Annotated in this window: 56 protein-coding genes (2 of these 56 running past the window's edge); 19 read left to right on the top strand and 37 right to left on the bottom strand. The window is 66.0% G+C overall.

Annotation, left to right across the window (positions count from 1 at the left end; all coding sequences use genetic code 11):
* On the top strand, positions 1-344 hold the 3' portion of the coding sequence (locus GGQ64_RS19570; RefSeq protein ID WP_183807004.1) for a peroxidase-related enzyme. The gene continues 232 nt to the left of window position 1, outside the view; 344 of the gene's 576 nt are visible here — the last part of the coding sequence; the start codon falls outside the window, past its left edge; its stop codon occupies positions 342-344.
* A complete protein-coding gene (locus tag GGQ64_RS19565) occupies positions 345-1694 on the top strand; it encodes an MATE family efflux transporter (RefSeq protein ID WP_343059521.1) in 1350 nt (449 codons plus the stop codon). It abuts the gene before it with no gap.
* A 33-nt stretch (positions 1695-1727) separates the two neighbouring features.
* Here the strand turns inward: GGQ64_RS19565 and GGQ64_RS19560 are convergent, their stop codons facing one another.
* Positions 1728-3620, bottom strand: coding sequence for an ATP-binding cassette domain-containing protein (locus tag GGQ64_RS19560; protein ID WP_183807003.1), 1893 nt, complete (start codon positions 3618-3620; stop codon positions 1728-1730).
* Positions 3621-3757: 137 nt separating this feature from the next.
* Entirely contained in the window at positions 3758-5941 is a 2184-nt protein-coding gene (locus GGQ64_RS19555; protein WP_183807002.1) for a LysM peptidoglycan-binding domain-containing protein, read from the bottom strand.
* Positions 5942-6097: 156 nt separating this feature from the next.
* On the opposite strand from GGQ64_RS19555, the gene GGQ64_RS19550 reads away from it, so the two are divergent.
* Entirely contained in the window at positions 6098-6718 is a 621-nt protein-coding gene (locus GGQ64_RS19550) for an LOG family protein (RefSeq protein ID WP_183807001.1), read from the top strand.
* Positions 6719-6745: 27 nt separating this feature from the next.
* On the opposite strand, the gene rarD is transcribed toward GGQ64_RS19550, so the two are convergent.
* The 9 genes from rarD to cysS all read right to left on the bottom strand — a co-directional run bounded on the left by rarD (position 6746) and on the right by cysS (position 13758).
* Positions 6746-7684: an EamA family transporter RarD gene (gene rarD / locus GGQ64_RS19545; protein WP_183807000.1), complete on the bottom strand. Its 939-nt coding sequence runs from the start codon at positions 7682-7684 to the stop codon at positions 6746-6748.
* A 126-nt stretch (positions 7685-7810) separates the two neighbouring features.
* Positions 7811-8242: a hypothetical protein gene (locus tag GGQ64_RS19540; protein ID WP_183806999.1), complete on the bottom strand. Its 432-nt coding sequence runs from the start codon at positions 8240-8242 to the stop codon at positions 7811-7813.
* Positions 8243-8277: 35 nt separating this feature from the next.
* The gene (gene cimA / locus GGQ64_RS19535; RefSeq protein ID WP_183806998.1) at positions 8278-9894 is read right to left on the bottom strand and encodes a citramalate synthase; all 1617 of its coding nucleotides are present in this window, start codon (positions 9892-9894) and stop codon (positions 8278-8280) included.
* 179 nt (positions 9895-10073) lie between these two features.
* Positions 10074-10550: a GFA family protein gene (locus GGQ64_RS19530; protein ID WP_183806997.1), complete on the bottom strand. Its 477-nt coding sequence runs from the start codon at positions 10548-10550 to the stop codon at positions 10074-10076.
* A 1-nt stretch (position 10551) separates the two neighbouring features.
* On the bottom strand, positions 10552-11046 hold the full coding sequence (locus GGQ64_RS19525) for a GFA family protein (RefSeq protein ID WP_183806996.1): 495 nt from the start codon (positions 11044-11046) through the stop codon (positions 10552-10554).
* Complete coding sequence (locus GGQ64_RS19520; protein WP_183806995.1) at positions 11043-11579, bottom strand: GFA family protein; 537 nt, start codon at positions 11577-11579, stop codon at positions 11043-11045. The genes GGQ64_RS19525 and GGQ64_RS19520 overlap by 4 nt, the downstream gene beginning before the upstream one ends.
* Positions 11576-11974: a type II toxin-antitoxin system VapC family toxin gene (locus tag GGQ64_RS19515; RefSeq protein ID WP_183806994.1), complete on the bottom strand. Its 399-nt coding sequence runs from the start codon at positions 11972-11974 to the stop codon at positions 11576-11578. Before GGQ64_RS19515 ends, GGQ64_RS19520 begins: the two co-directional genes overlap by 4 nt.
* Positions 11975-11988: 14 nt before the next feature.
* On the bottom strand, positions 11989-12267 hold the full coding sequence (locus GGQ64_RS19510) for an antitoxin (protein WP_246422790.1): 279 nt from the start codon (positions 12265-12267) through the stop codon (positions 11989-11991).
* Positions 12268-12330: 63 nt separating this feature from the next.
* Positions 12331-13758: a cysteine--tRNA ligase gene (cysS, locus tag GGQ64_RS19505; RefSeq protein WP_183806992.1), complete on the bottom strand. Its 1428-nt coding sequence runs from the start codon at positions 13756-13758 to the stop codon at positions 12331-12333.
* Positions 13759-14122: 364 nt separating this feature from the next.
* On the opposite strand from cysS, the gene GGQ64_RS19500 reads away from it, so the two are divergent.
* On the top strand, positions 14123-14263 hold the full coding sequence (locus tag GGQ64_RS19500; RefSeq protein ID WP_183806991.1) for a hypothetical protein: 141 nt from the start codon (positions 14123-14125) through the stop codon (positions 14261-14263).
* Between the two features lie 214 nt (positions 14264-14477).
* Positions 14478-14663, top strand: coding sequence for a hypothetical protein (locus GGQ64_RS19495; RefSeq protein WP_183806990.1), 186 nt, complete (start codon positions 14478-14480; stop codon positions 14661-14663).
* Positions 14664-14719: 56 nt separating this feature from the next.
* Here the strand turns inward: GGQ64_RS19495 and GGQ64_RS19490 are convergent, their stop codons facing one another.
* Positions 14720-15556 carry an SOS response-associated peptidase gene (locus GGQ64_RS19490; protein ID WP_183806989.1) on the bottom strand — a complete coding sequence of 279 codons (837 nt, stop codon included), beginning with the start codon at positions 15554-15556 and terminating at the stop codon, positions 14720-14722.
* 151 nt (positions 15557-15707) lie between these two features.
* Here GGQ64_RS19490 and GGQ64_RS19485 point away from each other — a divergent pair, with 151 nt between their 5' ends.
* The 8 genes from GGQ64_RS19485 to GGQ64_RS19450 all read left to right on the top strand — a co-directional run bounded on the left by GGQ64_RS19485 (position 15708) and on the right by GGQ64_RS19450 (position 20966).
* A complete protein-coding gene (locus tag GGQ64_RS19485; RefSeq protein ID WP_183806988.1) occupies positions 15708-16148 on the top strand; it encodes an NUDIX domain-containing protein in 441 nt (146 codons plus the stop codon).
* A 5-nt stretch (positions 16149-16153) separates the two neighbouring features.
* Complete coding sequence (locus tag GGQ64_RS19480; protein WP_183806987.1) at positions 16154-16639, top strand: TIGR02301 family protein; 486 nt, start codon at positions 16154-16156, stop codon at positions 16637-16639.
* A gap of 93 nt (positions 16640-16732) precedes the next feature.
* Positions 16733-17002, top strand: a complete 270-nt coding sequence (locus tag GGQ64_RS19475) for a hypothetical protein (RefSeq protein WP_183806986.1) — start codon at positions 16733-16735, stop codon at positions 17000-17002.
* An 18-nt stretch (positions 17003-17020) separates the two neighbouring features.
* Positions 17021-17809 carry a hypothetical protein gene (locus GGQ64_RS19470; protein WP_425488526.1) on the top strand — a complete coding sequence of 263 codons (789 nt, stop codon included), beginning with the start codon at positions 17021-17023 and terminating at the stop codon, positions 17807-17809.
* Between the two features lie 121 nt (positions 17810-17930).
* Positions 17931-18773, top strand: a complete 843-nt coding sequence (gene ygfZ / locus GGQ64_RS19465; RefSeq protein ID WP_183806985.1) for a CAF17-like 4Fe-4S cluster assembly/insertion protein YgfZ — start codon at positions 17931-17933, stop codon at positions 18771-18773.
* Positions 18770-19405: a YfbR-like 5'-deoxynucleotidase gene (locus GGQ64_RS19460; RefSeq protein ID WP_183806984.1), complete on the top strand. Its 636-nt coding sequence runs from the start codon at positions 18770-18772 to the stop codon at positions 19403-19405. Before ygfZ ends, GGQ64_RS19460 begins: the two co-directional genes overlap by 4 nt.
* A 38-nt stretch (positions 19406-19443) precedes the next feature.
* Positions 19444-20001, top strand: a complete 558-nt coding sequence (locus tag GGQ64_RS19455) for a tyrosine phosphatase family protein (RefSeq protein ID WP_183806983.1) — start codon at positions 19444-19446, stop codon at positions 19999-20001.
* On the top strand, positions 19998-20966 hold the full coding sequence (locus tag GGQ64_RS19450; RefSeq protein WP_183806982.1) for an NrtR DNA-binding winged helix domain-containing protein: 969 nt from the start codon (positions 19998-20000) through the stop codon (positions 20964-20966). Before GGQ64_RS19455 ends, GGQ64_RS19450 begins: the two co-directional genes overlap by 4 nt.
* A gap of 146 nt (positions 20967-21112) precedes the next feature.
* Here the strand turns inward: GGQ64_RS19450 and GGQ64_RS19445 are convergent, their stop codons facing one another.
* The 5 genes from GGQ64_RS19445 to gcvA form a co-directional block, all read right to left on the bottom strand.
* A complete protein-coding gene (locus GGQ64_RS19445) occupies positions 21113-21622 on the bottom strand; it encodes a superoxide dismutase family protein (protein WP_183806981.1) in 510 nt (169 codons plus the stop codon).
* A gap of 188 nt (positions 21623-21810) precedes the next feature.
* A complete protein-coding gene (gene nadC / locus GGQ64_RS19440) occupies positions 21811-22716 on the bottom strand; it encodes a carboxylating nicotinate-nucleotide diphosphorylase (protein WP_183806980.1) in 906 nt (301 codons plus the stop codon).
* 5 nt (positions 22717-22721) lie between these two features.
* A complete protein-coding gene (locus tag GGQ64_RS19435) occupies positions 22722-23081 on the bottom strand; it encodes a type II toxin-antitoxin system RelE/ParE family toxin (RefSeq protein WP_246422789.1) in 360 nt (119 codons plus the stop codon).
* Entirely contained in the window at positions 23081-23338 is a 258-nt protein-coding gene (locus tag GGQ64_RS19430) for a type II toxin-antitoxin system ParD family antitoxin (protein WP_183806978.1), read from the bottom strand. Before GGQ64_RS19430 ends, GGQ64_RS19435 begins: the two co-directional genes overlap by 1 nt.
* 45 nt (positions 23339-23383) lie before the next feature.
* Positions 23384-24286 (bottom strand): transcriptional regulator GcvA, encoded by a 903-nt coding sequence (gene gcvA / locus GGQ64_RS19425; RefSeq protein WP_183806977.1) that lies wholly within the window; start codon positions 24284-24286, stop codon positions 23384-23386.
* 185 nt (positions 24287-24471) lie between these two features.
* Here gcvA and GGQ64_RS19420 point away from each other — a divergent pair, with 185 nt between their 5' ends.
* The gene (locus tag GGQ64_RS19420; RefSeq protein ID WP_246422788.1) at positions 24472-25878 is read left to right on the top strand and encodes an amidase; all 1407 of its coding nucleotides are present in this window, start codon (positions 24472-24474) and stop codon (positions 25876-25878) included.
* A 1-nt stretch (position 25879) separates the two neighbouring features.
* On the top strand, positions 25880-27118 hold the full coding sequence (locus GGQ64_RS19415; RefSeq protein WP_183806975.1) for an MFS transporter: 1239 nt from the start codon (positions 25880-25882) through the stop codon (positions 27116-27118).
* Positions 27119-27268: 150 nt separating this feature from the next.
* Here the strand turns inward: GGQ64_RS19415 and GGQ64_RS19410 are convergent, their stop codons facing one another.
* The 11 genes from GGQ64_RS19410 to GGQ64_RS19360 all read right to left on the bottom strand — a co-directional run bounded on the left by GGQ64_RS19410 (position 27269) and on the right by GGQ64_RS19360 (position 42821).
* Positions 27269-28867: an L-aspartate oxidase gene (locus tag GGQ64_RS19410; protein ID WP_183806974.1), complete on the bottom strand. Its 1599-nt coding sequence runs from the start codon at positions 28865-28867 to the stop codon at positions 27269-27271.
* Positions 28868-29096: 229 nt separating this feature from the next.
* The gene (nadA, locus tag GGQ64_RS19405) at positions 29097-30176 is read right to left on the bottom strand and encodes a quinolinate synthase NadA (protein WP_183806973.1); all 1080 of its coding nucleotides are present in this window, start codon (positions 30174-30176) and stop codon (positions 29097-29099) included.
* A 181-nt stretch (positions 30177-30357) separates the two neighbouring features.
* Complete coding sequence (locus GGQ64_RS19400; RefSeq protein WP_183806972.1) at positions 30358-31599, bottom strand: MFS transporter; 1242 nt, start codon at positions 31597-31599, stop codon at positions 30358-30360.
* Positions 31600-31709: 110 nt separating this feature from the next.
* A complete protein-coding gene (locus GGQ64_RS19395; protein ID WP_183807155.1) occupies positions 31710-32555 on the bottom strand; it encodes an MOSC domain-containing protein in 846 nt (281 codons plus the stop codon).
* Between the two features lie 117 nt (positions 32556-32672).
* Positions 32673-35618, bottom strand: a complete 2946-nt coding sequence (locus tag GGQ64_RS19390; RefSeq protein ID WP_183806971.1) for a DUF2339 domain-containing protein — start codon at positions 35616-35618, stop codon at positions 32673-32675.
* Between the two features lie 126 nt (positions 35619-35744).
* Positions 35745-36254 carry a PaaI family thioesterase gene (locus tag GGQ64_RS19385; RefSeq protein ID WP_183806970.1) on the bottom strand — a complete coding sequence of 170 codons (510 nt, stop codon included), beginning with the start codon at positions 36252-36254 and terminating at the stop codon, positions 35745-35747.
* Positions 36251-37006, bottom strand: coding sequence for a DNA repair protein RecO (gene recO, locus GGQ64_RS19380; RefSeq protein WP_183806969.1), 756 nt, complete (start codon positions 37004-37006; stop codon positions 36251-36253). The genes GGQ64_RS19385 and recO overlap by 4 nt, the downstream gene beginning before the upstream one ends.
* A gap of 72 nt (positions 37007-37078) precedes the next feature.
* Positions 37079-37642 (bottom strand): GNAT family N-acetyltransferase, encoded by a 564-nt coding sequence (locus GGQ64_RS19375; protein WP_183806968.1) that lies wholly within the window; start codon positions 37640-37642, stop codon positions 37079-37081.
* Between the two features lie 173 nt (positions 37643-37815).
* On the bottom strand, positions 37816-38982 hold the full coding sequence (locus tag GGQ64_RS19370) for a GGDEF domain-containing protein (protein ID WP_183806967.1): 1167 nt from the start codon (positions 38980-38982) through the stop codon (positions 37816-37818).
* A gap of 123 nt (positions 38983-39105) precedes the next feature.
* Positions 39106-41421: a Tex family protein gene (locus GGQ64_RS19365; RefSeq protein WP_183806966.1), complete on the bottom strand. Its 2316-nt coding sequence runs from the start codon at positions 41419-41421 to the stop codon at positions 39106-39108.
* A gap of 146 nt (positions 41422-41567) precedes the next feature.
* Entirely contained in the window at positions 41568-42821 is a 1254-nt protein-coding gene (locus tag GGQ64_RS19360; RefSeq protein WP_183806965.1) for a cyclopropane fatty acid synthase, read from the bottom strand.
* Positions 42822-43008: 187 nt separating this feature from the next.
* Here GGQ64_RS19360 and GGQ64_RS19355 point away from each other — a divergent pair, with 187 nt between their 5' ends.
* Positions 43009-44058 (top strand): polyamine ABC transporter substrate-binding protein, encoded by a 1050-nt coding sequence (locus GGQ64_RS19355; RefSeq protein WP_425488528.1) that lies wholly within the window; start codon positions 43009-43011, stop codon positions 44056-44058.
* Positions 44045-46423 (top strand): EAL domain-containing protein, encoded by a 2379-nt coding sequence (locus GGQ64_RS28210; RefSeq protein ID WP_183806963.1) that lies wholly within the window; start codon positions 44045-44047, stop codon positions 46421-46423. The genes GGQ64_RS19355 and GGQ64_RS28210 overlap by 14 nt, the downstream gene beginning before the upstream one ends.
* Before the next feature lie 76 nt (positions 46424-46499).
* Here GGQ64_RS28210 and era read toward each other — a convergent pair whose 3' ends face one another.
* The 8 genes from era to rpoZ form a co-directional block, all read right to left on the bottom strand.
* Positions 46500-47429 (bottom strand): GTPase Era, encoded by a 930-nt coding sequence (gene era / locus GGQ64_RS19345; RefSeq protein ID WP_183806962.1) that lies wholly within the window; start codon positions 47427-47429, stop codon positions 46500-46502.
* A 118-nt stretch (positions 47430-47547) separates the two neighbouring features.
* Positions 47548-48261, bottom strand: a complete 714-nt coding sequence (gene rnc / locus GGQ64_RS19340) for a ribonuclease III (RefSeq protein WP_183806961.1) — start codon at positions 48259-48261, stop codon at positions 47548-47550.
* The gene (lepB, locus tag GGQ64_RS19335) at positions 48258-49028 is read right to left on the bottom strand and encodes a signal peptidase I (protein WP_210300323.1); all 771 of its coding nucleotides are present in this window, start codon (positions 49026-49028) and stop codon (positions 48258-48260) included. The genes rnc and lepB overlap by 4 nt, the downstream gene beginning before the upstream one ends.
* 77 nt (positions 49029-49105) lie before the next feature.
* Positions 49106-49513 (bottom strand): holo-ACP synthase, encoded by a 408-nt coding sequence (gene acpS / locus GGQ64_RS19330; protein WP_183806959.1) that lies wholly within the window; start codon positions 49511-49513, stop codon positions 49106-49108.
* A 43-nt stretch (positions 49514-49556) separates the two neighbouring features.
* Positions 49557-50135 carry a DUF2062 domain-containing protein gene (locus GGQ64_RS19325; RefSeq protein ID WP_183807154.1) on the bottom strand — a complete coding sequence of 193 codons (579 nt, stop codon included), beginning with the start codon at positions 50133-50135 and terminating at the stop codon, positions 49557-49559.
* 109 nt (positions 50136-50244) lie between these two features.
* Positions 50245-50397, bottom strand: a complete 153-nt coding sequence (locus GGQ64_RS19320) for a DUF3563 family protein (RefSeq protein WP_183806958.1) — start codon at positions 50395-50397, stop codon at positions 50245-50247.
* A gap of 398 nt (positions 50398-50795) precedes the next feature.
* A complete protein-coding gene (locus GGQ64_RS19315) occupies positions 50796-53018 on the bottom strand; it encodes a RelA/SpoT family protein (RefSeq protein WP_183806957.1) in 2223 nt (740 codons plus the stop codon).
* Positions 53019-53203: 185 nt separating this feature from the next.
* A complete protein-coding gene (rpoZ, locus tag GGQ64_RS19310; protein WP_183806956.1) occupies positions 53204-53608 on the bottom strand; it encodes a DNA-directed RNA polymerase subunit omega in 405 nt (134 codons plus the stop codon).
* A gap of 293 nt (positions 53609-53901) precedes the next feature.
* Between rpoZ and GGQ64_RS19305 the strand changes: the two genes are divergently transcribed.
* On the top strand, positions 53902-54483 hold the full coding sequence (locus GGQ64_RS19305) for a LabA-like NYN domain-containing protein (RefSeq protein ID WP_183806955.1): 582 nt from the start codon (positions 53902-53904) through the stop codon (positions 54481-54483).
* A 152-nt stretch (positions 54484-54635) separates the two neighbouring features.
* Positions 54636-55070: a hypothetical protein gene (locus tag GGQ64_RS19300; RefSeq protein WP_183806954.1), complete on the top strand. Its 435-nt coding sequence runs from the start codon at positions 54636-54638 to the stop codon at positions 55068-55070.
* 32 nt (positions 55071-55102) lie between these two features.
* Here the strand turns inward: GGQ64_RS19300 and smpB are convergent, their stop codons facing one another.
* A protein-coding gene (gene smpB / locus GGQ64_RS19295; protein ID WP_183806953.1) for an SsrA-binding protein SmpB crosses the window boundary here: on the bottom strand, positions 55103-55136 show its 3' portion. Its footprint extends 446 nt past the window's final position; 34 of the gene's 480 nt are visible here — the last part of the coding sequence; its start codon lies beyond the right edge, outside the window; it ends in the stop codon at positions 55103-55105.

The raw sequence follows: 55136 nt of genomic DNA, 5'->3' as shown, positions 1-55136 counted from the left end.
GACGGGAACTTGGGGCGCTTGCCGCCTCCTTCGTCAACCACTGCGTCTACTGCGCGGCCGTGCATGCAAACCGCTACATCCAGTTGGAGAAGCGGCCGGAGGTGGTGGACGAGATCTACCGGAGCGGGCTCGATGCCGACCTGCCGGAATATGACCAGGCGCTGTTCAACTTCGGCGTGGACCTGACCGCCCATCCCGACAATGTCGGCGTCTACCAGTTCTACCACCTGCGCGAGATGGGTCTCGACGATCTCGAGATCCTCGACCTGATCCACTCCGTCGCCATCTTCGGCTGGGCCAACCGGCTGATGCACACGCTCGGCGAACCGCATCGGAAAGACTGAGTGACCGCTTCCTCCCAAAGCCCGATCGGCACGGCCAGGCCCTTCACGATCTCGCATGGCGACGTGCTGCGCATCGCCATTCCGATGATGATCGCCTATCTGTCGACGCCGCTGGTGAGCCTCGTCGCCACCGGCGTGATCGGCCAGTTGCGCGACGAGGCCCTCGTCGGCGGCGTGGCGCTGGCGGCGGTGATCTTCGACGTGATCTTCGTCTCCTTCAACTTCCTGAGGGGCGCCACGACCGGCTTTACCGCCCAGGCGATCGGCGCGGGCGACCGCCTCTTCGAACAGCGCATGCTGCTCGGCGGACTCGTCGTGGCACTCGTCTCGGGGCTCGCGATCCTCGTCCTGCAGGGCCCGATCGGCACGCTCGGCCTTGCCCTGCTCGGCGCCGACGGCGCGGTCGCCGAGGCAGCGCAGGTCTACTTCTCCTGGCGTGTCTGGTCGGCCCCGTTCGTGCTCGTCAACTTCGTCATCTTCGGCTGGATCATCGGCCGCGGCGAGGCGCTGACGGCGATGCTGCTGCAGACGCTGCTGAACGGCGTCAACATCGTCCTCAGCCTCTATTGGGTGCTGGACCTCGGCTGGGGGCTTGCGGGCGTCGCCGCCGCCTCGCTCGTCGCCGAAGCGGTGACCGCGGTTGCGGGCATCGCCCTCGTCGTCGCCCGGACCGACCGCCACGCCTGGAGCCGCCCGGATCTTGCCGCGCTGAAGCGGATGTTCTCCGTCAACGGCGACATGATGATCCGCTCGCTGTCGCTCCTGATCGGGCTGTCCTTCTTCACCCGGCAAAGCGGCGTCCTCGGCATCGACATCCTGGCCGCCAACACCATCCTGCTGCGGTTCTATTTCTTCGGCGTCGCCTTCCTCGACGGCATCGCCACCGCCGCCGAACAGATGGCGGGACGGGCAATCGGCGCACGCTACCGCCCGGCCTTCGACCGGATGCTGTCGCTGACGACGCTGTGGGGGTTCGTCTTCGCCGGCCTCGTCGCGCTCGCCTTCCTGCTCTCGGGTGGCTGGGTGATCGACATGATCGCGCCGTCCGCCGAGATCGTGGCGCTTGCGCACGACTACCTGCCCTATGTCGTGGTGCTGCCGATCGTCGGCCTCGTCGCCTTCCAGATGGACGGCATCTATATCGGCGCCACCTGGTCGCGGCAGATGCGCAATCTGATGCTCGCCTCGCTCGCCGTCTATTTCGCGACCTGGGCGGTGCTGCAGCCGCTGTTCGGCAATACCGGACTGTGGCTGGCACTGCTGACGTTCCAGGGTGCCCGCAGCGTCGCCTTCAGGTGGATGCTGCCGCGACTGGCGGCGCGCTCGTTCGCCGACAGAGCGCCAAGGTAGACAGCCAGCAGTGCGGGACCCGGCCGCCGGATGTCACTCGCCTGCGGCCGGCTGGCGCACGACGACGCCCAGTTCGTCGGCGGCGCGGACCTGCTGCAGGTGTTCCTCGGCCTCGGTGGCCTCGCGCTGGCGGTTCCACATGGAGGCGTAGAGACCGCCCTGCCGCAGCAGGCCGGCATGGGTGCCCCGCTCGGCGATCAGCCCGTCCTTCAAGACGATGATCTCGTCGGCGTCCACCACCGTCGAAAGCCGGTGGGCGATCACCAGCGTCGTGCGGTTCTTCGACACGAGGTCGAGGGCGGCCTGGATCTCCTGCTCGGTACGGGTATCCAGCGCCGAGGTCGCCTCGTCGAGGATCAGGATCGGCGGGCTCTTCAGGATCGTGCGCGCGATCGCCACGCGCTGCTTCTCGCCTCCCGAGAGCTTCAGCCCGCGCTCGCCGACCGTCGCCCTGAAGCCGCCCGGAAGGTGCTCGATGAAGCCCGAGATCTGGGCGATGTCGGCGGCGGCCTTCACCTCCTCGTCGGTGGCGGAAGGCCGGCCGTAGCGGATGTTGTAGGCGATCGTGTCGTTGAAGAGCACGGTGTCCTGCGGCACCATGCCGATGGCCGAACGCAGCGACTTCTGCGTGACGGCGCGCACGTCCTGGCCATCAATGGTGATCGAGCCCTGCTGGATGTCGTAGAAGCGGTAGAGCAGGCGCGACAGCGTCGACTTTCCTGCCCCCGACGGACCGACGACCGCGACCGTCTTTCCCGCCGGGACCTCGAAGGAGACGCCCTTGAGGATCGGGCGCGCCGGATCATAGGCGAAGTGGACGTCGCGGAACGCGATCGCCCCGCTGCCGATCGCAAGCGGCCTGGCGTCCGGCCCGTCCTCGACCTCGGCCTCCACCTCCAGCAGCTCGAACATCTGCTCGACGTCGGTCAGGCCCTGGCGGATCTCGCGGTAGACGAAGCCGATGAAATTCAACGGGATGGACAGCTGGATCAGCATGGCGTTGACGAAGACGAAGTCGCCGATCGTCTGCTCGCCGCGCTGGACGGCCATGGCTGACATGACCATCATGATCGCGGTGCCGACGCCGAAGATCAGCGCCTGGCCGAAGTTCAGCCAGCCGAGCGAGGTCCAGACCTGCGTCGCCGCGCGCTCGTAGCGCTCCATCGACTGGTCGAAGCGCTTCGCCTCCATCTCCTCGTTGCCGAAGTATTTCACCGTCTCGAAGTTCAGGAGCGAGTCGATCGCCTTGGTGTTGGCTTCCGTGTCGCTGTCGTTCATCGAGCGGCGGATGGCGATGCGCCAGTCGCTGGCCCGCACGGTGAACCAGATGTAGAGCGCGACGGTGACGGCGGTCACGGCGAGGTAGCTGAAGCCGTAGCCCGCCCAGAAGACGATCGCCGTCAGCAGGAATTCGATGATGGTCGGGACCGAGTTGAGGATGGTGAAGCGGACGATCGTCTCGATGCCCTTGGTGCCGCGCTCGATGACGCGCGACAGGCCGCCGGTGCGCCGCTCCAGGTGAAAGCGCAGCGACAGCCGGTGCAGGTGGACGAAGGTCCTGAAGGCGAGCTGGCGCACCGCATACTGGCCGACGCTGGCAAAGAGCGCATCGCGCAACTGGTTCAACCCGGCCTGGAAGATGCGGGCGAGATTGTAGGCGATGACCAGCATGACGGCGCCGAGCAGGAACGACGGCAGCAGATCGACCGCGTCCATCCTGCCGTTCAGCGCGTCGGTCGCCCACTTGAAGAAATAGGGAACGAGCAGCAGCACGATCTTGGAGGCGAGCAGGAACAGCGTCGCCCAGACCACCCGCATCTTCAGGTCCGGCCGGTCGGTCGGCCACATGTAGGGCCAGAGGTTGACGATGGTTCCGAAAGGGTTGCTGTTGTCGGCAGAAACCGTCTTCTTCGTTGTGGCCGCCACGCGTGCCTCCGGATGCCGACCGGCGCCGGCTCATGCATTCAAGAAAAAATGCGGCGCCCCGAGGACGCCGCATGATGAGAGATAGGACCGATCGCCGCCCGAAACAACGGGCCGGCGCGGGAAAAGCCTTTGCCGCCTCAATCGCCCTTGACGTGCTTGCGGTGGATCTGCTCGGCCTCGGCCTCCGGCATGGCCTCGTCCGGAACGCCGAAGACCTGGCCGGGCAGGATCCGGTCCGGATTGTTGATCTGGCCCTCGTTTGCGAGGTAGATCGTGGTGTAGCGCACGCCCTGGCCGTAGACGCGCCGGGCGATCTGCCACAGCGTGTCGCCGCGGCGAATGATCACGGAGTTCTTGCTCTGCTGCAGCGGCTCCTGCTCGACGGTCTGCGGCTGGCTGGCCGCTGCCTGCGTCTCACTGCCGGCCGGCTGGGCATCGCTCGCAACCGGTGCGCCGCCGCCCGAGGAGGTGCCGGAGGCCGGTGCCGGATCGCTGCCGGCCGCGGCGACCTGCGCCTGCGACAGCAGCGCTTCCGGCGCCGCCTTCAGCGCGGCCACCACGTCCGCATAGCTTTCCTTCGCCGCATCCGCGGGCACGCCCGAGAGTGCCGCGGCAGCCGTCCGCGCCCAGAGCTTCAGCCGGTCGACCAGCGCCAGGCGGTCCGCGTCGGTGCCGGTCGGCGCGGCATAGGCTGCGATTTCGTCGAGCGACTGCTGCAGGCTTCCGCGAGCCGTCGCGATCTCTGCCGGCGCGGCGTTGCGATCGTCGGCGAACAGTCCGGTAAACTGCCGGCCGAGTTCCAGCGCGCGGGCTTCGAGGGCTGTGATGTCGACGACAGGGACGACCACCTTTGCCGGGGCATCGCCGTTGGTCGCCGGCGTCAGGGCATCCTTCACGGCGGCTGAGATCTCGCCGACGGCCTGGCCGACGCTTGCGGCATCCTTCGGCAGCGCCTTCAGCTTGGCGAGCGCGTCAGCAGCCACGGCCGCGGTCTTCGCCGCGATCGGCTCGCCGGCGCCGCCCGGTGGCGCCTTGTACTCGGCCAGCGACTGCAGGGCGATTTCGGTCGCCGAGCGCGCCGCGGCCAGTTCTTCCGCGGTCGGCTGGCGACCCTCGCCGTAGAGGCCGCCGAGCAGGCCGACGGCCTTGTTGGCCTCGGCGCGCAGCTTGTCGAAGCTGCCGTTGTCGATCAGGCCGAGCGTCGGGGCATCGCTGGGAGCGGCGGGCTCCTGGGCGACGACCGCCACCTGCTCGCCCTCGGGCCGGTCGAAGGGGACGGAGGCGCGGAGCTCGACGGTGGCCGCATCGGCGCTCATGACGTCGGCGCGGATCGTGTGGCGGCCGACGGCCAGCGGCATCACGCCGTCGATCACGTAGCGGCCGTCCGGATCTGCCTTCATCTCGCCGAGCAGCTTGTCGTTGGCATAGATGCGGACCAGCGCGCCCGGATTGGTGCTGCCGGCGACGAACATGTGGTCGCCCTCCAACTCGACGGCCGAAATGCGCACGTTGGGCGCGGTCCCGGCTGCAGCCGGCGCCTGGGCCTCTGCGGGGGTAGTCTCGCCCGCCGACGCCTGGGCATCGGCTTGCGGCACGACGGCTGCGGTCTCGGCGCCCGCGGTCGACGGCTGCCCAGCGGAGGGAGCGGCGCCCTCCCCGGTCGCCGAACCCGCCTGGGCAGCAGCCTGGGAACCGGGCTCGGGCACGGTGATCAACCGGCTCGCGACGCCGGGCTTGGAGACCATGGCCAGCAATTCCCCGCCCTTGTCCTTCGGGATCGAGACGGTGGCGACCTCCTCGGAGGTCTTGGCGGAACCGCCCTCGCCGAGGACGCGCAGGGTAAGTTCGTGATCGCCGACGGCGAGCGGCTGGTCGAATACCGCGGCGAACTCGCCGGACGGGTTGACGTCGGTCGTCGCGACCACGGTCTCGCCGTTGAGGATCTGCACGGTCTTGTTGGGCTCGGCCCTGCCGGCGACGACGGTGGAACCGTCGGGCTCGACGCGCAGGACGTCGAAGGATGGGGGCTGCCACGCGGTAGCGTCACCTGCAGGCGCAGTTTGTGTCGCCGCTCCGGCGCCCGCTGCGGCCGCACCTTCGGCTGCCGGGGTTTCCGTACGGGCGGTCTTGGCGCCGGCCGAACCTGCCTCGGGCGTGGTTGCTGCGGGCGCATTAGCTGCGGCCGGCGCCTCCTGCTGCGCCGATTGCTGCGTGCCCTCGACGGCCTTGTCCTCGTCGATGTTCGGAAGGACGAAGAACACCATCAGCGCCGTTGCCGCTGCCAGCACGCCCAATGCGATCAGGCCGGTCTTGTATTTCATGTCCCGAGTTCTCCCAGCAGCACCCGCCGTTATCCTTGAATTGCTAGCGATTTCCAAGGGTTTCCACAAGCTTGCGCAACCCTTGCTCAAGGTTTGGCCCGGCCTTTTTCGTCATTTTTCTTGACCAAGGGCCGCATCGGATGGCTCAATCGCCTCATGAACGAAGAATCCATGCCCATTCGGTCCATCTGCGTCTATTGCGGTTCCCAGCCGGGCCGCGATTCCTCGTATATCAATGCCGGCCGCACGCTCGGCCGATCGATCGCAACGAATCACCTGCGGCTGGTCTACGGCGGCGGCACGAAAGGCATCATGGGTGCCGTCGCGAGCGGGGTTCTGACCGCCGGCGGCCGCGTTACCGGCATTATACCGCAATTCCTGATGGACATGGAGGCCACGCGCCATTCGCTCGGCCAGCTCTCCGAGCTGATCGTCACGGTCGACATGCACGAGCGCAAGCACAAGATGTTCGAGCGCGCCGACGCCTTCGTGGCGCTGCCGGGCGGCATCGGCACGCTGGAGGAGATCGTCGAGGTCATGACATGGGCGCAGCTCGGCCGGCATCGCAAGCCGATCGTCTTCGCCAATATCGGCGGCTTCTGGGACCCGATGCTGAAGCTGATCCGTCACATGGCCGATGCCGGCTTCGTGCATGCCGCCCATCTGGTGCAGCCGCTCGTGATCGACGAGGCCGAGCAGATCGTCCCCGCGCTGATCGAACACTGGGCCGGTACCATCGACCGCGAGGGCGAGGCCGGCATCATCGCCCGGCTCTGAGACCTGCCTGCCCGGTTGCGGTCTGCCCTATTCCGCCGGCTTGAGGCTCGCGGCACGCTGCGCGCGGGCCGATGTCAGCATCGATCCCGAATAGATGAACAGCGCCAGCCAGATCAGCCCGAAGGCCAGCATCTGCGCGTGGCCGAAGGGCTCGTGGAAGAAGAAGACGGCGATGACGAAGATCATCGTCGGCGCGATATACTGCATGATGCCGATGGTCGAGAGCTTCAGCAGTTTCGCGCCGTTGGCATAGATCATCAGCGGCACCGCGGTGACCAGGCCGCAGGCGAGCAGCCACAGCACGTCCGCCGTGCCGGTATCGCCGAAATGGCCGCGGCCGGTCGTCTCCAGGTAGATGATGTAGCCGATCGCCGGAACGCTGAGCAGCAGCACCTCGAGGAAGAAGCCCTGGTTCGGCCCGACCGGCAGCGTCTTGCGGAAGAAGGCGTAGAAGCCCCAGGAGATGCAGAGCGCCAACGACACCCAGGGCAGCCCGCCCGCCTCGAGCGCCAACACCACGACGGCGGCTGCGGCAAGCACGATCGCGACGATCTGCGCCCGCGTCAGCTTCTCCTTCAGGAGGACTGCACCGAGGAAGATCGAAAAGAGCGGGTTGATATAGTAGCCGAGCGCAGTCTCGATCGCCCTGCCCGCGCCGATCGCCCAGACATAGATGCCCCAGTTGATGGTGATCAGCACCGCCGTCAGCGTCGCCATGGCGAGCATGCGCGGCGAACGGAGCGCCGCGCGGATATCGGCGGTGCGGCCGAGCACGACGAGGACGAGGCCGGCCAGCGGCACCGACCATACGATCCGGTGCGCCACCACCTCGGAAGCCGGGATATGCGCGACCGCCTTCATGAAGAAGGGCAGGAAGCCCCAGAGCAGATAGGCTGTCAGCGCGAAAAGAAAGCCCGGCAGGGAATCGCCGTTCGTCGCTGCGGGAGCGTTCTTGACTTCGGCCATGGCGCTGGTTCCTGTTGCTGACCGGTGAACTGGCGGGGCCAACCCCTCGCCGCACCTCTGGCGGCGTTCCTACTGCAATGGCCGCGAATGTACCAATTCATTTCGGTGAAGGGAGGATCAGCCGCGCTAACAATGGTCGCCCGCATCGAGGCGTGCCGCGATCGACCACTGGAGCAGGCCGCAGAGCCCGCCGGCGACGGCACCGATCGCGGCATAGGCCGGCTCCAGTCCGGGTGCGGTGAAGTAGTCGTCGAGCGTGGCGAACAGGCCGAACATCAAGCCGGTAACGAGGCCGTTGCAGGCGAGCACCAGGGCGGCCCGGGCGACACGGCCGGCCCTTCGGGCAGCGACGAGCTCGGCGAGCCACGCCGTCAGCGCCCCCGGCGCCAGGATGATCGCCAGCATCAAAAGCGCCAGCCCGTCGTCGGGATCGAGGCGCAGCGGCTTGCCATAGAGAATATCCTCGACCGGGGCCGAGAGCCTGGCGGCGGCCACGAACAGCAGGGCCGCGAGCCCGACTGTGGCCAGCACCAGCAGGAGTTTCGTCACGATGCGCATGGGTGTCGCCCCTCGTCCTTGCCTGTTGCCGCCCGTCACTCCGCCGCCACCCGGCCGGCTTCGCCGCGGTTCTTCAGGAGCTTGTAGACGATGCTGTCCATCAGCGCCTGGAAGGAGGCGTCGATGATGTTGTCCGACACTCCGACCGTCCACCAGCGCGCGCCCGTCGCGTCGGTCGATTCGATCAGCACGCGGGTGATGGCTTCGGTGCCGCCGTTGAGGATACGCACCTTGTAGTCCGCAAGTTCGAGATCGGCGATCTCGGCCTGGTACTTGCCGAGGTCCTTGCGCAGCGCCAGGTCGAGCGCATTGACGGGACCGTGACCCTCGGCGACCGACATCATCGTCTCGCCGTCGACCACCACCTTCACCACCGCCTCGGAGACCGTCTTGAGGTTGCCGTTGGCATCGTAGCGGCGCTCAATCATGACGCGGAAGCTGTCGACATGGAAGAAGCTCGGGATCGAACCCAGCGTGCGATAGGCCAAAAGAGCGAAGCTCGCATCCGCTCCCTCGTAGGCATAGCCAGTCGCCTCGCGTTCCTTGACGATCTCGATCAGCCGGTCGAGCTTGGGATCGTCCTTCGACACGACGATGCCGCGCAGTTTTAGCGCATTGATGAAATTGGCCTTGCCGCCCTGGTCGGAGACCATGACCTTGCGCAGGTTGCCGACGCTTTCGGGCGGCACGTGCTCGTAGGTGCGCGGATCCTTCAGCAGCGCGGAGGCATGGATGCCGGCCTTGGTGGCGAACGCCGAGGCGCCGACATAGGGCATCTGATGGTCGGGCGAGCGGTTCAGAAGCTCGTCGAAGCGGTGCGACAGCTGCGTCAGCCCCTGCAGGGCCTCGCGATCGATCGAAACCTCGAAGCGGGTGTTGTAGGCCTCCTTCAGCACCAGCGTCGGGATGATCGCGACGAGATTGGCATTGCCGCAGCGCTCGCCGATGCCGTTCAGCGTGCCCTGGATCTGGCGCACGCCCGCCTCGACGGCGGCCAGCGAATTGGCGACCGCCTGGCCGGTATCGTTGTGGGCGTGGATGCCGAGGTTCGCGCCGGGGATGCCGGCTGCGATCACGGCTGCGACGATGTCGCGGATCTCCGGCGGCTGCGTGCCGCCGTTGGTGTCGCAGAGCACCACCCAGCGCGCGCCGGCGTCATAGGCGGTCCTGGCGCAGGCGAGCGCGTATTCGGGATTGGCCTTGTAGCCATCGAAGAAGTGCTCGCAATCGACCATCGCCTCCTTGCCGGCGGCGACCACGGCCTTCACCGAGGCCGAAATCGATTCCAGGTTCTCCGCGTTGGTGCAGCCGAGCGCGACGCGGACGTGATAATCCCAGCTCTTGGCGACGAGACAGACCGCATCGCCCGACGCTTCGATCAGCGCGGCAAGGCCGGGATCGTTGGAGGCTGAGACGCCGGCGCGCTTGGTCATGCCGAAGGCGACGAAGCGGGCGCTCGTCGTGCGCCTGCTTTCGAAGAACGCCGTGTCGGTCGGGTTGGCGCCCGGATAGCCGCCCTCGACATAGTCGATGCCGAAATCGTCCAGCATCGCGGCGATCGCGATCTTGTCCTCGACCGAAAAATCCACGCCCGGCGTCTGCTGGCCGTCGCGCAGCGTCGTGTCGAAGAGATAGATGCGTTCCTTGGTCATTGCGTGTTCCCTCCCTGGGAACGATGTCTTCCGTCTTGCGCCCCTCATCCGGCCTGCCGGCCACCTTCTCCCCGCAAACGGGGAGAAGGGCATGTGCCGTGCCGCTTGTGTCCCGTCTCCCCGCCTGCGGGGAGAGGGTCAGGGTGAGGGGCAAGCCTGAAAAGGCCGCCGTGTGGAGCTCAGATCTTCAGCCCGTGCGCCGGCCAGTTGTCAGTCTCGTGGTCGGGGTGCTGGAAGGAGATGATCGTCTCCTGGCGCGAATAATAGTCCGGGTCGTCCAGCGCCGGCTGGTCGAAGATGGTCTCGACCCAGGGCAGGCGCGCGGTGTGGTTGACCTGGATCTGCGGCGCCAGGTCGGTGCGGTCGTCGAAGGTGCCGATGGCGATCTCCAGGCCGCCCGGATGGCGATAGGTCATCGGCGTGCCGCAGTTGCTGCAGAAGCCGCGCTCGATGTTGACCGAGGACTGGAAGTAGCTCGGCGCGTCGCGCGTCCACTCGACGCCATCCTTCGGCGCGGTGACGAGGGCGGAGAAGAAGCCGCCGAACTGCTTCTGGCACATGCGGCAATGGCAGATCGACGGGCGGCCGAGCGCGCCATGGATGCGGAAGCGGACGGCGCCGCACTGGCAGCCTCCGGTGCGGGGGGTGTCTGTCATGTCAATCCTCCGGTGGCCAGTGATCCGTATCGTAGTCCGGATGCTGGCGGTTCGATTCCAGGATGGCGAGGTGGTGTTCGCGGCCGGCCTGCCCTGCCACGTCCGTTTCCTTCTCCGGCAGGCGGGCGATCTGGGCAAACCAGAACATGCGCGATTCGACGCCCGACTGCGCATGCGGGCGCACGTCCTCCGGATCGTCGAGCGAGCCGAGCACGATGTTGATGAAGCGTTCCCCGGGCATGTCGTAGAAGAGCGGCGTGCCGCAATCGCGGCAGAAGCCGCGGCGAACGTGCTCGGACGAGCGGAACCAGCCCGGCTCGCCGCGCGTCACGCTGAAACTGTCGCGCGCAGCATTGGCGAGCGGCAGGAAATAGTTGCCGGCCGCCTTCTGGCACATGCGGCAATGGCACAGGTGCGGATCTTCCAGCACGCCCTCGGCGCGGTAGCGCACGGCGCCGCACTGGCATCCGCCGGTATAGATCCGCGCGATGCTCATCGGCGGCCCTCCGGCGAGGGGACATTCGCTTGTCCTGCCGCGGCAGCGTCGCTTCCGCCATCCTCCGGCGGCCACGCCGCGGTGTCGTGGTCGGGATGCTGAAAGGAGACGATCTCGAGGACGAACGGCGCTTCTTCCGCATCTTCCTCGGTCGTATGGCCGGGCAAGGCGTGCAGGGCGTCGACGAAGCCGATCTTCGCCTCCGTGCCGAACTGCACCACCGGCGGCAGCGCCGAGGGATCATCGAAGGCACCGGCTGCGAGTGCTACCCCGTCGGGCGCCTCGTAGGTCAGCGGCGTGCCGCATTCGGCGCAGAAGCCGCGGGAGGCGAAATTCGAGGAGCGGAACCGCTTCGGCTCGCCACGCGTCCAGACGAGTTCGGCGCCGCGGGTGGAGACCAGCGGCGCATAGTAGGCGCCGAAAGCCTTCTGGCACATGCGGCAATGGCAGATCGAGCTGTCCTTCAGGCTGCCGCGGACACGGAACCGGACCGCGCCGCACTGGCAGCCGCCGGTGTAGAGGGTGTCGGTCATGGGCTGGGCTCCTGCCAATTTTCGACCTTGAGGCCCCTGACACGACCGAATTCCCGCACATTGTCCGTCACCAGCGTCAAGCCGAGTGCAAGCGCATGTGCCGCGATGAACAGGTCCGTATAGCCGATCGGCTGGCCGATTTTCTCAAGCTCGAATCTCGCCTCCGCATACTTCCAGGAGACGTCCTCGTCGTATGGAACGACGGCGATCCGCTCCAGGGCATTCTCAACGAGACTGGAAAGGCGGCTCGATCCCTTCTTCCTGAGGCCGTACCGTAACTCCGAGGCCACGATCGCGCTCGTGCATAGGCTGTCGGTTCCCACCTCGAAAACACGCTGTGCTACCGCACCGTCGGGGTTGCGCACCATCTGCGAAATGACATTGGTGTCAAGCATGTAGCGGAACTCCGTCACAGATCGACATCCTCCGGAGGCGGCTGCTTCTCGTCCAGATCCGGGAAATCCTCATCCCAAGGCTCCAGCGTCGCGAGCCACTCGAGAAGATCGCTCTTCTTCTTTTTCGGCTCGATGATCAGTCGGTCGCCTTCCTTGCGCATCACCGCCTCGTCGCCCGGCAGCTCGAATTCCACGGGAATGCGCACAGCCTGGTTCCGGCCGTTGCGGAACAGCTTGACAACCCTTTCGCCGACCTCCTTGCCGGTATCCTTCTCAACGCGGACGACATTCATAGCAGCCTCCATCCGAAGTGGCATATGCCCAAGCATATGCCAATCACCATGCGGTGGCAAACCTCACCGCTTGACCTCCCAGGTCGTGACGCGCTCGCCGGTGGCCGGGTCCTTGCCGTCCTTGAGCCGGATGCCCTTGGAGAGAAGATCGTCGCGGATCCTGTCGGCCTCGGTGAAGTTCTTCGCCTTCAGCATTTCGAGACGCAGTTGAATGATCGATTCAACGCCTGCCTCCAAGGCCTCTGAAATCTCGGCCTTTTTCGGCTTCACGCCGAGCAGAGCCGCGCTGGCCTGAAAGGAGGCGGCCGCAGCCGGGTCGGTCGCGGCCTTGTGGGCCAGCGCATGCAGCGCCTGCACCGCGGCGACCGTATTCAAGTCATCGGCCAATGCTGCGAGAACGGCCGGGTCGACGCTCCCCTCTCCCGCCTCGCCCGCCGGCCACTTGGCAAGCAAGCGCTCGGCCTCCTCCAGCCGCTTGACCGAAAAGTCGATCGGCTCGCGGTAGTGCGTCATCAGCATGGCAAGGCGCAGCACCTCGCCCGGCCATTTGCGACCGCCGAAGATCTCGGTCTCGAGCAGGTCGTGGATGGTGACGAAGTTGCCTTCCGACTTCGACATCTTGCGGCCCTCGACCTGGACGAAGCCGTTGTGCATCCAGACGTTGGCCATCACCTTGGTGCCGTGGGCGCAGCGCGACTGGGCGATCTCGTTTTCGTGGTGGGGGAAGATCAGGTCCAGCCCGCCGCCGTGGATGTCGAAGGTCTCGCCGAGATAGGCGGCGGACATGGCCGAGCACTCGATGTGCCAGCCCGGACGCCCCCGACCCCAGGGGCTGTCCCAGCCGGGCTCCTCGGGCGAGGACAGCTTCCACAGCACGAAATCGCCGGGGTTCTTCTTGTGGCCGTCGACGGCTATGCGGGCGCCGGCTTGCTGCTCGTCGAGATTGCGCTTGGACAGTTCGCCATAGTCCGCCCAGGAGGTGTCGAACAGCACCTCCCCGCCCGCCTGGTAGGCATGGCCGCGATCGATCAGCCGCTCGATCAGCGTGATCATGTCGGCGCGGCCGTCCTGCCGCTTCTGCACGAACTCGGTGGCGCGCGGCTCGTGCGTCGGCCGCAGCGTGCCCAGCGCTGCGACGTCGGCGTGGAACTGATCGGCGGTCTTCTCCGTGACGCGGCGGATCGCCTCGTTGAGGCTGACGGTGCCGGCCTCGATGTCCCGGCCGAAATCGCGCAGCGCACGGGCGTTGATCTTGTCGTCGACGTCGGTGATGTTGCGGACATAGGTCACGTGCGCTTCGCCATGGACATGGCGTAGCAGCCGGAAGAGCACGTCGAAGACGATCACCGGCCGGGCGTTGCCGATATGGGCGAAGTCGTAGACCGTTGGGCCGCAGACGTAGAGGCGCACATTCGCCGGATCGATCGGCGAAAACGGCGCCTTCGACCGCGTCAGCGTGTTGTAGAGGGTCAGGACCGGCTTATCGGCCATCGAAATTCTCCCAAGGGCAAGCGTCCGGCCGGCCCGGTCCGTTTGTCATCTGGGGATTTCAGGAGACGAAAACGGCCAAGCCAGCGGTAAGGCTAGCGAATAATGCTCCGGCAAATAATGCAGAGTTCCGTTTTCATGGCTCGCTTTATCGCGCCGGAATCCGCGGCGGTCAAGGGCGCCACGGGCACGCGGTCGACAAAATCATCGCCCCCTTTACGCCCGGCCTGAGACGCCTGCCGCGCGCCCTGCTGCCACAGCCGCAAGGAAAGGCATCCGCCCTGTTCCTTCGGAAACACCGCGGGCGGGCCGGTGCTGGCAAAAAGGCGGCACAACACACCCACCAGACTGACGGAGGACAACGAAGATGAGCTCGAAGATTGCCGCCAGACTGACGCCCGGAAACGGCGGGACCAAGCGGGGCCGCCCGGCAGGGCTGCGGGCGATCATCGCCGCCGCACTTCAGTTGAACGCGCGGCGGCAGGAGAAGTCGGTGCCAAACGCCTGATCGGCGTAGCCGGGATGCGACGGTCGGCCCGCGCATTGCCACGATCTATATCGTGCGCATGTTAATAATTGTTAACAAACGCTACGCCGAACAGGTCTAACATAATTCGACTTTTCGGCAGAATTTCAACAAAATCGGCCTCTATATTCCGAATGCGCACCGGGTAGTACATAAACGTATCTTGGTGTTCCGGAATTATTAATGGGAGTAAATAATGTTTACTGAAGGTGCGAAACATTCAACTTCGCCACGAACGCGAAAGTCGGAAAATCTCGAGGAACAATACAAACCGCTGAGGCTGAAGGCGGTGCTGGCAGCGGCCAGCCAGCGCAAGCCGAAAGGCGACAAGCCGGCCAAGGGGGATCTGCCGGCCTGCCTGAAGGACGCGGCAGAAGCCTGACCGGCGTCGATCACGGGCGAGCACGGCGTTTGCGCGCATCACGGGCGTTGAAGCCTTCAGAGCAGCGACAACTGGCCGCCATCGTCCGGTCCGCCTTCATCGTTATCGGGGCCGGGCTTCCGACGCCCCCCGTCCCGCACCCTGTCCGTTGGTGACGGGGCTGCGGCCCCGGCGAGCGCCGGGGAAACCGGCTCCTGTATCTCCGCGCCGACATTGGCGACCTTGTTGACCTTGTCGGAGACGGGAATCGCCTCGAAGAAGGCATCGTCTATCGGCCGCAACAGGTCTTCTATCTCGCGCGGTTCCTGCGTCTTGCAATCCAGCCAGCGGGCGAAGTCCTGCGGCTCGATCACGACCGGCATCCGGTCATGGATGCGGCCGATCGCCTTATTGGCGGCGGTCGTCAGGATCGCCCCGGTGTCCACCTCCGAACCGTCGGCGGATGACCAGGTTTCCATCAGGCCAGCAAAGGCGACGATCCCGCCGTTCCTCGGCCGGACCCAATAGGCCTGGGACTTCTCCTTTGACCCTTTGGGCGCGCCCTTGGATGGACGGTGCCACTCGTAGAAGCCGCTCGCCGGAACGAGGATGCGCCGATGGCGCATGGCGGCGCGGAAGGAGGCCTTGCCGATCGCCGTCTCCGCCCTGGCGTTGATGAGAAGGGGAAATTCGCGCGGATCCTTCACCCAGGAGGGCGTGAACCCCCAGCGCACCAGCAGCGCCTTGCGGTCGGGAAGGTTGCTTCCTTGCTCCTGCCGGTCGCCGGAGATCACCACCAGGATCGGCTGGGTCGGCGCGATATTGTAGCGCGCGGGAAATTCCTCCACGTCCACGACATCGAGAAATTCCTTCAGCCTGGCCGTCGGTTCCGTCAACGCAAATCGTCCGCACATGATGGCCGCCTGTTCCCGTATCCACCTTCGAGATAGACGGCGCGCGGGCCGATTTCAACGCTGCAAGGGCATTCGGGTCAGCAGGCGCAGCACATCTGGATCAATCCGGCCGCCGCCACTATAAGGAGGAGATGAAGAGTCGGAACCGCCGATGACCGCAAAACCAGCCTCCTCTGCCATTCTCGAGCGCGACGGGCGTTATCTGCTCGTGCTGCGACGCAATCCTCCGGCAGCGGCCATGTATGCCTTTCCCGGCGGGCGCGCGGAATCGGGGGAAACCCCGGCCGAGACGGCGCTGCGCGAATTCCGGGAGGAGACCGGCATTGCCGCCCGCGATCCCCGGCTTTATGCGACCTACGACCTGAAGAGCCGGTCGACCGCCAGCCACTTCTTCCTGTCGGTGTTTCGCGTCGAGGCCGATGCGGACGCGGTCGCCGTTGCCGCGGACGATGCGGCCGATCTCGGCTGGTTCACCGCCGAGCAGATATCGTCCCTGCCGGCACCGGAAAGCGTGCGCGACTGCATCCGGCGGCTGGAGGCCGACCGCGGCCGGGCCGACGCCAATCCGCCGCATGTCGGCGGCCTCTGGTGAACCGGATGAAGAACCGTCCCCTTCCCGCCCTTTTTTCCCCCGCCCTTTTTTCCCCCGCCCTCGCAGCGGCGCTGGTCCTTATTCTGTCCGTGGCCCCGCTTGCTGCCGCAGCGCAGGAGGCAGCCCCTCCTGCCGCGCCCGGACAGCCGGCTCCGGCCGCCACCGCACCGGCAACCGAGAACAAGCCGGCGCCCTATGACGGGCGGCTGGAACGGCTTTCGGAGATCCTGGGCGCCGTCCACTACCTGCGCAGTCTCTGCCTGAAGGAGAAGGAAGACACCTGGCGCACGGCGATGGAAGAGCTGATTTCGATGGAGGCCGGCAACGAACAGGGGCGCAAGGAGCGCCTTACCGCGGCATTCAACCGGGGATACCGCTCGTTCGCCTCCGTCTATGCCTCTTGCACGGAACAGGCCGTTGTCGCAGAACAGCGCTACCGTAACGAAGGTGCAACACTTGCCACCGAAATTACCGCCCGGTTTGGAAATTAGCGGATAATTAACCTCTTTTTCGCCGCACCCGTGTCGTTTTGATAAAAGGCTGCTAAGCTCATTAACAGTCTGGTAAAGAAGTAGATGCCTCGCATGGATCACATGATGGAACCAAGCCTGAACGATATCGACGAGATGATCGTACACGAGAAGATGCAGGCCGCACTGGAACACCAGAACGAGGCCTGGGCGGACGGGATGGCCGACGGCATCGAGCCGGAAATCATCGCCGATGCCGCGATCGCGCTTGCCATGCGCGAGACGATCCGCCTGCTCGGTGAAGATGGCGCCGAGGCAATGTTGACTTCCCTGCGCGAGCGCATGCTCGCTGGCGAGTTCTCTCCGGAACGCACGCTTCAATAGGGCGAAAAGGCCAGAAGGATGCTGAGCTTGTACGACCGCATCAGGCTGCTTCGCGGCAGCGTGTTCGCCGTCTCGTTCGTGCTGGCGATCACGGCAACCCTCGGCACCGGCTCCCCCGCATTCGCACTGAGCGAACTGAAACAGATTCCCGGACAGGTTCAGGAACAGCCGGAGCGCGACAGCGCACCGACGGCACAGACGCCTCCGCCCGAAGAGGCAGAGCCCGGCGAAGGCGAACAACTACAACTGCCCCTGCCCGACCCGCTGATTCGCAGGGACGCCGGCGAAGAGGCGGTGACGGAGCCTGCAGAAGACAAGGCGGTCACCGAGCCCGAGCCGCCGGTCGAGGTTCTCTACGACATCACCAAGGCGCCAGAGCCGGTCCAGCGCATGCGCGAACTGATCGTCGAGGCGGCAGCGTCCGGCGACATCGAGCGGCTGCGCTCGCTGCTCGGCAAGGGGCCGACGCAGACCCAGGTCTCCATCGTCGAAGGCACCGACGATCCGGTCACGACGCTGAAGGGCCTGTCGGGCGATCCGGACGGCATCGAGATCCTGGCGATCCTGCTCGACGTGCTGGCGACCGGCTTCGTCAAGGTCGATGCGGGCACGCCGAACGAGACCTATGTCTGGCCCTATTTCGCCGAAAAGTCGCTCGATACGCTGTCGCCACCGGAAAAGGTGGAGCTCCTGCGGATCGTCACTGCCGGCGACTTCGCCGACATGCAGGAATTCGGCGGTTACAACTTCTATCGCGTCGGCATCTCCCCGGACGGCCAGTGGAAATTCTTCGTCGCGGGCGACTGAGGCAGCAGCCCCTTTGCCCGACGCTGCGGGACTTGCGCTGGCCCGGCCGGCATTCTACCTCTGGTCCAGATACCGATTTCGGCGCGCCGGCCGCAGCGCTCGCCCAAGACTGGATTGAACCATGCCCGCCGTTACCCTTTCCGGACGCGCCTTCGTGACGATCACAGGCACCGATGCCGAAGACTTCCTGCAGGCGCTGATCACGACCGACCTTGCCGCGCTGCCGGAGGATGAGGCGCGGGCCGGGGCGCTTCTGACCCCGCAGGGCAAGATCCTGTTCGACTTTCTCGTCTCCCGCCTGCCAGGCGGCGGGCTTTGCCTGGAGACCACGGACACCCAGCGCGATGCGCTCGTCAAGCGGCTGACCATGTACAAGCTGCGCGCGCAGGTGACGATCGCAGCGACCGGCGAAGGCGAGGCGACCGTCACCTGGGATGAAGACGGCGAAGGGATCGCGGACGGCCGCTTCGCCAGGGCCGGGAAAAAGGTTCTCCGCCAGCCGGGCGGCGGCGGCAACGCTGCGGCTTCGGTCTACGACGCGCTGCGGGTCGATTGCGGCATCGTCGAATCGGGCGCCGACTATGCGCTGTCGGACGCGTTTCCGCATGACGTGCTGCTCGACCTTTCCGGCGGGCTGTCCTTCCGCAAGGGCTGCTATGTCGGCCAGGAGGTGGTGTCGCGCATGCAGCATCGCAGCACCGCCCGCCGCCGGCCGGTGATCGTGCGGGCGCAGGCTGCACTACCGCCCCCCGGTACGGAGATTGTGGCGGAGGGAAAGACGATCGGCACGCTCGGCACCGTTGCCGGCGAGAGAGGGCTTGCGATCGTCCGGATCGACCGCGTCGCCGATGCGCTGCGCACCGGCGCGACGATCAAAGCCGGCGAGGTCGAAGTGTCCGCCCGGCTGCCGGAATGGACGGGGCTTTCGTTTCCCGAAGAGAGCGCCGAGGCGCCCGCGCAATGAGCGGGACGGGACGGACGAAGAGCGAGCCGCGCGCCTGGCAGCGCATGCTGTCCGGCCGCAGGCTCGATCTCCTGAACCCTTCGCCGCTGGACGTGGAACTTTCCGACATCGCGCACGGCCTTGCCCGCGTCGCCCGCTGGAACGGGCAGACCGCCGGCGACCACGCCTTTTCCGTCGCCCAGCATTCGCTCATCGTCGAGGCGATCTTCCACGAGCAGAACCGCTGCGGTCCTGACGAATGCATGATGGCGCTGCTGCACGACGCACCGGAATACGTCATCGGCGACATGATCTCGCCGTTCAAGGCGGTGGTCGGCGGCGGCTACAAGACCGTCGAGAAGCGGCTGGAGGCGGCCGTGCATCTGCGCTTCGGGCTGCCGGCCGAGACGCCCCGCGCCCTGAAGGACAAGATCAAGAAGGCCGACCGCATCGCCGCCTTTTTCGAGGCGACCGAACTTGCCGGCTTCTCGCGCACGGAGGCGGCGAAGTTCTTCGGCGAGCCGCGCGGAATCACTGTCGGGATGCTGCCGGTGGCCCCGCTGCCGGCGCTGCAGGCGCAACGACTTTTCATCGAGCGCTTCGAGGCGCTGGAGGCGCAGCGCCCGAGTGCCGCCAGGGAGCGGCAGGCATGAGCGCCGGCACTGGCCTTGGTACTGGCACAGGTGCTGGCATGAGCCGAATCGTCGTCGCGCCGCTGCCGAAGGTCGCCGAGATGGCGGTGCGCAACCGCTGCCGCGAAATGATCAGCCTGGTGGCACCGAAGCAGCATTTTCATCGCCCGGCGGTGATCGACCCCGCCCGCCATCTGCTCCTGTCCTTGAACGATATCGCCTTTGCCGGCACCGGCGCGCTGGTCGCCCCGCAGGAGGCCCATGTCGAGGCGGTGATCGCGTTCGCGCGCGGCTGGGACCGCATGGCGCCGCTCCTGATCCATTGCATGATGGGCGTCTCGCGCTCGCCGGCCGCCGCCCTGATCGCAGCGCTTGCAGTCGCTCCCGACCAGGACGACGCGGCGCTGGCACAGCGCCTGCGCGCTGTCTCCCGGCAGGCGACGCCCAATGCCCGGATCGTTGCGATCGGCGATGCGCTGCTTCAACGGCAGGGTCGGCTCGTCGCGGCGGTGGCGAAGATCGGCCGCGGCGCGGACTATGCGGGCGACCAGCCCTTTTCCCTGCCGGTCGAACCGGTCGCAGCCGACGCGCTTGCCGGTGACGGGGCCGGACCGTGAGCGTCCCGGCCTCGCCTCCCGTCGAGATCGGGTTGAACGCGGCCGTGGTGGCGATCGACAACCGCGCGCCGGCGATTCTTGCGATCGCGGGCGAACAGGGCGCGCGCGATGCCCTGCCCTTCGGTCCGTTCGAACCGACGCGCCACCGCACCTTCGAGACCAGCCTTCGCGCCAGCGTCGAGGCGCAGACGGCGCTGAAGCTCGGCTACATCGAGCAGCTCTATACCTTCGGCGACCGCGGACGGCAGAAGGCGCCGGACGAGGCCGGCACGCACATGGTCTCCGTCGGCTACCTGGCGCTGACGCGCATGGACGCCGAGGCCACCGAGCGCCTGGAGGCGGCAGGCGCCCGCTGGCGCGACTGGTATGCCTTCCTGCCCTGGGAGGACTGGCGCTCCGGCCGGCCGGCGATCCTCGACCGGACGATCCTCCCGGCGCTGACCGCCTGGGCGGCGGAAAGTGCACCCCATGACAGCAAGGCGCTGCCCGGCCGCAAGGCGCGGCTGCGGCTCGCCTTCGGGCTCGACGACTTCCCCTGGGACGAGGAACGGGTGCTGGAGCGCTACGAACTGCTCTACGAGGGCGGCCTTGCGGCGGAGGCCGTGACGGACGGCTGGGCGGCACCCGGCAAGCCAGGCGTCGGCGTCGCCATGCGCCACGACCACCGGCGCATCCTCGCAACCGCGGTGGCGCGCCTGCGCGGCAAGATCAAGTACCGCCCGGTCATCTTCGAACTGATGCCGGCGGAATTCACCCTGACGGACCTGCAGGCGACCGTGGAGGCGATCTCCGGCCGCCACCTGCACAAGCAGAATTTCCGCCGCCTCGTCGAGGGCGCCGAACTGGTGGAGCCGACGGGGGCTGCAAGTTCGGCCACCGGCGGCCGCCCCGCCGCCCTCTTCCGCTTCCGCCGCCAGATCCTCGAGGAACGCCCGGCACCGGGGCTGAAGGTCGGCGGGCGATGAGGTCCTGACACTTGATTCCCGATGTTTTTCCGGATTTCCCGGGCGGCGGCGGCCGCCGCCGAGCGGGAACGCGATTGAGCCGATGACCGCCAAGCATTGCGCAGCGGAAGCCCGCCGACGGCGCCACATCTCGCTGGTCACAGACCCTACTTGATCACAGCGCAGGCCAGGCGGTCGCCGGCGCCGGAGGGGGCGGTGCGGTAGTCGTCGAAGCCGGCATGGACGACGATGGCGCGGCCGCGGATGCCGTTGTCGCCCTCCTTCAGCGTCACCATGCCGTTGAAGACCTGCGCGCGCATGACGCCGTCGTCGCCGACATACTGGTTGCTCATGTCGCCGGCATGCGGGCCGTCGGCGGCGAGAAAGCCGTGCTCCTTTTCGCCCGGATTGAAGTGTCCGCCGGCGGATTCGTGCGAGGAGGTGGGGTCGCAGGCGCCGTGCTCGTGGATGTGCAGCGCGACCCACTTGCGCGGCGGCAGGCCGGTCAGCTCGATCTCGAACAGCACGCCGCCATTGCTTTCTGTCAGCGTGGCGCGACCGCTTTCCGACCCGCCGAGGCCAAGGAAATTCGCCTGCGCGGTGTTGCTGTCCTGGGCGGTGGCGGCGGTGGCACCCAGCAGTGCGGCGGCGAGCGTTGCGGTGGCAAGTCGGGTCATGACGGTCCTTCCATCGAATGCATGTCGCGCAAAATCCGTACCGTGGTCCTGCGACGACGACATGGGCAGAAACAAAGTCCAAGGCACGGGCGCGAATCCGGAAGATCACGGCGTGCTTTAGACGTGGTGTCAGGACATCAACTCACCCGTCCGCCGTGTGTTCCGCAATGCGCGGCAGAAAATGCCGCTCACCCGACCGCGATGTCGAGGCCGATATCGAGCGTCGGTGCTGCCATGGTGATCTTCGAGGTCGAGATATAGTCGACGCCCGTCTCGGCGATCGCCCGGATCGTGCGGATGTTGACGTTGCCGGACGCCTCCAGCTTCACCCGGCGCGGGTCGGCCGGGTAGGCCTCGTCGGACAGGCCGGCGCAGTCGCGGTTGATCTCAACCGCGCGGCGCAGCAGTTCCGGCCCCATGTTGTCGAGCAGGATCACGTCGGGGGCTGCTTCCAGCGCCTCCTCCAGTTCCTCCAGCGTCGACACCTCGACCTCGACCCTGACCAGGTGGCCGGCAAAGGCGCGTGCCGCGCGCACGGCGCCCGCGACGCCACTGGAGACGGCGATATGGTTGTCCTTGATCAGGATCGCGTCGTCCAGGCCATAGCGGTGCGAGGAGCCGCCGCCCATGCGCACGGCATATTTTTCCAGAGCCCGCAGGCCGGGGATGGTCTTGCGGGTGCAGCAGACCCTGGCCTTCGTGTGGGCGATCTCGTCGGCGAAGGTGGCGGTGTAGGTCGCCACACCCGACAGGTGCATGAGGAAATTGAGGCCGACTCGTTCGGCCGACAGCATGGCGCGCGCCGGTCCGCTCACCCGCGCCAGCACGGTGCCGGGTGCGACACGGTCGCCGTCCGCAACAAAGGCCTCGAATGCGATCGCCCGATCCATCAGCCGGAAGGCGGCAGCGGCAAGCGCCATCCCGGCGATCACGCCGTCCTCGCGGACATTCAGCTCCGCGGTCGCCGAAAGCTCCGGCGCGATCGTCGCCTGGCTGGTGATGTCGCCGGCACGCCCGAGATCCTCGTTGAGCGCGGCACGCACCTGGTCTTCGACGAGAAGCGGCGAGAGGACGGGGAGATGGGCTTTGGTCATCTTGGTCATTCCTGCGTTTTGTCCCGCCGCTTGGCATCGGAAAGTCGTGTCTTCGGTTCCATCCGTTCATGGAGGATACGAAGCACGACCAGATCCCGGCTGCTGCCGGCGAGGTGATAATAGACGATGTGGGAGGCGGCATGCCGCGATTTGGCGGCCTGCGCAAGATGGAAGGAACGAACATCCAGGGCCAGTTCGTTGCGCGGACGCGAAGCGGCTCGCAACGGATCTTCGGCAAGCATATCAAGCCCTTTCTCGATGAGGGCGGCATATCCCATCGCCTGGCCGGGGCCGACGGCTGCGATGGTGTAGCGGGCGATCTCCACGAGGTCCCGCTCCGCCTCCTTCGTCAGTCGCCACGCCATCACGCGCCATCGGCTGTGGCGACAAAGATATCGCGGACCGAGCGGTCGGAAAACGCGCCGCGGAGCGACTGGGCCAGCCCCGCCTCCACGGCATTGCGCAGGATAGCGATCTTCACCGCCTCGCTGTCGCGGTCGTCACGCAAGATCCGGAGCGCTTCGCGCACGACCTCGCTGGCGGAGACATAGGAGCCGCTTGCGACGGATTCCTCAATGAATTCCGAAAATTCCGGGGTAAGGCTCACATTCAGAGTCGGCATGGCTTCTGCTCCTTGCCAGCAATTCTACGCCCGCGCGAACCGTTGTCAATTTTTGCCAATCTCCAGGGAAGCGGCGCCTAGAATCCAGTCTCTAAACACGGAGATTTTGGGATTGTCGTGCTTCGCCTCCGGATAGACCAGGTAGTAGGCGAAGGTTTCCATATGCATCGGTTTCGCGAGCCTGACCAGGCGTCCTCCTTCGACGTCAAGCGCTACCATTGCGGCCGGGAGCAGACCGGCGCCCTGGCCTGCGATCACTGCATCGAGAAGCAAACCAGAATCGTCGAAGGAGGGTCCACGGGGTAGATTGATTTCGTCTATTCCCTGAGCTTGAAACCACAGGCTCCAACCTTTGCGATCCGCATCATGAACCTGCGGCCACCGTGTCAATTCGGCAGGCGATTGCGGCATGCCCAGGCGTTCGACGATCGACGGCGCGGCAACGGGCACCATTTCGACCGAAACGACGCGATAGCTCCGCAAACCCGGATATCGGCCAACGCCATGGCGCACGGCGACATCGACGCCGCCGCGCGAGAAATCCACCAGTGCGCCGCTCGTGAGGACCTGAAGGTCGATGCTGGGGTGGTCCTCCTGGAACGAGTTCAGGCGCGGGACGAGCCAGGCCGAAGCAAAGAACGGGGTGGTGCTGACAGTCAGGATGCCGGCATCGGCGGATACGGCCACGCGACTGGAGGCTTCAGCGATCTGACGGAAGGCATTTCGGATGGATGGCAGATATTCCCGCCCTGCCTGGGTCAGCAGGATCCCCCTGTTCACCCGCTCGAAGAGTTTCACACCGAGATGGTCTTCAAGGTTTCTGAGCCTTTGACTGACGGCTCCCGGCGTCACGCACAACTCCTCCGCTGCGATCTTCACAGAGAGATGCCGTGCCGCGGATTCGAACGCTCGAAGCGAGTTCAAGGGTGGGAGTTTCCGATAGACCATTTAGATAATCTAACTCGATGCACAGAGAAAACCTGAATTGCCGATCAGGGCATACAGCCGATATATAACGAACTTATGGGGTTGTCAGCCATTCCGTGACAGCCGTTCAGTGCCATTATAGCTAAACCATTATCATGCGATTGAGGTTGACGTGTTCAACGCTCATTGGTCCCAGGAGATCCGAATTGACCGCCGAAGCCATCGCCCTGCACTATCTCGAACTCACTGATGTCGCGGCGCTCATCCGAAATCGCGAAATCTCTTCGCGGGAGGTGACCCGGTTACAGATCGACCGCATGGCTTCGCTTGACGGCGATCTGCATAGCTACGCGCTGATGATGGCGGATGCCGCGCTCGTACAAGCGGACGCGGCGGACGCGGAGACTGCGGCAGGTCGTTCTCGCGGGCCACTGCATGGCGTCCCTATCGCAATCAAGGACGTATGCCAGGTCAAGGGCTTTCCCACCGGCGCGGGCATGGCGGTTCACCGGCACATCGCTTCCGATGAAGATGCAACGGTTGTGCGCCGTCTGAAAAAGGCTGGAGCCGTTCTGCTGGGAAAGCCGCAGCTGACCGAAGGCGCCTATTCCGACCACCACCCATCCGTTACACCGCCTCGGAATCCATGGAATGCCGACTACTGGCCCGGTATTTCCTCGAGCGGTTCCGGCGCCGCGGTGGCAGCCGGTCTCTGCTATGGCTCGCTTGCGACCGATACCGGTGGCTCCATCCGCTGGCCGGCGGCCGCCAATGGCGTGACTGGATTGAAGCCGACCTGGGGCCGGGTCAGCCGCTATGGCGTTTTCGAGCTGGCGCCCTCGCTGGACCACGTCGGAACAATGGCGCGCAGCGCCGTGGATGCGGGGATACTGCTCGGTGCGATCGCTGGCAGCGATCCGAAAGACCCTACGGCGCTGCTGGACCCTGTGCCGGACTACCCGGCGTCAATCACGGGTGATCTGCGCGGCCTGCGGATCGGTGTCGACGCCGCTTGGAACAGCGACGAAGTCGACGCCGGTACTCAGGCCGTTCTTGCTGAAGCTATCAAGGCGTTCTCGGAGCTTGGCGCCGAGATTGTCGACATCCAGTTCCCCGACGTCGCCCAGGTCGTCGCCGACTGGGTGCCCAATTGCGCAGTCGAAGCCGCCGTCGCACACAAGGCGACCTATGCTGCGCATAAGGATCAGTATGGCACCGTCCTCGCCTCGGTTGTCGAGGCGGGACATGCGATCTCGGGCATCGAGTATCAGGAGATATGGCTACGACGCATGGCGTTCCGTGGCCGTGTAGAGGCACTTTTCGAGAAGGTCGATCTGCTGCTGACGCCGGTTCAGCCATTTGCGCCGCTGACGCTTGCCAGAATCCAAACACTCGGCGAACAGCCGGGCCTGATCGCCATGCTGCAGCGTTACACCTGCCCGTTCGACATGTCGGGCCATCCAACGCTCACCTTGCCGGGCGGCTTCACTCCAGAGGGCATGCCGATCGGCTTCCAACTCGTCGCTGGTCATTTGGGCGAAGCGGTGCTTGTTCGTGCCGGCGCGGCTTTTCAAGGCATTTCGGCCTGGCATCGTCGTCATCCGGTGGCGTGACATGAACTCCGCATCCTCCACCAATCCTCTCTTTTATGGCTGGGTCGTCGTCGCAGCAGCATTCGTCATTACCTTTGTCGGCTTCGGCAGCGCCTATACGTTCAGCGCTTTCGTCCCATCGCTACAACACGATTTCGGTGCTTCCCGCGGGTCGGTGTCGCTCGTCTTCTCCCTGGCAGGGTTTCTCTATTTCGCCCTTGGCGTTGTTAGCGGCCCGCTCGCCGATCGGTGGGGAGCGCGGAGCCTTGCCATGCTTGGCATGGTCTTGGTCGGCGCAGGCCTCGCGCTTGCCAGCGTCGCGCGCACTATCTTCGAGGTCTATGCCGCCTATGGTCTTGGCGTCGGCCTTGGCGTCGGTTGCGCCTATGTGCCGGCCATCGGCGCGGTCCAGCGCTGGTTCGTGGGGCGTCGTGGTTTCGCGTCCGGTATCGCAGTGAGTGGCATCGGCGTTGGTACGCTGGTGATGCCGCCGCTCGCGTCCTGGTTGATCGACATCCTGGGGTGGCGGAGCGCCTATCTGGTCCTCGGAGGTTTCACAGCGATTGTTGGCGTCGGCATGTCCTGCTTCATCGCAAACGATCCCCGCGACAAGGGCACCGGGCCTGACGGGGTTCCGCTGACAAAGGGAGAAGCCACGATTGTCAGCACCGGGGCTTCGGTCGGTGAGGCGATCAGATCCCCGCAATTTGTCGGACTGTACGCGGCCTGCCTGATCTGTTCGTTCGGGGTTTTTGTCCCTTTCGTTCACCTCGTTCCCTACGCGCTGGATCACCACGTCGATCAAACCGCTGCCGTGCTGCTGCTCGGCGTGATCGGGGTCGGCAGCACGGTTGGGCGCTTCTTCCTTGGCGGCCTTGCCGATCGGATCGGGCGGGAATCCTTCCTTTCAATGATGTTCATAGGCATGGCGGTTGCACTCGCGATCTGGGGCATTGCGACGGATTTCTGGCCGCTCGCCGTCTTCGCGCTGCTGTTTGGCATCTTCTATGGTGGCTGGGTGGCGATCTTGCCCGCCGTGGTCATGGATCGCTTCGGTGGGCGCAACGTCAGCAGCGTCATCGGGATTCTCTATACCAGCGTTGCAATCGGAACGTTGGTTGGTCCCACCGCTGCCGGCTTCATCTTCGATATGAGCCACAGCTACACGCTGCCAATTCTCGCAAGCGTGAGCGCCAACATCATCGCGGCCGGCATTGCGGTGTTCGCTATGAGGGCGCCAAGAACGGCTATGCGAGGCTAGTTGTCTATGGGGGCGCCAACGTTCCCAGCGCAGAAGCCGCCTTGTCCTAAAGCGCGCCGCGATCCTTCGGATTCGCTTTTGGCGCTTTAGGCCTTTGTTTTAACGCTTGTCTCTATCCCGAAACCGGTTCCCGCTTTCGGGAGACATGCTCTAGGCGGCCTTTGTCTCGGACAGTTCGGCGACCAGCCGGTCGGCGTCCTCCAGCGTCATGTAGGTGCGGCGCTGCCAGGCCTTGCGCTGCTCGGGGAAGTCGGAGCGGAAATGGCCGCCGCGGCTTTCTTCGCGCAGGTAGGCGCCAGCGGTGATCAGCTTGGCGGTGGTGACGATGTTGTGGAAGCGCATGCGGGTGTTCTCGCGCTCCAGTGTTGCGATCATGCGGATTGCCTCGCCCAGCCCTTCGCGGGTGCGGATCACGCCGGCATGGGCGCTCATCAGGCGGCGCAGCCTGGTCAGCGCCGGGCTGTCCTCCACCGTGACGAGATCGTCGCTCTCGCCGGCATTCTGGCCCCAGTCGCCGGTCTTCGGCTCGGGCAGCATGCCCTTGATGTTCTCGGCGATACGGCCGGCGAAGACGACCGCTTCGAGCAGGGAGTTGGAGGCCAGGCGATTGGCGCCGTGGACACCGGTGGAGGTCACTTCGCCCGCCGCCCACAGGCCATCGATCGAGGTGCGGCCCTCGGCGTCCGTCAGCACGCCGCCCATGTGGTAGTGCACGGCCGGCACGACGGGGATCGGCTGCGTCGCCGGATCGATGCCGGCGGCCATGCAGGAGGCGTAGACGGTCGGGAACATCTCGGGGAAGTGCCTGCCCACCGCCTTGGTGCAATCGAGGAAGGCGCCGCGGCCGGCCTGGACCTCGGCAAAGACGCCGCGCGAGACGATGTCGCGGGGGGCGAGTTCGCCGTCGGGGTGGATATCGAGCATGAACCGGTGGCCGGCCGCATTGACGAGATGGGCGCCGTCGCCCCGCAGGGCCTCGGTCGCCAGCGGCGCCGGGTCGCGGCCGATGTCGATCGCGGTCGGATGGAACTGGACGAATTCCGGGTCGGCGATGATGGCGCCGGCGCGCGCGGCCATGCCCATCCCCTGGCCGCAGGCCTCCCAGGGATTGGTGGTGACGGCATAGAGATGGCCGACGCCGCCCGAGCAGAGCACGACGGCGCGCGCCGGGAAATGGACGCGCCTTTTAGACTGGCCGGCATCGGGCCGTGCGACCACGCCCGTGACGAAGCGGCCCTCGCGCACCAGTTCCTCGACGACATAGCCTTCCAGCACGCGGATCGAGGGGGTGTTGCGAACGGCCGCGATCAGCGCCTCCATGATGGCCTTGCCGGCCATGTCGCCGCGAACGCGGACGATGCGGCGCTCCGAATGGGCCGCCTCGCGCGACAGAAGCAGCTTGCCCTCAAGGTCGCGATCGAAGGGAACGCCGTATTCGAGCAGGTCGGCGATGCGCGCCGGGCCCTCCGCGACCATCGAGCGCGCCATCTTCTCGTCGACGATGCCCGCACCGGCCTCCAGCGTATCGGCCACATGCTTGTCGAAGGTGTCGCCGGGGCTCATCGCGGCGGCGATGCCCCCTTGCGCCCAGGCCGACGACGCCCCCTGGCCAATCGGCGCGGCGGCCAGGATCGTCACCGGACGGGGACTGAGCTTCAGCGCGCAGAACAGGCCGGCAAGCCCGCCGCCGACGATGACGATGTCATCGATGGCATTCCAGGACTGGGGACGAAAACTTTCCGATGGCATGTCCTACTCCTCCAAGGCCTGACGGACCGATCCGCCCCTCACCTGCCTGCCGGCATCCTCTCCCCGCAGGCGGGGCGAGGAGCGATGGGCGCGCCGCCTTGTTCCTTCTTCCCGCCTGCGGGGAGAAGGTCCCGGCAGAGGGATGCCGGGGCCAAGGCGGACAGGACAGGGCGGAAATGATCTGCCGCGCGGCCTCTCTCCAAACTACCAGCGCGGGACGCTCCCCACGCTACTGCTTCAAATTCACCATCCGCTCGACGGCAAGGCGCGCGCGGGCGGCGATTGCCGGGTCGACCAGAACCTCATCCGTCATGTTCACCAGGCTATCCAGGATCTTCGGCAGCGTGATGCGCTTCATGTGCGGACAGAGATTGCACGGCTTGATGAAATCGACGCCCTCGACCTCGGCCTGGATATTGGAGGCCATCGAGCATTCGGTGACGAGGAGGACGCGCGGCGGGCGGTTGTCCTTGACATAGTTGATCATGCCGGCGGTCGAGCCGGAAAAGTCGCACACCGCGATCACGTCGGGATGGCATTCCGGATGGCCGATGATCTCGATTGTGGGATCGGCCTCCTTGTAGGCGAGCAGTTCGGCCGCCGTGAAGCGCTCGTGCACTTCGCAGTGGCCCTTCCAGGTGAGGATCTTCTTTTTGGTCTGGCGGGCGACGTTCATCGCCAGGTACTCGTCGGGGATGCACAGCACCGTATCGCTATCAAGACTCTCGACCACGGACAGCACGTTGGAGGAGGTGCAGCAGATGTCGGTCTCGGCCTTCACGTCGGCGGAGGTGTTGACATAGGTGACGACGGGAACGCCCGGATAGCGCTGCTTCAACAGGCGCACGTCGGCGCCGGTGATCGAGTCCGACAGCGAGCAGCCAGCCTTCGCGTCCGGGATGAGGACGGTCTTTTCCGGGTTCAGGAGTTTCGACGTCTCGGCCATGAAGTGGACGCCGCACTGGACGATGATCTCGGCATCGACCCTGGTGGCATCGCGGGCGAGTTGCAGCGAATCACCGACGATATCGGCGACGCAGTGGAAGATTTCCGGCGTCTGGTAATTGTGGGCGAGGATGACCGCGCCGCGCTCCTTCTTCAGCCGGTTGATGGCATGGACGTAGGGCGCATAGACGGGCCACTCGATCGCCGGGATGAATTGCTTCACGCGCTCGTAGAGGTGCTCGGTCTCGCGGGCGACAGTCGGAGTGAAGGTGAGATCCGGCATGTCGACGACGCCGAAGCGCTCCGCTGCCGAAAGCGACGCGGCCTCCTTTGCGGCGATCGAACCGGTGGCAAGCTGGGTCATCAACTCCTCCCATGCTATCCGCCCATTGGCGGCGCCCCTATTTGCTCATAATGAGCATAACTGAGGCCAAACAAAACCGGCGAAGCCGGCCCGGGTGATTTAGAAAGTTTTGTGACGGTTTGCAAGAAGCCGGCCCGGACATTTTTGTCCGGGCGGCCAGGGATCGTGTTCGCGTGCGTCGTCAGGCCGCAGCCGGGCGGGCGACCGCCTGCTCGCGGATCGGCCAGTGGACGACGGCCGCGAAGACGCCGAGTGCTGCGCCGAACCACCAGACCGGATCGTAGGTGCCGAAGCGGTCGTAGAGATAGCCGCCCATCCAGACGCCCAGGAACGAGCCCACCTGGTGCGACAGAAAGACGACGCCGCCCAGCAGGCCGAGATGGCGCGTGCCGAACATGATCGCCACCAGCGCATTCGTCGGCGGCACGGTCGACAGCCACAGGAGCCCCATGACGATGGCGAAGATGACGACCGACAGCGGCGACTGCGGCAGAAGCAGGAAGGCGGCGACCGCCACCGAGCGGGCGAGATAGATGTATGCCAGGAAATAGGGCTTGGAATAATGCTGGCTGATGACGCCGGAGGCGAGCGAGCCGATGATGTTGAAGAAGCCGATCAGGGCCAGCGCGATGACCGCATAGCGCGCATCGATGCCGATATCGCCGATATAGGCGGGGAAATGCGCGGTGATGAAGGCGACCTGGTAGCCGCAGACGAAGAAGCCGGCGACGAGCAGGAGATAGCTCTTGTGGCCGAGGGCTTCGGAGAGCGCCTGGCCGGCGGTCTGCTTGAACTCGGGCTCCCTCTGGATGCCGGACGAGGAATTGCCGCGCAGGGGGATGGCAAACAGCGGCACGAGCAGCATCAGCGCGCCGAGCGTTACGAGGCTGTCCGACCAGCCGAGCGCCGAGATCAGCCCCTGGCTCAGCGGCGCGAACAGGAACATGCCAGCAGAGCCCGCCGCCGTGCCGATGCCGAAGGCCATGGAGCGCTGCTGCGGCGTGACGTTGCGGGCGAAGGCGGAAAGGACGATGCCGAAGGAGCCGGAGCCGACGCCGAGGCCGACCAGCACGCCGCCGCCGACATGCAGCGTCCACGGTGAACCTCCGAGCGACATCAGAAACAGGCCGCAGGCATAGACGATGCCCGACATGGCCAGCACGCGCCAGGTGCCGTACTTGTCGGCGATGGCGCCGAAGAAGGGCTGGCTGAGCCCCCAGCACAGGTTCTGCACCGCCATGGCGAGGCCGAAGGTGGTGCGGTCCCAGCCGGTATCCTGCAGCATCGGCAACTGAAAGAAGCCCATGGCCGAGCGCGGCCCGAAGGTCAGCATGGCGACGATCGAGCCGGCAGCGATGATCAGCCAGGGCATGTGCGCGCGGCCTGCAGCGGCGGCGGTAGCGATCGATGTGGGGGCGGACATTGCGTGACTCCGGTTGATCCGGCGACAAGATAGTCGCGCCGACCTATGCGAAAAAGTGAATTAAATTGAGCGAACGATCAGGGCGCTTGATGACAGGATAGCGATCACCCTCAGCCGCGCACCTTCATCGGCCAGCGCCCGGTCCGCACGCGCAGCACACTGACCGCATCGCCGAGGCGCAGCTCGCCCTCGCTTCGCGGCACCGCGTTCCAGCCGAACAGGACGCCGGCGACGTTGCGGTCGGCAGACATGCGCTTTTCGGCAAGCCCCTGGATCGGGTTGCCGCCGATGCGCTCGCCGGTGACCTGGTCCTGCGTCGTCATGATGCAGCGGGCGCAGGGCTTGACGAGATCAAAGACGATGCCGCCGATCTCGACCGCTTCCCACAGGTCCTCGTCCCAGGCGCCGTCGTGCTCGATCAGGACGTTGGTGCGGAAGCGGTCCATGTCGACCGGCTCCTGGCCTTTCTCGACCAGCGTCCGGTTCAGGTCGGCGAGCGAGCCAGTGGTGGTGATCAACACCGGAAAACCATCGGCAAAGCCGACGGGCACCGGATTGCCGGCCCATTTCTCGCCGACCTGGCGGCTCGCCTGCCCGTCCATATGGACCAGCCTGACCTCGCGCCCGAGCCAGTCCGACAGCGTCGCGTTCGCCGCCTCGTCGGCAAGTGCTGCATCGACCGCGCTGTCCCAGACCGTGACCGGAAGCCGGCGACCGGCGTCGAAGGCGGGGACGAGTTCGCGCCCGTTCATGGCGAGGCGAACCGTGCCGTCCAGCAGATGGGCTTCCACCTGGGCCAGCGCCTGCAATTCGCGCTGGGTGATGAAGCGCCCGTCCGGCCCGGTCACCATGAAGCGGCGGTCGCCGGCGAAGCCGTCGAGGCCGACCGACACCGCCTGCACCGGGATGGCGCGGCCGCTCTTCAGCGGGTGGATGTTCAAGCCAGCGACCGTCATGTTCTGGGCGTGCGCGTTATGGGCGGTCATGTCCTGATCCTCGTCGTGTTCGGCCTACGGGCTGTATCTGCGGGCATCCCTAGCCGATTTCGGCGCCGACCGGAACAGGGCGGCGTATTACTCCGGGGCCGGTCCGGGCGGCACGGACCGGCGCGGAGCACTGCTGCTTCCTGTGCCTGCCGACAGGATCCTCTGGTAGAACAGGCCGATGCCGATCAGGACGGCGCCGAGGCCGATGAAGGAGAGCGCGCGCAGGATGCCCTGCAGGTTGGACATGTCGACCAGGAACACCTTGACCACGGCGATCAGCACCAGCGCTGCCGAGGCCAGGCGCAGGCTCCGCGCGTTGAGGCGCGAGCCGAGCGCCAGCAGCGCCACGCCGAGCAGGAGCCAGACGACGGAGTAGGTGTAGGTCTCCCCCTCGAGGAACCCCTTCCAGCTGGCGATACCCTCGCCGTGCCAGTAGCGGCGGACCGACAGCGTCACCCAGGCGAAGACGAGCATGGCGCCGGTCAGCGCCAATAGCGTCACATAGGGTACGGGGCGCCGGCCGCGCGCATACCAGGCAAGGCCGGCAAAGGCGAGGCCGGGCAGCAGGTAGCCGATAAGGAGCAGGTTGAAGAGCGGCCAGCGGCCGGTCAGTTCGCCGGTGAAATACGGATTGAGCGCGAAGAAGTGGGCCGACAGGATCGACAGCATGGACAGCACGCCTATGACCATCGACCCGTAGCGGAAAACCGGGTTCGGCTGCTTCAGGTCGAAGGTCATCAGCACGGCCGAAGCGCCCGCGGCGAGAAGCGTGTAGATCGCCTGCTCGCCGAGCGTCGGTACCGCGCTGTCGAGCACGCCGCCGTTCATGGCGTGGCGGACGAGGATGGCAATCGCCAGCAGCACGAACAGGCAGGCCAGCGCCTGCAACAGGTTGCGCACGCGCTCTCCCGGCCAGCGGCGAAGAAGCCAGGCGGAGCCTGCCAGCAGCAGCGCCGGGATCCCGTAGCCGGGCAGCAACTGGTTGAAGACCGGTGTCTTCGACAGGCTTGCTGCGCCGACGACGGTCGGCTCCCAGCCAATGCGGACGGCGACGACAAGGGCCGCACCCACCATGGCCCAGGGCAGCACCGCCCACGGCCGCACCCGCGTCGCGACAACCATGGCGAAGCCGAGGAAGGCGACGAGCAGCGTCGTCGCCAGACCGTCCGTCAGCGCAAAGAGCGCGAGCACGAGAAAGGCGAAGCCGCCCGCCACGAGCGTCCACTGCGGCACGGGTGCGCGGCCTTCCGGCAGCCCCCGGGAATGGAGCTCCGCCCCGCCGAGATAAGCGAGCCCAAGCACCAGCGCAAACAGGCCGTGCCGCAGGTCGAAGGTGAGGTTGCCGAAGGCGAGGAAGCTGACGGTGGCGATTGCGGCCGGAAAGACGGCCATCAGCACGCCGCCGAGCGCCGCATGGGCCGGAGCCCTCTCCTTCCACCACAGGATCGCGCCGCCTCCGACGACGGACAGGCCTGCGGCCAGAAGGAGGAGCAGACCGACCGGACCGGCGTCGGCTGCGACCGGCACCGCGGTATCGAGATCCGGCTGCCCCGGAAGCGCAACCAGCGCCCCCAGCGCAAGGCGGCCGGAAATCCCCGCCAGCACCATCGTGCCGGCAAGGGCGCAGAGATTGCCGAGGACGGCGGGATACAGCGCCCACGACCGGCCCGCCCCGAGGACGGCCAAGGCGAAGGCGAGCGCTGCGAAGGCCGTGGCAGAGGAGAGCGGCGAGGGATGAAGGAAGGCGAGGACGATGGCCGGAACGGACGCCGCCAGCGCCGCGCTGAGGGAGACGGGCAGGAAGGCGGGCGCCAGCAACCGCTGCCAGCGGGCCACGGCCCTGTGAGTCACGGCGTCGGACGCATCGGCAGAGTGGATATCGCCGGGGGCGGCGGCGGCCATGTGCCCGGCATCACCGTCCGGCACCGCGGCGTCGTCGCCCGCGTCGGCGGGACGGTCCGTAGCCGCGCCGATGCCGATGTCGCCGGCCGACTCGCCTGTGCCAGCACCGGGCCACAGCAGCGCCGCGCCGGCCAGCATCACGAGAAGCGCGAGCGTCACCGGAAGCGTCTCAATGGGCTCGGCCGCGGCGAGGTAGAGCAGCGCCCACAGGCCGAGGGCGACGTTGGCGAGAGCCGGCGCGGCCTGCCAGCGCCGCAGGCGGGAGGCTGCCGCGGTCGCAAGCCAGGCGATCGAGAGGTAGGCGAACAGGCGCCAGGGATCGGGCTCGGCGGTAGAGACGAGAAGCGGCGTCGCCATCGAGCCGAGCAGCCCGAGACCGGCGAGTGCCTGCCCGTGCAGGAGCGACAGGGCGATCGTCGCCAGCGCGATCGCGGCCAGCGTCAGGAACGACAGGGGCGCGCCGATAAAGCCGTAGAAGCCGTGGGCCGCATAGGTGACGCCGAACAGCGTCAGCGCGCCCGCAGCGGTCAGCACGCCGGGTATCATCGCGTTGCCGAAGGGGACGGATTCCGCCGGCTGCCCCCGCCTGCGGATGACCTCGCCGGCCGCCACGAGCACGAGGCCGAACAATGCCGCCAGCGCAAGCCGGACGGCCGGGCTCAGCACGCCGCTTTCGACTGCATACTTGACCATGAAGATACCGCCGAGCGCGAGCGCCAGCCCGCCGACCCAGACCGCCCAGCGCGCGCCGATCCGGCTCTCCAGACTTTCTCGCTCCGGTGGGCCCGTGGCGGCGAGAGCTTCGGCGCCGGGAGGGGCAGTTTCCGGCGTCGCGGCCTCCGCGGCGCTCCCGGCATCGTCCGCAGTTGCACGCCCGCGCAGCCAGGGGCTCGGGAACGACGGTTCGGCGGTCGTCGCGTCCGCATCGTCCATGCTCGCTTCCGCGACGGCCGAGGCGAGCGTCTCGCCCTTGGCGGGAAGCGTGGCGGACACCGTGCCGCCGGCCCTGATCGCATCGAGTTCTTGGCGAAGTTTGCGAATCTCTTCAGTGAGCTTCGCCGTGTTCTTGCCATTTCGATTCATCGCGGCGATCGCAAGCACGATGGCGACCAGAGCCAGTATTTCCGCCATATCTCTCCGCCTGATCCCTGCCCTGAACTTTTCGGTGTGCGAGCGCTTGCCTGCCTGGCCGCCCGGCCCCGGGTGATGCCGGCACAACCCTAACCCGTGCGCCTGCTTTTTAAAAACGGATTGCGATCAGCGTGTGAGATTGGCGATCGGGAAGATCGCGCAGGTCTCCGTGCCGTGGGCGAGCAGCTTGCCGGCGCCGTCGCGCAGCCAGGCCTCGGAGGTGGCGATGGTGCGACCGCGATGCACCAGCCTGCCCTCGCACGTCACCTCGCCCATTCCCGGCAGCACCGGGCGCACGAGGTTCACCTTGAACTCGACCGTGGTATAGGCCTCGCCCGGCTTGATGGCCGAGAACACGGCGCAACCGAGCGCCGAATCCATGATCGTCGCCGTCCAGCCGCCATGGACCGTGCCCAAAGGGTTGAGATGGGTTTCGTCCGGCAGCCCCTTGAAGACCACCCTGCCCTCCTCGACCTCGGTCATCCCGAACTTCAGCGTCTGCGCCATCGGCGGCGCCGGAAGCACGCCTTCCAGCATCGCCTGCATCACCTTCAGCCCGCCGTCGCGCGCGACCACGTCGAGCGGCAGCGTGCCGATGCCCGAAACGGCAAGGCCCGGATAGAGTTCGACATTCATGAAACGGTCTCCGATGGATTTGCGGCGGCAAGCGCCTTGAGCGTCGCCTGGACGAAGCCGTCGCGGGCGCTGGAAAGCTCCAGCCCGCGCGGTTCGCAGACGTGCCGGTTGAGAAAGTAGGCGGCCAGCCGGAAGCCCTCGGAGAGCGCCTGCCGGTCGGCGGCGCTGCTGCCGACCGCGCCGAGGAACGCCGGCAGCGCCAGCATCCTGTCGGCCCAGGGGGCACCGGCGGTGCGGCAGACGGCCCGACCGGATTTCGGCGAGACAAAGACGAGATCATCCGTCTCGCCGGTCGCCGCACAGCGGGTGAGATCGAGACCGAAGCCGAGATCCTCCAGGACCGCCAGCTCGAAGCGGACGAAGAGCTCGCCCGCATCGGCGGGATCCTCGAGATGCTCCAGGATCACGCCCAACATCTCGAAGAGATGCGGATGCGGGTCGCGCTCCGGCAGGAAGCGCAGGAGTGCCGCCATCGCCTGCACGCCATAGACGGCGATCGCCGCCTCCATCAGCTTGCCCGCCCGCAGTTCCAGCGGCTCGACGCGGTACTCGCCGATGTGCTCGTCGAGGCGGGCGCGCCAGGTCGCTTCCACCGTGTTGCCGGGCTGAAGCACCGGCTGCATGGTGCGTGAGCGGCCGGAGCGGATCACGCCGAGATGGCGGCCATGGCTGCGCGTCATCATCTCCGCGATGACGGATGTCTCGCCATGGCGGCGCACGCCGAGCACGATTGCCTCATCGGTCCACTGCATGGGCAAAGCCTTACGCCCGGCGGGCCCGGCGGGCAAGTGCGGAGCGGGCGGCCATCGCCACGGCGGTTTCCATCAGAATTCGAGGCGCATCACCACGCGGTTGGGCGACGGACTGTGGGCGATGTCGAAGCCGGCCCTGCGGAACAGCGACGCCGTTCCCACTTGCTTGTCGCCGCTCCCCAGCCGGTCGCGCGCCGGAAATCCCTCGATCGCGCGGGCGCCGCTGGCCCTGGCGAATTCGACGGCGCCGGCCAACAGCGCCTGCGTGATCGACTGGCCGCGGCGGTCCGGACGGACGAAGAGGCAGGGGACGAGCCATGTGCTGTCGTCCTCACCTCGGTCGGTTGCCTTCAGCGTCGGCGTCTTCACAGCACGCAGGTAGCGGGAGCGCGGGCCGACCGCGACCCAGCCCACAGGCTCCGCGCCGTCCGTCGCAAGCAGCCCCAGCGGCGTGGCCGAGCTTCCGGTGAGCGCGACGAAGGCCGCCTTGTTGCCGGCCGCTCCAGCCGCGTGGAATTCCTTCACCCGCCGGATGAACCACATGCACCAGCAATTCTCCGCCACCCTGTCGCAGGCGAGAAGCCTCTGGAGGGCGGGGATGTGATCGCTCGTCAATGGGTCCAGTTGCAGGGGCATCGCCGTTCGGTGGTTCGTTTCGGTCGCTCTTTTCGGTGGGCCGAATTCTGCCGCAGGGCCAGGCGATTGGCCAGTCCGGATCGGCAGCCAATTGCCCCGGGCGACGGACTGCTCGCACGCCCGACGCATGAGGTACAGCGACGGAAGTTCGACCGCAGGAGGAAGCGGTCGGCTCAGGCGGACGCGACGCGCCTTTCGTCCCTGATCTTGCAGACGCGGTTGCGCCCGGCGTTCTTGGCCCTGTAGACGGCGTCGTCCGCGTCGCCCATGAGCTCCATGGGCGTCGGATGGCGCGCCTCGTCGCGCAAGGCGAGGCCTATGCTGACGGTGACGGTGCGCCTGACCTCGTTCGGATGGACGGAAAACAGGCGCTGGACGTTCGCGCGGATCAGTTCTGCGGTGGCTTGCGCCTGCTCGTCTTCGACATCGGCCAGGACGGCGACGAACTCCTCCCCGCCGAGCCGGGCGACGAGATCGCCCTCGCCGACGCTCGCCGCGATCGCCCGGGCCACCAGAACCAGGCAGGCATCGCCGTGGACATGGCCGAAGCTGTCGTTATAGGCCTTGAAGTGGTCGATATCGACGATCAGGAGCGCCTGGCGCGGACCCTGCCCGCGCAGCACGTTCATCAGCTTGCGGCGATTGGCGACGCCCGTCAGCGGATCGGTCAGGCTCAGCGCCTCCAGCTCCCGGTTGGCCACCTCCAGCGCCGCGCCGCGCCGTTTGAGCGTCTCGGCAAGCTTGCGGTTCTCGCTCGACAGGCGCAGGGCGAGGACCAACTGCGCACCGATGCCATGCGCGATGACGGTCAGGGCCAGGCACAGGAGTGCGGAGGCGACCGCCAGCAGATCGCCGAACTGATGCTCGCTGCGGGCCAGCCCGAACGTGAACAGGGCGAAGATCGGCACTTGGAACAGGTTGTAGGCCGGCGGGTAGACGACGGCCGGGAACGTCACCGTGACGGCCCCCATGGCAATGCAGCAGATCACCAGCGCCTGCTGCTCGTCCCCGTGGCCCAGCATCCAGGCACCGCCGGCACCCCATAGCAAACCGGACGAAAAATAGCAGACGTGGATGACCTGCGCCCAATGGCACGGCGTCCAGCCGGCCGGCCGATGCCTGCTTCTGGCCACCGCGCTGCCGATATGAAGCAGCGCCACGGCGCCGACGCAGGCGACCCAGGCGACAAGAACAGACGCCGTCTGCGGGCCCCAGTAGGTCAAGAGCGCCAGGAAGGCGCCGGCGATGCTGAGGAACGAGGCGGGCGCGTTCTTGTAGAGCGCGTCCATCTGCAGCGCGAGCAAGTCCGATCGCCGGTCGGTCTGCGTTGCGTCCGTCATCCGCCGTCCCCAGTTGTCCGGCACGGACGCTACCACACCTATCCTAAGATTTGCTTGCCGCGGGGCAAGGCGTTGACGTTCCGACGATGCGCTGCCGTAACGCCGCGACCGTCGCGTGTGCCCTCACCGGCGCTTCAGGGCTTCTGCCAGGGCCGCGCCGAGCGCTCCCTGGCCTGTGGCTTCCGGTTTCTGCGGCGGGGTGCGGCCGTTGCCGCTGCGGGCGTCGCGGTTGCGGTCCTCGCGGCTCCTGTCCTCGCGCTGGGGCTGCGCGTCGCCGCCATCCTTGCGCATTGAAAGCGCGATCCGCTTGCGCGGCACGTCCACGTCCGTCACCCGCACCTTGACCACGTCGCCGGCCTTGACCACTTCATGCGGATCCTTGACGAAGCGGTCGGCGAGCTGGGAGACGTGGACGAGCCCGTCCTGGTGCACGCCGATGTCGACGAAGGCGCCGAAGGCGGCCACGTTCGTCACCGTGCCCTCCAGCAGCATGCCGGGCTTGAGGTCCTTGATGTCGTCCACACCGTCGGCGAAGGTCGCGGTCCTGAACTCCGGGCGTGGGTCGCGGCCAGGCTTCTCGAGTTCAGCCAAAATGTCCTTCACCGTCGGCAGGCCGAAGCGCTCATCGACGAAGATCTTCGGGTCGAGCTGCTTCAAGACGGCGCTGTCGCCCATCAGCGCGCGCACGTCGCGACCGCAGGCGGCGACGATCTTCTTGGCCACCCCATAGGCTTCCGGGTGGACGGAGGAGGCATCCAGCGGCTCCTTGCCGTTCGGGATGCGCAGGAAGCCGGCGCACTGCTCGAAGGTGCGCGCGCCGAGGCGGGCGACCTTCAAGAGCTCCTTGCGGCTCTGGAACGGGCCGTTGGCGTCGCGGTGGGCGACGATCGCGTCGGCCGACGACTTGCCAAGGCCGGAGACGCGGGCGAGTAGCGGCGGCGACGCCGTGTTGAGATCGACGCCGACGGCATTCACCGCATCCTCGACCACGGCGTCGAGCGAGCGCGACAGCCGGCCCTGGTCGACGTCGTGCTGGTACTGGCCGACGCCGATCGACTTCGGCTCGATCTTGACGAGCTCGGCCAGCGGATCCTGCAGGCGGCGGGCGATGGAAACGGCGCCGCGCAGCGAGACGTCGAGGTTCGGGAACTCCGCGGCCGCGGTCTCGGACGCCGAATAGACCGATGCGCCGGCCTCCGACACGATCACCTTGGTCGGCTTGGGCGCCGGCAGTTGCGCCAGCATGTCGGCGACCAGCTTCTCGGTCTCGCGGCTACCCGTGCCGTTGCCGATCGCGATCAACTCGACCTTGTGCTTGCGCACCAGTGCTGCGAGCTCGGCCTGGGTGCCGCGGATGTCGTTCTTCGGCGGGAAGGGATAGACCGTCGTCGTCTCCAGCACCTTGCCGGTGTTGTCGACGACAGCGACCTTCACGCCGGTGCGGATGCCCGGGTCGAGGCCCATGGTGGCGCGGGTGCCGGCGGGGGCTGCGAGCAGCAGGTCCTTCAGGTTGCGGGCGAAGACGCGGATCGCTTCTTCTTCGGAGCGCTCGCGCATCTCGCGCATCAGGTCGAGCGACAGCGACATGGAGAGCTTCACCCGCCAGGTCCAGCCGATCACGTCTGAAAGCCACTTGTCGCCCGGCTTCTGGCCGAGCGCGTAGAAGGACGCGATGATGCGTTCCACGGGCTTCACGGTCTCGGTGTTGTCGAGGTCGACGACGATATCGACCGAAAGGACCTCCTCGTTCCAGCCGCGCAGCATGGCCAGCGCCCGGTGGCTCGGAACGCCGGACCAGCGCTCGGTGTGCTCGAAATAGTCGGAGAACTTGGCGCCCGCCTCCTTCTTGCCTTCTACGACGCGCGAACGCAGCCAGGCGTTGCCCTTCATGTACTCGCGCAGGCGCTTCAGAAGGTCCGCATTCTCGGTGATCTTTTCGGCGACGATGTCGCGTGCGCCCTCGAGTGCCGCCTTGGCATCGGGCACGTCGGCGGAGAGAAAGCCGGCGGCCAGTTCTGCCGGCACCTTTTCGCGTTCGGAAAGGATCTGCTCTGCCAGCGGTTCGAGCCCGCGTTCGCGGGCGATCTCGGCCTTGGTGCGGCGCTTGGGCTTGAAGGGCAGGTAGATGTCCTCGAGCTCGGCCTTGGTGGAGACGGCGGCGATCTTGGCGGTAAGCTCGTCGGTGAGCTTGCCCTGGCCGGAGATCGATTCGAGGATCGAGGCGCGGCGGGCTTCAAGCTCGCGCAGATAGACGAGCCGCTCGGACAGCGTGCGCAACTGGGTGTCGTCGAGCCCGCCGGTCACTTCCTTGCGGTAGCGGGCGATGAAGGGCACGGTCGCCCCCTCGTCGAGGAGGCCTACGGCCGCGGTGACCTGCGCAGCATTCGCCTTGATCTCGGCGGCGATCATGTTGGCGATCTTGAGCGGGGTGGCGGCCATGAGCGTCTCCTATCCGATGATTGCGCGCAGACCATGACGACCGTTGCCGGTCAAACGCTGCGGCGGGCGGCGACCATAGTGTGCAGCCGCCCGCCCGCCAATCGCCAGATCGGGCGGGGTCCACAGGATATCGCGCGCCAAAAGTCTCAGAACCGGACCGGCTCCAGCGGCGGACAGGCGGCTTCGAAGGCTTTCAGCCGGGCCTCGGCCTCGCCGATGTAGTCGCGGGCATAAGGCACGGCGTCCTGGTGGCGGGCGAGCTGGAGCTGGATGATCGGCAGGCGGTCGTGGCGGAAGGCGGCTTCCATGGCGGCGAGGTAGAATTCCCACATGCGGCAGAAGCGCTCGTCGTAGAGCTTGGCCGCCTCGTCCCAGCGGGCGACGAAGCGCTCGCGCCAGGCCCGCAGCGTCCAGGCATAGTGCATCGGCAGCATCTCGATGTCTTTGACGAGGAAGCCGGCCCGCTCGATCGACGGCAGCACCTCCGACAGGGCGGGCAGGTAGCCGCCGGGGAAGATGTATTTCTCGATCCAGGGGTTGATGGCGCGGGCCGGCTTCACCCGGCCGATATAATGCAGGACAAAGACGCCTTCCTTGTTAAGAACCCGCGCCATCGTCTTGAAGAACTTGCCGTAATTGGCAAGGCCGACATGCTCGAACATGCCGACGGAAACGATCCGGTCGAACTCGCCCTTCAGGTCGACATAGTCGGTCAGCTCGAAGCGGACGCGATCGGACAGGCCGCGCTCGGTGACCCGTGCACGGGAGACGGCGAGCTGCTCCTCACTGAGCGTGATGCCGGTGACGTCGACGCCGGAGCTTTCGGCCATGTACATGCCGAGCCCGCCCCAGCCGGAGCCGACCTCCAGCACCCGCTGGCCCGGCTGAAGCAGAAGCTTGGCAGTGATGTGCCGCTTCTTGGCGGTCTGCGCCTCCTCCAGCGAAATGCCGCGCGGCTGGAAATAGGCACAGGAATATTGCCAGTCGTGATCCAGGAACAGGTCGAACAGCCTGGCATCGAGGTCATAGTGATGGGCGACGTTGCGGCGGTTTCGGTTGACGGGGACGCGGGCGGAGAACTGGTAGGCCAGAAGCCGCAGCAGCGACTTCGCCTTGAGGCCCGGCGTCGCGGCGCGGCGGATGCCGTTGCGGCGCAGGAGCGAGAGCATCTCGAAGATGTCGCCCTCTTCCACGACCAGCCGCCCATCCATATAGGCCTCGCCGAACTTCAGGGCCGGATCGGCGGCGATCTCGCCTCCCACGGTGTCGTCGGCAAGGCGGATGCGCAACGGACGGCCGGCGCCGTCGCCAAAGGCAACCACGCCCCCTGTCGCGTCGACGACCTGCAACTGGCCGGTCCTGATCACGCGGCCGAGCATTGCGGAAAAATCGGAAGCCATATGTCGTTCCCCTGCCGTCGGCATCGACGCGAGCGCGAGCCTAGCGATCTGCCGGCGCTACGCAACCCGCCCGCAGGCCTGTACAGGCGCAACATGCGGTTTCCTTGTAACAATTCCTCAATTTCTTGCTGCCTATCCTGCCCTCCTAGATGCAACGCGGGGCTTGCGGATGCGAAAATCCATGCTGATGGCGGCAGCAGCGGCGGCCGCGCTGCCGATATCGCTGTCGACATCGCCGCCCGCAGAGGCTGCCGAAACGATCAACCTCCTGATCTGGCAGGCCTATATCGATCCGTCGATCCTGTCGGACTGGTCGGCACGGACGGGCATCGCCGTCCACCAGACCTACTATGACAGCAGCGATGCACGCGACGAGGTGCTTTCCAATCCCAGCAGCGATATCGATCTCGTCGTCACCGGCGAGAACGGGGCGAGGCTCTTCGGCGATCGCGGCATTCTGCAAGCGCTCTCGCCCGACACGCTTCCGTCACTTTCGGAGTACGACGAAAGCTGGACGAAGCGCTGCGGCGGATACGGCGTGCCCTATCTCTGGGGAACTATGGGGATCCTCTACCGGTCGGACGCGGTCACCACGACACCGACTTCCTGGGCGGACCTGATGAAACCCGGCGAGCCGCTGCGGCACCACATCGCCATGTTCGACGACCACAACGAGGCCTTCGTGCCGGCGCTGGTCCTGCTCGGCAAGTCGATCAACGCGAACGACGAGACGACGCTGCGGGAGGCCTTCCAGATGATGAAGGCGCAGGCGCCCTACGTGCTGACCTACGACTACGTCATCACCTCGATCCAGAACCCGGATGTCGGCCCCGACGTGCACTTGGCGCTCGGCTACAGCGGCGACCAGCATGTCCTGGACGAGATGACCGGCAAGGAGCGGCTATGGCGCTATGCCGTGCCGTCCGAGGGGACGCTCTTCTGGCTCGATTGCATGGCCATCAGCACCCGCTCCAAGCACACCGAGGCCGCGCTGGATCTCCTGAACCACATCGCGGGCGCCCAAAGTGCCGCGCGCAATGCCATCGCCCTCCAGATGCCGACCGCGAACCGGGCGGCGCTCGAACTCATCCCCGCCGACATGCGCGGGAACGCCGAAATCTACACCGCACCGGAGATCCTGGCGAAGAGCCAGTATCAGGAGGAACTCAGCGTTCCCTCGGTGCAATCCCGCCGTCGCATCATCAGCAGCCTGGTCCAGTTCCGTGACACTCGGTAAGCGCGCCTTCCTCCTCATCTTCCCGGTCGTCCTCGCAGGCTACGTCGTGGCCGCCACCCTGCTCTACATGAGCCAGAGCGCCTCCGTCCGGGGGCTCGAGCGGGCGCGCCTGTGGCAGCAACTGGGCCTTCTGGGGGCGGTATTCCAGAACGACGTGACGCAGAACAAGAGCCTGATCTATTCGCTGGTCGAGGGAACGGCGATGCGCCTGTTCGTCAACGAGCCGGATGCCGGCTACCGCTCGAACGCCATCGGCGTGATGATGCAGGAAAGCATCAGGTCGCTGTCGGACGATCCCACCCGCTTCGTCTCCCTGACCGTCATCCGCCCGCCGCTTTCGATCGATTACTACTACGAGAACAGCGACGATCCGTTCGCGGAAATCCCGAAGGTGCAGGTCGAGCATGCGCGGCGGCTGATCGACAGCCCCAAGCTCTCCGACTGGACCTATCTGAAGCCGCAAGGGGCGGAGCCGCTGATCGTCCATTCGGAATTCCTCGACCAGCAGACCTTCAATCGCCCCGTCTCCAGCGCCAAGGCCGGCTCGATCCTGATCCAGACGGCCGTCCGCCCGCGCCAGTTCCTCGAAATGAAGGCGAAGCTCGAGCAGGAGTACGGCGCCGAAGTCGAGGTTTCGACACATCCGCTGACCGCGACCGGCGCCGTGTCCGCGACGGCCAAGCTCGGCCCCATGCTATACGCGCGCCTGACGCCGCACGAGGGCCATGTCGATGACAAGCTTGCGAACCTGAAGGCGCTGCTCGCGGTCGGCGCCATCGGCCTCAGCCTCTTCACCATCGGCCTCGTGCTGCTGCTGGTGCGCCGGTTCATCACCAATCCGATCGCCCGCCTCGACCGGCAGCTGACCGACGTCATGTCCGGCAAGCGCAGCGAACTGACGCCGGTCGAGGAACTCGGCGAGATCGGCCGGCTTTCGGTCAACATGAAGCAGCTTCACGACGATGCGGTCGAATCCTTCGGGCTGGTGCGGACCGCGTCGTGGACCGACACGCTGACCGGCATCTCCAACCGGGCGCATTTCAATGACCGGTCCACCCAGATCCTGGAACTGGCGCGCGCATCCAGCGCCGGCTGCACGCTGCTGTTCATCGACGTCGACAACTTCAAGTTCGTCAACGACAAGTATGGCCACAAGGTCGGCGACGAACTGCTGACGACGCTCGCAGCAAGGCTGGAAATGCGCGTCAAGGCGGTGACGGAGCGCCGCGTCCTGCCGGATGCGCTGGTGGCGCGTCTCTCCGGTGACGAGTTCGCGATCATGGTGCAGTCGCATCCGGGCGACGGCACCGTCAGCGAGATCTCCGAAGCGATCGTGCGGCTGTTCGACGGCGGCTTCGAAGTGCTCGAACAGTCCTATCCGGTCACGGCCAGCATCGGCATCGCGGTCTTCCCCGAGGATGCAGCCGACCTGCCGGAACTGATCGCCAATGCGGACGCGGCCATGTACCAAGCCAAGGCGCAGGGCAAGAACGGCTCGGCGCGCTACTCGCGCTCCCTGCACGAAAAGCGGACGCGGCAGCGCCACATCGAGGAGGAACTGCGGGCGATGAACCCGGACGACGAGATGCACCTCGTCTTCATGCCGATCGTCGACGGCCACGGCAAGGTGACGGCCTGCGAGGCGCTGTTGCGCTGGACGTCGCCGCTGCTCGGCCGGGTCACGCCGGACGAGTTCATACCCATTGCGGAAACCACCGGCCTCTTCAGCAAGGTCGATTCCTGGGTCATCGACACGGCAATGGCCAATTGCCACCGGATCAAGCAGTTGTTCGGCGCGGAAACCATCCTCTGCATCAACATCTCGTCGGCGGAACTCTATAACCGCTCGATCGCCGATCGCTTCTGCGATGCACTCGACCGGCACGCGGTCGAGGCGCGCTCGATCGAGATCGAGCTGACCGAGACCTTCGCCGTCAAGCTCGGTGACCAGTCGCAGCGCAATATCGACATGCTCAGGTCGAAAGGCTTTCGCATCTCCATCGACGACTTCGGCGCCGGCTACACCTCGGTCCAGCAGATCATCGACTATCCGGCCGAGACGATCAAACTCGACCGGGCGCTCGTCGAGAGCCTGACCAATTCGTCAGCGCTGCCGACGCTGCGCGCCCTGATCGCGCTCTGCCACGCGCAGGACATGCAGGTCGTGGCCGAGGGCGTCGACACGACGGAAAAGATGACGCTGCTGGCGGCTGCGGGCTGCGACCTCTACCAGGGCTACCTGATCAGCCAGCCGCGCACCGTCGAGGATCTCGGCATATGGGCGATGCAGCGCCTGCTCGAACAGGCGCGCGAGAGTGCCGGGGCCAAGGCGCCGGCAAAGGGTCGCAAGACCAGCCGGACGTGAGCCGGCCGGTTCGGCACGCCTGCTGCGGCGACCGCCCCGCCTCTGCGGGCGCGGCAGCGGTCATCCGCGCAGCGCGTCAGTGCGGGAAATCGAGGCCCATCTCGCGGAAGCGCGCCGGGTCGTCGCCCCAGTTTTCGCGGACCTTGACGAACAGGAAGAGATGCACCGGCTGCTCCAGGATTTCCGACAGCTCCTTGCGGGATGCCATGGAGATCGCCTTGATCGCGTCGCCGTTCTTGCCGAGCGCGATCTTCTTCTGGCTGTCGCGCTCGACATAGATCACCTGCTCGATGCGCACCGAGCCGTCCTTGCGCTCCTCCCACTTCTCCGTCTCCACGTGGGAGGAATAGGGAAGCTCCTGGTGCAGGCGGAGAAACAGCTTCTCGCGGGTGATCTCGGCTGCGAGCTGGCGCATCGGCAGGTCGGAGATCTGGTCCTCGGGATAGTACCAGGGGCCTTCCGGCAGCGCCTTGGCGAAATAGTCCATGACGTCATCGCAGCCCGAGCCGTTCAGCGCCGAGATCATGAAGGTGCGCTCGAACGGCACGACCTCGTTGGCGGCCTTGGCGAGCGCCAGGAGGTGTTCCGGCGAAACCTGGTCGACCTTGTTCAGCACCAGGATCTTCGGCTGCTTGACCTCCTTCAGTCCCTCCAGGATCGTCTCGGCATCGCCCTTCAGGCCACGCTCGCTGTCGATCAGGAACATGATGAAATCGGCATCCTTGGCCCCGCCCCAGGCGGTCGTGACCATGGCGCGGTCGAGCCGACGGCGCGGCTTGAAGATGCCGGGCGTATCCATGAAGACGATCTGGGCGTTGTCATGGATGGCGATGCCGCGCACGATCGCCCGGGTCGTCTGCACCTTGTGGCTGACGATCGAGACCTTGGCGCCGACGAGGCGGTTGACCAGCGTCGACTTGCCGGCATTGGTGGCGCCGATCAGGGCGACGAAGCCGGAACGGGTCGGTGCACCGCCTTCAGTGGCTTCGTTTTCTTGTTCTGTCATGACAAATCCGTTTCTATGGCTGCTCGCGCCGCGCATCATGATGCGCACAGGTCGCGGCCGCACTCAATCGTTTCCAATGGCATTGTGGCCGGCAGCCCCTGGCTGTCCCGGCCCCGGTTCAGTCTTCCGGCTTCTGCCAGATACCTTCCCGCTCCAGCACTTTCGTCGCCGCGGCCTGTTCGGCCGCCCGCTTGGAGCGCTCGCTGCCGGTCGCGGGCGCCACGCCGGCGATCTCGACCGTCACGGTGAACCGCGGGTCGTGATCGGGGCCGGTACGCTCATCGATGCGGTAGACCGGCGTCGTCGAGAACCTGGCGTGCGCCCATTCCTGCAGTTCGGTCTTGGCGTCGCGCCGGCCGCCGTGCTCGCTTCTGGCCCTGTCCTGCCAGTTGCGCAGGATGAAGCCCCTCGCCGCCTCCAGGCCGCCGTCGAGATAGATCGCCGCGATCAGCGCCTCGACCACGTCGGCGCGCACGTTCATCATCGGCTTGGCAGTCAGCTTCTTCACGTCCGCGCCGGTGCGGATGAACTGGTGCAGGCCGAGGTCGTCGGAGACCTGCGCGCAGGTCTCGGCGCTGACGAGGTGGTTGAGCCGCACAGACAACTCGCCTTCGCTCGCCTCGCGGAAGGTCTGGAACAGCATTTCCGCCACGCACAGGCCCAGGACGCGGTCACCGAGGAACTCGAGCCGTTCGTAGTTGCTGCCCTTGGCCGGCCGGGCGCTCGCATGGGTGATCGCCCGGTCGAGCCGCTCCTTGTTGGTGAAGGCGTATCCGATCGCGGCCTCGAGACGGCCGCGATTTTCGTCGTTCAGCGGCTTGGCCGATTTCATTCGACAACCTTGAACAGGCGATCCCAGCGCAGGTTCGTCGGCCACTTCCAGATCTCGCGGAAGGCGGTGTCGTTGCCGAGCGAGAAGAAGATGAGGCTGGCGCGGCCGATCAGGTTCTCGGCCGGCACGAAGCCGACGTCGAAGCGGCTGTCGGCGGAGTTGTCGCGGTTGTCGCCCATCATGAAGTAGTGGCCCTCGGGCACGATGAACTCGCGGGTGTTGTCGCCGATCGTGCCGATGCGGGTGTCGAGCGTATCGAAGGAGACGTCGTTGTCCAGCGTCTCGCGGAAGACCGGGATGTTCTCGCCGTTGTCATACTGGCCGTCGGCGCGGAAGAAGCCGGCCGGCTGGCGCGGCACCGGCTTGTCGTTGATGAAGAGGACGCTGTCGCGGACCTGGATGCGGTCGCCCGGAAGGCCGATCACGCGCTTGATGTAGTCGATGTCCGGATTCGGCGGGAAGCGGAAGACGACGATGTCGCCGCGCTCCGGATCGCTGCCGAAGATGCGCCCGGAGAAGAGGTCGGGCGAAAACGGCAGCGAATACTTCGAATAGCCGTAGGAAAACTTGTTGACGAACAGGTAGTCGCCGACCAGCAGCGTCGGCATCATCGATCCCGACGGAATGGTGAAAGGCTGGAAAAGGACGGTGCGGATGACCACCGCGAGCAGGAGCGCCTGGATGATGACCTTGACGTTTTCCCACAGGCCGCTCTCGGCCTTCTTAGTCTTCTCTGTCACGCCTGATTTGTCCTCTTGTGCAACCATGCCGCCCTCTTAACCCAAGTCCTGTCGAATTGAAATGCGAGCGGCGAAAATGCCGTCCGCCCGTTGCCGGCGCCTCATCACGGTGCTGTGACGGGGAGTGCCTCGATGATGACGAAAGCCTGCGCCAGCGGGAAGTCGTCGGTGATGGTGATGTGGATATGGGCCTGGTGGCCGGGCGGCGTCATCGCCTCCAGCCGCGCACCGGCCCCGCCGGTGAGCTTCATCGTCGGCTTGCCGCCGGGAAGGTTGACGACACCCATGTCCTTCCAGAACACCCCCTGCGCCAGCCCCGTGCCCAGCGCCTTGGAGCAGGCCTCCTTGGCGGCGAAGCGCTTGGCATAGGAAGCCGCGCGATTCTTGCGCGCGTCGGACTTCCTTCGCTCGATCTCGGTGAAGCAGCGATGGGTGAAGCGTTCGCCGAAGCGTTCGAGCGACTTCTCCACGCGGCGGATGTCGATCAGGTCGCTGCCGATGCCGATGATCATGCTCTTCTTCCTGTTTCCGTCCGGTTCTGCGTTGCCGGGCGCCTCATTTGCAGGTCGCCGGCGGCGATCCTGACTCAAGGCCGCGACCCAGAACCCTTTGAAGGCGGCGCTTGCGGAATGCCCGGACGCCAAACCTGGTTACGAGGTAGGCGGCGGCCGCCAGCGGCACCCCTAGCACGAGCGAGCCCACGAGCATCGGCTTGATGACCGGCGCCCAGAGGTCTGAAAATGTCAGATGGTCGAGCAGATGCGCGAGGTCAATGGGGCTGCCGCCATGTTCCGATGCGGCCCCGAGCACGAGTTCGCCGGCCCGGAACGTTCCGGCCCAGATGAAGGGCAAGGTCAGCGGATTGGCAAACGTGGTCGCGAGGGCCGCGGCGATGACATTGCCCGACAGGACGTAGGAGACGGCCACCGCCAGGATGACATGAAGGCCCAGGAACGGGGTCAGCGCGGAAAACATGCCGACGGCTACGCCCGTTGCCACGGAATGGGGAGAGGCGGACAGCCTCAGGATCCGTTTTCCGAGATACCGGAACGGGCGGCTGAGGCCCTTTCTGGGCCAGAACAGATCTCGGACCCGGTCGCGCCAGGTTGCCGGCTTGCGGCGTCTAAACAGCATGGTCCAGACATAGCCGATCGATTGGTGGCATTTCAATGACCGCGACGCGAAACCGCACACGGCCAGATGGTGGCGCAATCAGTTCGTTGCGCCACGGATCGGCATGGACTTAGTAGAACTTGCGGAACAGGCCGCGGTCGATCTGACGCTGGCGGTATTCGAGATCGATGCGGTCGATCGCGCCGTTCAGGTAGGCCGTCTCACGATCGGCGGCACTCGGTACGCGCAGGGCGCGGGTGAAATTTCTGATCTGCTTCAACATCGGTAAAACCCTTGTTCGGTTCGACCTCCCGAGTACAAAGATAGTAAAAGCAGCAAAAACAACCAGCGTTAGTAACAGACCTCAGCCATGCGATTTATGCATATCGTGCGCCAACATTTAGGCAATCGTGCATGTTTCGCAGGCATCCGCGGCCGCGACTGCACAGAAAATACCTGATGTGTGGCCGATATCCGGGGCGCTGCGGCGGGGCCGACAAATCGGCGGCGGCGCAGGAACGGAGCACAGCCGCGCCCCTGCATCGAAAAGGACGGCCTGCCATGCGCTGAGCGGGCAGCAGATTCGATGAGCTTCTTCGAAGCCGGGGAAACTATAGTTCGCCGCCGCCCGCCCGGCATTGATGCATCTCAACACGACCGGTTCACGCCGGCGAGCCTGCGTCAGGCGAAGACGCGGCTGACCGTCGAGACGCAGGCAAGCTCCTTGAGCTGGCCGATGATCTGGTTCAGCTGGCGCAGGTCCCAGACCTCGAGATCCATCTGCACCTCGGTGAAATCGGCTGCGATCCTGTTCATCGTCAGCGAGCGGATGTTCACGTCGCCTGTCGCCAGCACCTGCGTCACCTCCGCCAGCGAACCCGGTTCGTTCAGTTCGTTGAGGACGATGCGGGCCATGAAGCGGGTGTTGTTCGCCTCGTCGAGGTCCCAGCGGACGTCGATCCAGCGCTCGGGCTCGTCGTCGAACTTCTGCAGCGCCGGCGACTGGATCGGGTAGATGGTGATCCCCTTGTCCTTCTCCATGATGCCGACGATCCGGTCGCCGGGGACGGCGCCACCGGCGGAGAAATGCACCTCGGCGTTGCCGGAGAGGCCGCGGATGGGCAGGGCCTCGGGGCCTGCCGTGGCCAACGCCGCGTCGAGCTGGGCCTTGGACTTGCCGGGCAGCTTGAACACCATCCCCGACGCGCTGCGCATCGGAAACCACCCCTCCTCCTGGCTCGGCTTGACGGTGACACGCTCGTCCTGGTGGTCGGGATAGACCGCCCGCAGCACGTCGAGCGAGGAGAGTTCGCCGCGACCGACGGCGGCGATCGCGTCCTCGACCTCCTTCTGGCCGAGCCGGTGCAGGACGGGCTTCAGCGCATCACGCGAGAACGGCCTTCCGGCGCGGTCGAAGGTGCGCTCGATGATGCGATAGCCGAGCCCGGCATACTGCTTGCGCACGGCAGCGCGCGTGGCGCGGCGGATGGCGGCGCGCGCCTTGCCGGTCACCACGATCTCTTCCCAGGCCGGCGGCGGCACCTGGATGCCGGACCTTATGATCTCCACCTCGTCGCCGTTGTTGAGGCGCGTCACCAGCGGCATGATCCGGCCGTTGATCTTGGCGCCGACGCAGGTGTCGCCGATATTGGTGTGGACCGCATAGGCGAAGTCGATCGGCGTCGCCCCGCGCGGCAGCGCGATCAGCTGGCCCTTCGGCGTGAAGCAGAAGACCTGGTCCTGGAACAGCTCCAGCTTGGTGTGCTCCAGGAACTCTTCGGGATTGTCGCCCTCGGCCAGGGACTCGATCGTGCGGCGCAAAAGGGCATAGGCGTTGGACGGCGGCTTCTCGCCGTTCACGACCGCCTCCCGGTCCTTGTAGAGCGCGTGCGCGGCAATGCCGTATTCGGCGATCTCGTGCATGCGCCGGGAGCGGATCTGCAGCTCGATGCGCTGGCGCGAGGGGCCGATGATGGTGGTGTGGACCGACTGGTAGTCGTTCTGCTTCGGCGTCGAGATATAGTCCTTGAAGCGGCCGGGAACGACGCGCCAGCGGGTGTGGACGATGCCGAGCGCGCGATAGCAGGAGGGCACGTCGTCGACGAGGATGCGGAAGGCATAGACGTCGGAGAGCTGCTCGAAGGACAGCGACTTCGACTGCATCTTGCGAAACACCGAGTAGGGCTTCTTCTGGCGGCCCTTGACGATCGCCGACGGCAGGCCGTTTGCAATTAGCAGGTCGCCGAGCTCGGCCTCGATCTTGCGGATCAGCCCCTCGTTGCGCTGGGACATCTCGGCAAGCTTGCGCGTCACCGTGTCATAGGCTTCGGGGTTGATGTGGCGAAAGGCGAGGTCTTCCAGTTCCTCGCGCATGTCCTGCATGCCCATGCGGCCGGCAAGCGGCGCATAGATGTCCATCGTCTCCTCGGAGATGCGCGCCTTCTTCTCCGGCGACATGTGATCGAGGGTGCGCATGTTGTGCAGGCGGTCGGCAAGCTTGACGAGCAGCACGCGCACGTCGTCGGAGATCGCCAGAAGCAGCTTGCGCAGGTTTTCGGCCTGCTTGGCCTTCTTGGTGACGAGGTCGAGCTTCTTGATCTTGGTCAGGCCCTCGACGAGGCGTCCGATATCCTCCCCGAAGATCTCGTCGATCTCGGCGCGCGTCGCCGTCGTGTCCTCGATCGTATCGTGCAGCAGGGCGACGGCGATGGTCGACTCGTCGAGCTTCATGTCGGTCAGGATGGCCGCCACTTCGAGCGGATGGGAGATGTAGGGGTCGCCGCTGGCCCGTTTCTGCTGGCCATGCTTCTGCATGGCATAAACGTAGGCCTTGTTCAGCAGGGCCTCGTTCGCATCGGGCTTGTATTTCTGAACCCGCTCGACGAGTTCATATTGGCGCATCATCCTGCTTGAGCTCCCTCTGCGCCTGGCGTCCGAGGACGGCAAGGGGCGCAGTCGCTTCCCCTGTCTTGCGCATCACCCAAAGAGCGGTCCACCGCTCTCCAGATCATGCACGGCAACGAAAAAGTGCGCCGATCATAAGGACGGCGCACTGCACATTTCACATATATGTAACGGCTAGGCCGTCATCAATAATCGTCGCTCTTCTCCGGAGGGACAAGACCTTCGATGCCGGCGAGCAGTTCTTCTTCCGACATGCGGTCGAAGGTCACGACTTCCGGCTGGTCCACGTCCTCTTCGGCGGCCACGAAGCCGGTCTCTTCGGCAGCGGCGACCGAGGCGGCATCGGGTTCCGGCTCGTCCACCTCGACATGCTTCTGCAGCGAGTGGATGAGGTCTTCCTTCAGGTCGTCAGGCGAAAGCATCTCGTCGGCGATTTCGCGCAGCGCCACGACCGGGTTCTTGTCGTTGTCGCGGTCGACGGTGATCGATGCGCCCTGGGAAATGAGGCGGGCGCGGTGGCTTGCAAGGAGAACCAGCTCGAAGCGGTTGTCCACCTTGTCAATGCAATCTTCAACGGTGACACGGGCCATTGCCTGTCCTTTGCGGTCTTAGAAATTCTGGAGCTTGGATGCCCCGATACAATCAATGGCCGGCAAATTCAAGTTTTTCCTTGCCCGGCGCGTTCGTCGACCCGGTACGGCATGTCGCGCGGGGATCAGCGCGCAATTTCAGCGTATTCAACCTAAGTTTGCTTGGAAATTTCTAGGCCCTGCCCTAGATCCTGTATATCATCGCTTCGTAATGTTTGGGAGTTGGACATTCGTGGCCTTTTCCCGACTCACGCAGATATTTCAAGCGCTTTCTGCAAAAAGGATAAGAATGAATGTTTGACCCCCGCGAAAAGATCGCACTCTTTATCGACGGCGCAAACCTCTATGCCGCATCGCGTACACTCGGGTTCGACATCGACTACCGCAAGCTGCTGAAGGCCTTCCAGAAGCGGGGATACCTGCTGCGCGCCTATTATTACACCGCGCTGATCGAGGACCAGGAATACTCCTCGATCCGCCCGCTGATCGACTGGCTGGACTACAACGGCTACAAGGTCGTGACCAAGCCGGCCAAGGAATTCACCGATTCCCTCGGGCGCCGCAAGATCAAGGGCAACATGGACATCGAGCTTGCCATCGATGCCATGGAGCAGTCCGAAACCGTCGACCACCTGGTGATCTTCTCCGGCGACGGCGACTTTACGACGCTGGTGGAAGCGCTGCAGCGCAGGGGCCGCAAGGTGTCGGTCGTCTCCACGATGTCGACGCAGCCGCCGATGATTGCCGACGACCTGCGCCGGCAGGCCGACTACTTCATCGACCTCGTCTCGCTGAAGGCGGAAATCGGGCGCGACCCGTCCGAACGCCCCCCGCGGCAGACCGAGCCGCACCCGGCGGAAGACGTGCAGACCTGACCGCCAGGTCGCTTCGCCGCCATGCGGGCGAAACCGTCGCCCGCAGGGAAAACGCGACAAGGCGAACTCGATAAAATGCGAAGCATCCGGCTTATCCTTTTTCCACGAAGAGATGATATGCAGGCCTCCTGTGCAGGAGACACGCCCGGAAAATGCTGAGCGCAATTTCAACCATCAATGGTGCCGCCCACCATCTGGCCGCGGAACGATCGCAGCCACGCAGTTCGCGCAGTGATGCCGCGGCTGCGGCTCTGGCGGCGCTGGCGCCTGCGCGTCCCCTGCCCTCCGTCTCCGACAGCTTCGACGACGACGGCGGGGCGCTTGCCTTCCTGTACGGTCCGGCCGGCTATCCTGCCACGCCGGCGCCGCAGCAGACGCAGACCGCGCCGGCTTCCGCAGGCGGAAGCGACGCTTCTGCAAGGCTCACGATGGAGAGCACCCAGGTGACCGCGCTGTTGTCCTCGCTCATGGCATCCTCCGGCCCCGCCGCGAAGCAGGCCGCGCCGGCGTCACCTGCGCCGCAGCCGGTTTCGGCCCCGGCGTTGGCGTCCGAATCGCTGGTCAGCAAGCTCTACCGGCAGTTCTAGAACTGCCCGTCATAGAGATCGAAGGGTCGCCGCTATCCGCGATCCTTCAGGAGCCTGCTCTTCTGG

The organism is Mycoplana azooxidifex (assembly GCF_014196765.1).
GTDB classification, from domain to species: domain Bacteria; phylum Pseudomonadota; class Alphaproteobacteria; order Rhizobiales; family Rhizobiaceae; genus Mycoplana; species Mycoplana azooxidifex.
Note: the sequence above shows the minus strand (reverse complement) of the source record. Positions and strands in the feature narration are given on the sequence as shown.

What these genes read in the sequence shown, in the direction of transcription:
- GGQ64_RS19415 (WP_183806975.1), top strand. Translation starts at nt 25,880, where the DNA reads ATGAACTCCGCATCCTCCACCAATCCTCTCTTTTATGGCTGGGTCGTC.
- GGQ64_RS19455 (WP_183806983.1), top strand. Translation starts at nt 19,444, where the DNA reads ATGAGCCGAATCGTCGTCGCGCCGCTGCCGAAGGTCGCCGAGATGGCG.
- GGQ64_RS19510 (WP_246422790.1), bottom strand. Translation starts at nt 12,267, where the DNA reads ATGAATGTCGTCCGCGTTGAGAAGGATACCGGCAAGGAGGTCGGCGAA.
- GGQ64_RS19445 (WP_183806981.1), bottom strand. Translation starts at nt 21,622, where the DNA reads ATGACCCGACTTGCCACCGCAACGCTCGCCGCCGCACTGCTGGGTGCC.
- GGQ64_RS19525 (WP_183806996.1), bottom strand. Translation starts at nt 11,046, where the DNA reads ATGAGCATCGCGCGGATCTATACCGGCGGATGCCAGTGCGGCGCCGTG.
- GGQ64_RS19390 (WP_183806971.1), bottom strand. Translation starts at nt 35,618, where the DNA reads ATGGCGGAAATACTGGCTCTGGTCGCCATCGTGCTTGCGATCGCCGCG.
- GGQ64_RS19315 (WP_183806957.1), bottom strand. Translation starts at nt 53,018, where the DNA reads ATGATGCGCCAATATGAACTCGTCGAGCGGGTTCAGAAATACAAGCCC.
- GGQ64_RS19490 (WP_183806989.1), bottom strand. Translation starts at nt 15,556, where the DNA reads ATGTGCGGACGATTTGCGTTGACGGAACCGACGGCCAGGCTGAAGGAA.
- GGQ64_RS19500 (WP_183806991.1), top strand. Translation starts at nt 14,123, where the DNA reads ATGAGCTCGAAGATTGCCGCCAGACTGACGCCCGGAAACGGCGGGACC.
- rnc (WP_183806961.1), bottom strand. Translation starts at nt 48,261, where the DNA reads ATGAAATCGGCCAAGCCGCTGAACGACGAAAATCGCGGCCGTCTCGAG.
- cimA (WP_183806998.1), bottom strand. Translation starts at nt 9,894, where the DNA reads ATGACCAAGGAACGCATCTATCTCTTCGACACGACGCTGCGCGACGGC.
- GGQ64_RS19410 (WP_183806974.1), bottom strand. Translation starts at nt 28,867, where the DNA reads ATGCCATCGGAAAGTTTTCGTCCCCAGTCCTGGAATGCCATCGATGAC.
- nadC (WP_183806980.1), bottom strand. Translation starts at nt 22,716, where the DNA reads ATGACCAAAGCCCATCTCCCCGTCCTCTCGCCGCTTCTCGTCGAAGAC.
- GGQ64_RS19325 (WP_183807154.1), bottom strand. Translation starts at nt 50,135, where the DNA reads ATGCTGTTTAGACGCCGCAAGCCGGCAACCTGGCGCGACCGGGTCCGA.
- GGQ64_RS19305 (WP_183806955.1), top strand. Translation starts at nt 53,902, where the DNA reads ATGTTTGACCCCCGCGAAAAGATCGCACTCTTTATCGACGGCGCAAAC.
- cysS (WP_183806992.1), bottom strand. Translation starts at nt 13,758, where the DNA reads ATGGCCGATAAGCCGGTCCTGACCCTCTACAACACGCTGACGCGGTCG.
- GGQ64_RS19370 (WP_183806967.1), bottom strand. Translation starts at nt 38,982, where the DNA reads ATGACGGACGCAACGCAGACCGACCGGCGATCGGACTTGCTCGCGCTG.
- GGQ64_RS19520 (WP_183806995.1), bottom strand. Translation starts at nt 11,579, where the DNA reads ATGACCGACACCCTCTACACCGGCGGCTGCCAGTGCGGCGCGGTCCGG.
- gcvA (WP_183806977.1), bottom strand. Translation starts at nt 24,286, where the DNA reads ATGGTCTATCGGAAACTCCCACCCTTGAACTCGCTTCGAGCGTTCGAA.
- GGQ64_RS19360 (WP_183806965.1), bottom strand. Translation starts at nt 42,821, where the DNA reads ATGGCTTCCGATTTTTCCGCAATGCTCGGCCGCGTGATCAGGACCGGC.
- GGQ64_RS19550 (WP_183807001.1), top strand. Translation starts at nt 6,098, where the DNA reads ATGAACGAAGAATCCATGCCCATTCGGTCCATCTGCGTCTATTGCGGT.
- GGQ64_RS19430 (WP_183806978.1), bottom strand. Translation starts at nt 23,338, where the DNA reads ATGCCGACTCTGAATGTGAGCCTTACCCCGGAATTTTCGGAATTCATT.
- GGQ64_RS19530 (WP_183806997.1), bottom strand. Translation starts at nt 10,550, where the DNA reads ATGACAGACACCCCCCGCACCGGAGGCTGCCAGTGCGGCGCCGTCCGC.
- GGQ64_RS19485 (WP_183806988.1), top strand. Translation starts at nt 15,708, where the DNA reads ATGACCGCAAAACCAGCCTCCTCTGCCATTCTCGAGCGCGACGGGCGT.
- GGQ64_RS19355 (WP_425488528.1), top strand. Translation starts at nt 43,009, where the DNA reads ATGGCGGCAGCAGCGGCGGCCGCGCTGCCGATATCGCTGTCGACATCG.
- rarD (WP_183807000.1), bottom strand. Translation starts at nt 7,684, where the DNA reads ATGGCCGAAGTCAAGAACGCTCCCGCAGCGACGAACGGCGATTCCCTG.
- GGQ64_RS19375 (WP_183806968.1), bottom strand. Translation starts at nt 37,642, where the DNA reads ATGCCCCTGCAACTGGACCCATTGACGAGCGATCACATCCCCGCCCTC.
- recO (WP_183806969.1), bottom strand. Translation starts at nt 37,006, where the DNA reads ATGCAGTGGACCGATGAGGCAATCGTGCTCGGCGTGCGCCGCCATGGC.
- GGQ64_RS19385 (WP_183806970.1), bottom strand. Translation starts at nt 36,254, where the DNA reads ATGAATGTCGAACTCTATCCGGGCCTTGCCGTTTCGGGCATCGGCACG.
- nadA (WP_183806973.1), bottom strand. Translation starts at nt 30,176, where the DNA reads ATGACCCAGCTTGCCACCGGTTCGATCGCCGCAAAGGAGGCCGCGTCG.
- GGQ64_RS19435 (WP_246422789.1), bottom strand. Translation starts at nt 23,081, where the DNA reads ATGGCGTGGCGACTGACGAAGGAGGCGGAGCGGGACCTCGTGGAGATC.
- GGQ64_RS19400 (WP_183806972.1), bottom strand. Translation starts at nt 31,599, where the DNA reads ATGTCCGCCCCCACATCGATCGCTACCGCCGCCGCTGCAGGCCGCGCG.
- lepB (WP_210300323.1), bottom strand. Translation starts at nt 49,028, where the DNA reads ATGGTTGCACAAGAGGACAAATCAGGCGTGACAGAGAAGACTAAGAAG.
- GGQ64_RS19475 (WP_183806986.1), top strand. Translation starts at nt 16,733, where the DNA reads ATGGATCACATGATGGAACCAAGCCTGAACGATATCGACGAGATGATC.
- GGQ64_RS19470 (WP_425488526.1), top strand. Translation starts at nt 17,021, where the DNA reads ATGCTGAGCTTGTACGACCGCATCAGGCTGCTTCGCGGCAGCGTGTTC.
- GGQ64_RS19555 (WP_183807002.1), bottom strand. Translation starts at nt 5,941, where the DNA reads ATGAAATACAAGACCGGCCTGATCGCATTGGGCGTGCTGGCAGCGGCA.
- era (WP_183806962.1), bottom strand. Translation starts at nt 47,429, where the DNA reads ATGACAGAACAAGAAAACGAAGCCACTGAAGGCGGTGCACCGACCCGT.
- ygfZ (WP_183806985.1), top strand. Translation starts at nt 17,931, where the DNA reads ATGCCCGCCGTTACCCTTTCCGGACGCGCCTTCGTGACGATCACAGGC.
- GGQ64_RS19495 (WP_183806990.1), top strand. Translation starts at nt 14,478, where the DNA reads ATGTTTACTGAAGGTGCGAAACATTCAACTTCGCCACGAACGCGAAAG.
- GGQ64_RS19320 (WP_183806958.1), bottom strand. Translation starts at nt 50,397, where the DNA reads ATGTTGAAGCAGATCAGAAATTTCACCCGCGCCCTGCGCGTACCGAGT.
- GGQ64_RS19480 (WP_183806987.1), top strand. Translation starts at nt 16,154, where the DNA reads ATGAAGAACCGTCCCCTTCCCGCCCTTTTTTCCCCCGCCCTTTTTTCC.
- acpS (WP_183806959.1), bottom strand. Translation starts at nt 49,513, where the DNA reads ATGATCATCGGCATCGGCAGCGACCTGATCGACATCCGCCGCGTGGAG.
- GGQ64_RS19515 (WP_183806994.1), bottom strand. Translation starts at nt 11,974, where the DNA reads ATGCTTGACACCAATGTCATTTCGCAGATGGTGCGCAACCCCGACGGT.
- GGQ64_RS19395 (WP_183807155.1), bottom strand. Translation starts at nt 32,555, where the DNA reads ATGACGGTCGCTGGCTTGAACATCCACCCGCTGAAGAGCGGCCGCGCC.
- GGQ64_RS19300 (WP_183806954.1), top strand. Translation starts at nt 54,636, where the DNA reads ATGCTGAGCGCAATTTCAACCATCAATGGTGCCGCCCACCATCTGGCC.
- rpoZ (WP_183806956.1), bottom strand. Translation starts at nt 53,608, where the DNA reads ATGGCCCGTGTCACCGTTGAAGATTGCATTGACAAGGTGGACAACCGC.
- GGQ64_RS19540 (WP_183806999.1), bottom strand. Translation starts at nt 8,242, where the DNA reads ATGCGCATCGTGACGAAACTCCTGCTGGTGCTGGCCACAGTCGGGCTC.
- GGQ64_RS19460 (WP_183806984.1), top strand. Translation starts at nt 18,770, where the DNA reads ATGAGCGGGACGGGACGGACGAAGAGCGAGCCGCGCGCCTGGCAGCGC.
- GGQ64_RS19365 (WP_183806966.1), bottom strand. Translation starts at nt 41,421, where the DNA reads ATGGCCGCCACCCCGCTCAAGATCGCCAACATGATCGCCGCCGAGATC.